We start from the raw sequence: 57,671 nt of genomic DNA on the forward strand, positions 1-57,671 counted from the left end.
CAGAATATGCCTGGCGGCACTAGCGCGGTGGTCCCACCTGACCCCATGCCGAACTCAGAAGTGAAACGCCGTAGCGCCGATGGTAGTGTGGGGTCTCCCCATGCGAGAGTAGGGAACTGCCAGGCTCTAAATTCAAAGCAGTAAAAGCCAGAATGTGACATCTGGTGGTAATAAGAAAGAAATTCGGTGGAGCGGTAGTTCAGTCGGTTAGAATACCTGCCTGTCACGCAGGGGGTCGCGGGTTCGAGTCCCGTCCGTTCCGCCACTTATAAAAAAATTATGCCTGCTTAATCAGCGGGCTTAATAATAAGCGTTATTTAGGGGCGTAGCTCAGTTGGTAGAGCACCGGTCTCCAAAACCGGGTGTCGCGAGTTCGAGTCTCTCCGCCCCTGCCATATAATGATCCTTTGCTTCGGCAAAGGATTTTTTTTGCCTAAAATTCCTCAAGTTATCCCTCAAATCTACAAAAGCGCATTACTGCGCCATAAGTGGTGTCTTTAATAACTCTTTGATTGTGCTTTGTTTATCACTATTTTGTAACCAGATCGCATACAAAGGGCGCGAAAGTGTATTTGTATCGGGTACCTGGTAAATTCCTTCGCATTCTTTGGCCCATTCGATGGGTAAAAATGAACAACCATTGAGCGGTGCCAACAATTTATAGGCTATTTGTGCTGAGCTAGTCGTTAGAACTGGAATGCTATCATTGTTGATAAGGCCCGCTTCATGTTGTTGAAAATCAGGACCCCACTCCAGACGTAAATACGTTAACCCTGTTTTTGAGCTTTGTTGTGAAGAAGAAAATAGTGCCAGGTTAAAATGCCCTAATAACTGGCATGAAAACTCGTCCATCTTTGGCGATTCCGTCGTGATCAGCAGATCAAGTTGACGTTCATGCAATTGTTTAACTAGCGACTGGCGTTGGGAAATACGGGCTTCAAATTGAAGTCCTTTGTGCTGTTGATACAGAGCAACAAGCCATTCAGAAAGCATGCATTCCCAAAGTGAAGAACTAGCACCAATCGTTAGCTCATTGTGCTGAGATGTGTTGGAAACTTCTTTTTTGGCAGCGAGCCAGGTATTCATGAGGTTTTCTGCATAAGGCAACAAACGCTCACCTGCTGTCGTCAGGCGAATATTATTACGATGACGAGTAAAAAGATTCACGCCGAGTTGATTCTCTAATTGACGAATTCTGAAGCTAACTGCTGATTGCGTTAGATAAAGAGCCTCTGCAGCCCGCCCAAAATGCCGCGTTCGGCTCACTTCTAGAAACGTTTTTAATAATTCAGTATCCACAACTCTCTCCCAAAAAAAATTTGTCGTTATGATTTAAATGTTTTGTTTGACGCTCTGTCAAGCGTAACTAATACTCCGCGCCATAAATAGCTCGACCAAGAGAATTAGGAGCGTGCAGGATGGCGGAAAGCTTTACGACGACTAATCGGTTTTTCGACAATAAACATTATCCACGCGGGTTCGCTCGCCATGGTGATTTCACCATCAAAGAAGCCCAGTTATTAGAGCGTCATGGTTATGCGTTCAATGAGCTGGATCTTGGCAAGCGTGAACCTGGTACTGAAGAGGAAGTTCTGTTTGTAGCTGTATGCCGTGGTGAACGTGAGCCGGTGACAGATGCAGAACGTGTGTGGAGCAAATACATGGCGCGAATTAAGCGCCCTAAACGTTTCCATACCCTCTCAGGTGGCAAGCCGCAGGCGGATGCGGTTGAAGACTATACCGACAGTGATGATTAATAAAAATGGGGCGAAAGCCCCATTTTTTATCCTGTTAACTGTTGTAGATGAATGAGTAAGCGATCAATCGCCCGATAGCTCAATGCTTCTAGAAGATGTTCCCTCTGTATCTGTTTATGTTCCTGAATATCTGCAATTGTTCGTGCAACTTTTAATAATCGATGCCATGCACGTACCGACAACCCCAACTTTGCCAATGTCTCTTCAAGCCACATGGCATCATTGTGCTCAATGACACAATGTTTTCTGATTTCATGGTTATCCAGTCTCGCATTTAACTTTTGCTGTCTCTCATACTGCCGCTGTTGTGTAGCGATGACTCTTGCTCTTACGTCTGCGCTACTTTCGCTGCTCACACCTGAATTACTTAGCATTCCAGGTGGCGGAAGTGGGATCTCTGCGGATAAATCAAATCTATCAAGAAAAGGCCCTGAAAGACGGCTAAGGTAGCGCAGCGTTTGTTCGGGTGTGCAGCGATTATGCTTACCTTGATAGTGACCTGTTGGACTTGGGTTCATCGCAGCCAGAAGTTGAAAATTGGCAGGGTAGCTAATTTTTGCACGGGTACGGGAAATATGAATTTCCCCTGATTCTATAGGCTCGCGTAATGCATCAAGCACACGGCGTTCAAATTCCGGGAGTTCATCGAGAAATAACACACCGTTATGTGCCAGAGATATTTCACCGGGTCTTGGTATTGAACCTCCACCAACCATTGCACTCAGTGAAGCGCTATGATGAGGCGCTCTGAATGGGCGCTGACGCCACTGTTGCTGTAACGAATGTGGATTGACCAGGCTTAGAATGGCAGCACTCTCCAGCGCTTCACTGTCGCTTAAAGGGGGGAGTAAAGTATTCAGTCGGCTGACCAGCATGGTTTTACCCGTTCCTGGAGGGCCAATGAGTAATAGGTTATGCCCACCAGCTGCGGTGATCTCTAGCGCTCGCTTCCCCTGAGACTGGCCAAAAATTTCATTAAGGTCTTGCCGATATTCAATGTGTTGCTGCGGCCGCTTTTCTGGAGCAGATAATTCGGCTCTGCCTTCAAGGAATGCGCAAACTTCAGTGAGGTGGTTTGCAATAAGGCAGCCAGCTTGTGTTATCAAACTAAGTTCAGCGGAGTTTTCATCGGCAACGATTATTTTCTTCCCTGATTTTAAAGCCTCCATAGCAGATGAAATTGCGCCTGGGACGCCTCGTAACGCCCCGGTAAGTGCGAGCTCACCAACGAACTCATATTGACTTAACTTATCAATAGAGAGCTGCTCAGACGCTGCCAGCAATGCCAGAGCAATAGGTAAGTCATACCTGCCGCCTTCCTTAGGAAGATCTGCCGGCGCGAGATTTATCGTGATTTTCCGGGCCGGGAAAGTATAGCCACTATTGATGATGGCACTTCGCACTCTGTCTCGCGCTTCACGGACTGTCGTTTCCGGTAAGCCCACAAGCGTCAAACCTGGCAACCCTTGACTGATATGAACCTCAACGGTTACCAATGGGGCGGCAATGCCTAATGCTGCTCTTGTATTAACAACTGCCAGTGACATAGCTCTTTCCTCTGGGTGAACTTTCATCCTGTCAGCTTGCTAATGATGCTGAAAGAGGCGAAATAATGTTCCTCGCAACGCCTTCCAGACTTTCGAGTAAGATTTCTTTTTTGAAAATTATTCTGCGATGCGCTTCGCAAAAGATTTATTTTTGGAAGAAATTTTGAGGAGAGGAATAAGAATTCGCTCTATATGAAATATTTTCACTATCTCCTTATGTGCTGAAAACAAAAAGTTTTTTTGTTGACTGATTTTTGTATCCCCTTTCTCGCCATAAAAAAATCTTGTGCTTGTCTCTGACTCTGTGATAACTCTGTAGGCATTACTTCGAACAAGTAGACAGAATAAACAAACATGAAAGCCCTCCTACAAGTGATTAGCCTGGTCGTGATTAGCGTGGTGGTGATTATTATCCCACCGTGCGGGGCTGCACTTGGAGAAAGAAAGGCTTAAAAATCAAGCCTGAATCGAAAAGAACCCCCGCACCGAAAGGTCCGGGGGTTTTTTGTTGGGCAAAGAAATACGGAGAGGAACAGATGATGCGTTGCAGAATAAAATGCTGTTTCTCCGATAATGAGACGGGGAACTAACTATGAATGGTGCGCAGTGGGTGGTACATGCGTTGCGAGCGCAGGGTGTAGAGACAGTTTTCGGCTATCCGGGTGGCGCAATCATGCCCGTCTATGATGCGTTGTATGACGGCGGGGTCGAACACTTGCTCTGTCGCCATGAACAAGGCGCTGCAATGGCAGCCATTGGGTATGCACGTTCTACTGGAAAAACAGGCGTTTGCATCGCCACTTCCGGGCCTGGCGCTACCAACCTAATCACTGGCCTTGCCGATGCGCTGTTAGACTCCGTTCCAGTCGTTGCCATCACAGGCCAGGTCGCCACCCCATTCATCGGTACCGATGCGTTCCAGGAAGTGGATGTTTTAGGATTATCCCTCGCGTGCACCAAACACAGTTTCCTCGTTGAATCATTCGATGATTTACCTCGCGTCCTTGCAGAAGCCTTTGAAATTGCAAACTCTGGTCGTCCGGGCCCCGTGTTAGTGGATATCCCTAAGGATATTCAATTAGCACAAGGCGATCTGGAGCCGTGGTTATCGACAGTTGAAGATGATTTTGCAATGCCGCATGCCGAGCTGCAACAGGCTCGCGAAATGATAGCCAGTGCCCGCAAACCTATGCTGTATGTCGGCGGTGGCGTCGGCATGGCTCAGGCGGTTCCTGCGCTGCGCGAATTCATTGCGGTTACCAATATGCCTTCTACGGTCACCTTGAAAGGTTTGGGTGCCGTTCCAGCAGAGCATCCGTTTTATACCGGCATGTTAGGTATGCACGGCACCAAAGCAGCTAACTTCGCGGTGCAAGAATGCGACTTGCTGATTGCCGTCGGCGCCCGTTTTGACGACCGTGTTACCGGAAAATTGAATACCTTTGCCCCTCACGCGAAAGTGATCCATATGGACATCGACCCGGCTGAATTAAGTAAATTGCGCCAGGCACATGTTGGGTTGCAGGGGGATTTGGTCCAGTTATTACAGGCGTTGCAGCAACCGCTGGATATCGCGGACTGGCAGCAAGAAGTAGCCACTTTGCGCGCTAATAACCCATGGCGCTACGATCATCCTGGCGAAGCCATTTTTGCCCCGTTATTACTGAAACAAATCTCTGACCGCAAGCCGCAGGAATGCGTGGTGACCACTGACGTGGGCCAGCACCAGATGTGGACGGCTCAGCATATGTCATTCACACGTCCGGAGAATTTCATCACTTCCAGTGGCCTGGGAACGATGGGTTTTGGTCTGCCCGCAGCCGTAGGCGCACAGGTAGCCCGGCCGAACGATACGGTTATCTGTATCTCGGGTGACGGCTCTTTCATGATGAACGTTCAGGAGCTGGGCACCGTAAAACGAAAACAGCTGCCGTTGAAAATCGTTTTACTGGATAACCAACGTTTAGGAATGGTACGCCAGTGGCAGCAGATGTTTTTCTCAGAACGATATAGTGAAACCAATCTCTCCGATAACCCCGATTTCCTCATGCTGGCCAGTGCCTTCGGTATCCCAGGCCAACACATCACTCGTAAAGACCAGGTCGAAGCCGCCATCGACGCGATGCTCAATAGCGATGGCCCATACATGCTTCACGTCTCGATAGATGAGTACGAAAACGTCTGGCCGTTGGTGCCACCAGGTGCCAGTAACTCTCAAATGCTGGAGAAATTATCATGATGCAACATCAGCTCGCAGTAACGGCCCGTTTTCGTCCAGAAACGCTGGAACGCGTGTTACGCGTGGTGCGTCATCGTGGTTTTCAGGTCTGTTCTATGAACATGGTCACGGTGGGGAACACTGACGATATTAATATTGAATTGACCGTTGCCAGCCTGCGCCCGGTCGAATTACTGTTTAGTCAATTAAGCAAACTGGTTGACGTTGGACGCGTCGAAATCCAGCAACAAACAACACAACAAATCCGCGCCTGAGCGCAGAAGGAAGAGAACAATGACAACGAAGAAAGCTGATTACATCTGGTTCAATGGTGAGATGACGCCGTGGGGCGAAGCAAAGGTCCATGTAATGTCCCATGCGCTGCATTACGGCACATCGGTCTTTGAAGGCATCCGTTGCTATGAATCTCACATTGGTCCAGTGGTGTTCCGCCATCGTGAACACATGCAGCGTTTGCGTGATTCCGCAAAAATCTATCGTTTCCCTGTATCACAAAGTGTTGATGAGCTGATGGAGGCTTGCCGTTCTGTTATCCGTAAAAACAACCTGACCAGCGCGTATATCCGCCCGTTAGTTTTTGTGGGTGACGTCGGTATGGGCGTGAACCCGCCAGACGGTTACACCACTGATGTGATCATCGCAGCCTTCCCATGGGGTGCATACCTCGGCGCAGAAGCGCTGGATCAAGGGATCGACGCAATGGTTTCCTCATGGAACCGTGTAGCGCCAAACACTATTCCTACTGCGGCGAAAGCCGGTGGTAACTACCTCTCTTCCTTGCTGGTTGGCAGCGAAGCTCGTCGTCATGGTTATCAGGAAGGCATCGCGCTGGACGTGAACGGCTACCTGTCTGAAGGTGCGGGTGAAAACCTGTTTGAAGTAAAAGACGGCATCCTGTTTACCCCGCCATTTACCTCTTCCGCGCTGCCGGGCATTACCCGTGACGCCATCATTACGCTGGCGAAAGACCTGGGTATCGAAGTACGTGAACAAGTGCTGTCCCGCGAGTCCCTCTACCTGGCCGACGAAGTGTTTATGTCAGGCACGGCGGCAGAAATCACGCCGGTTCGTAGCGTTGACCGTATTCAGGTAGGCGAAGGCCGCTGTGGCCCGATTACCAAGCGTATTCAGCAAGCATTCTTTGGCCTGTTCACCGGCGAAACCGAAGACAAATGGGGCTGGTTAGATCAGGTCAACCCTAAGTAAAAATATAACCAGGCGGATGGTGATTACCGTCCGCTCGACAGACAGACTGGAGTAAATAAGCATGCCTAAGTACCGTTCAGCCACTACCACCCATGGCCGCAATATGGCGGGTGCCCGCGCATTGTGGCGCGCAACCGGGATGACCGATGACGATTTCGGCAAGCCAATTATTGCGGTAGTTAACTCCTTTACTCAGTTCGTGCCAGGCCACGTTCACCTGCGCGATTTGGGTAAACTGGTTGCAGAGCAAATCGAAGCATCGGGCGGTGTGGCGAAAGAGTTCAACACCATCGCGGTGGATGATGGTATCGCCATGGGCCACGGTGGCATGCTTTATTCTCTGCCGTCACGCGAGCTTATCGCTGACTCCGTGGAATACATGGTCAACGCGCACTGCGCCGACGCGATGGTTTGTATCTCCAACTGCGACAAAATCACCCCAGGGATGTTGATGGCCTCTTTGCGCCTGAACATTCCGGTTATTTTCGTTTCCGGCGGCCCGATGGAAGCCGGGAAAACCAAGCTCTCTGACCAAATCATCAAGCTCGACCTGGTTGATGCAATGATTCAGGGCGCAGACCCGAAAGTGAGCGACGAGCAAAGCGAGCAGGTAGAACGCTCTGCATGCCCAACTTGTGGCTCTTGCTCCGGTATGTTCACGGCTAACTCCATGAACTGCCTGACCGAAGCGCTGGGTTTATCTCAGCCGGGTAACGGTTCTCTGCTGGCAACACACTCAGACCGTAAAGAGTTGTTCCTCAATGCCGGTAAACGTATCGTCGCTCTGACCAAACGTTATTACGAGCAGGATGATGAAAGTGCTCTGCCACGTAGCATCGCCAGCAAAGAAGCGTTTGAGAATGCCATGACGCTTGATGTCGCCATGGGTGGCTCAACGAATACCGTTCTGCACTTACTGGCAGCAGCTCAGGAAGCAGAACTCGATTTCACCATGACCGATATCGACCAGCTTTCTCGTAAAGTCCCACAGCTGTGTAAAGTCGCACCAAGTACCCAGAAATACCATATGGAAGATGTGCACCGTGCTGGTGGCGTAATCGGTATTTTGGGCGAGCTGGATCGCGGTGGCTTACTGCATCGCAATGTGAAAAACGTTCTGGGTCTGACGTTGACGCAAACGCTGGAACAGTACGATGTCATGCTGACTAAAGACGAAAGTGTGAAAAGCATGTTCTCCGCAGGCCCGGCCGGTATTCGTACCACGAAAGCATTCTCACAATCTTGCCGCTGGGATTCTCTGGATGTTGACCGTCAAAACGGTTGTATCCGTTCGAAAGAACATGCTTACAGCCAGGAAGGTGGTTTGGCTGTGCTGTACGGTAACTTCGCAGAAAACGGCTGTATCGTGAAAACGGCTGGTGTAGACGATGAAAGCCTGGTATTCCGCGGGCCTGCAAAAGTTTACGAAAGCCAGGATGATGCTGTTGAGGCAATCCTTGGTGGCAAAGTCGTCGCGGGCGATGTGGTTGTTATTCGTTACGAAGGGCCAAAAGGCGGGCCGGGCATGCAAGAAATGCTTTACCCAACAACCTTCCTGAAATCTATGGGGCTTGGTAAAGCGTGCGCACTGGTCACTGATGGTCGTTTCTCCGGCGGTACTTCCGGTCTTTCTATCGGCCACGTTTCTCCGGAAGCAGCAAGCGGTGGCAATATCGCGCTGATTGAAGATGGCGACATGATTGCCATTGATATCCCGAACCGTGGGATCCAACTGCAATTGAGCGATCAGGAAATGGCCGCTCGCCGTGAAGCACAAGAAGCTCGCGGCGACAAAGCCTGGACTCCACGCGCACGTGAACGCCAGGTTTCCTTCGCTCTGCGCGCTTACGCAATGCTCGCTACCAGTGCCGATAAGGGCGCGGTGCGCGATAAAAGTAAGCTTGGAGGCTAATGATGGCCGAGTCACAACCACTACCTGACGCCCCTTGTGGGGCGGAATATCTGCGAGCCATTCTGCGTGCCCCGGTTTATGAAGTCGCGCAGGTTACACCGTTGCAGAAGATGGAAAAGCTGTCATCACGGCTGGATAACGTCATTCTGGTGAAACGTGAAGACCGCCAGCCAGTGCACAGTTTCAAACTGCGTGGCGCATACGCGATGATTGCCGGGCTGAACAGCGAACAAAAAGCCAGTGGTGTGATTACCGCTTCTGCGGGAAACCACGCTCAAGGTGTTGCGCTTTCTTCAACACGTTTAGGTATCAAGTCTCTGATTGTCATGCCCGTGACTACGGCGGATATCAAAGTGGATGCGGTCAGGGCGTTTGGTGGAGAAGTATTGCTGTACGGCGCGAACTTTGATGAGGCTAAAGGGCGTGCCATCGAGCTTTCGCAGCAGCAGGGGTTCACCTATGTACCTCCGTTCGACCACCCGGCAGTCATCGCCGGGCAGGGCACGCTGGCGCTTGAACTGCTGCAACAAGACGCCCATATCGACCGCATATTTGTACCGGTTGGCGGCGGTGGTCTGGCAGCAGGTGTGGCGGTGCTTATCAAACAGCTGATGCCACAAATCAAAGTGATTGCTGTTGAAGCGGAGGATTCAGCCTGCCTGAAAGCGGCACTTGATGCGGGCAAGCCGGTTGATTTGGCGCGCGTCGGTTTGTTTGCTGAAGGTGTTGCGGTTAAGCGTATCGGCGATGAAACATTCCGTTTGTGTCAGGAATATCTCGACGACATCATCACGGTGGATAGCGATGCTATCTGCGCTGCGATGAAAGATTTGTTCGAAGATGTTCGTGCGGTCGCTGAACCGTCTGGCGCTCTGGCGCTGGCAGGGATGAAAAAGTACATCCAGCAGCACCAGATCCGTGGTGAACGACTCGCGCATGTTCTATCTGGTGCGAACGTTAACTTCCATGGCCTGCGTTACGTTTCCGAGCGTTGCGAGCTCGGTGAACAACGTGAGGCATTGCTGGCGGTCACCATTCCTGAGCAGCAAGGCAGCTTCCTGAAATTCTGCCAGGTGCTGGGCGGGCGTTCTGTCACTGAGTTTAACTATCGTTATTCCAGCTCGGCAGAAGCCTGCATCTTTGTGGGTGTGCGCCTGACTCGTGGTGTTGAGGAACGACAAGAAATTATCGCACTGCTTAACGAAGGTGGTTACGGCGTTGTCGATCTTTCTGATGACGAAATGGCGAAACTGCATGTGCGCTACATGGTGGGCGGGCGTCCGTCTAAACCACTGCTTGAGCGGTTGTACAGTTTTGAATTCCCAGAATCACCGGGTGCTTTGCTGAAATTCCTGCAAACGCTCGGCACGCACTGGAATATTTCGCTGTTCCATTACCGCAGCCACGGCACGGATTATGGCCGCGTACTGGCGGCATTCGAACTGGGCGACAATGAGCCCGATTTCGAAACCCGAATCAATGAACTGGGTTACGATTGTCATAACGAGACAAATAACCCCGCGTTCCGCTTTTTCCTCGCGGGCTAAGTGCCGCTTAAAGCGGGAGATAACCTGTCTGGGTTATCTCCCGCTTTCCTTTTTCTGCTTTATTTTTCATAATCCGCCGAATTATTTCTCTGTCAACGAATCTCAACGATAAAAATGTGACGTAATTAATAATAAAATGCTCACCGCATTGCGCCAGCCTGAGTACATCTTTTGGGGGCAATATTTGTCGCCCGCTTTCTGCTCCTGAATTAACATTATCTCTAGTTAATTTTTAGCGGTTAGAGAGGATATTCGGATGAGAACGGATATAATTGATGCCCCGAATGAAAGTGCGCAAGGATGTGAATATTTTACACCTCAGCTCACATTTCTGGATAAACATTATAATAATTCCACTGACTTTTTTTCTTCGATATTTTTGCTGCTTAAAGAGCAAGGCTACGTCCGGGACTCTTTTCTTGACGCCATCATCGCCCGTGAAAAGGCGTACCCTACCGCGCTGCCAACGCTGCCGGTGGCCATTGCGCTTCCTCATACCGATCCTCAGCACGTTATTCGCCCCTTTATCTCCGTGACGCGGCTGTCTACGCCCATTGCCTGGCAGGAAATGGGTAATGATGACAACACGCTTTACGTTCATTTTATTGTTTTACTTGGTTTTATTGACCACAGCAGCCACCTAACCGCGCTGCAAAAGCTCATGGACTGCCTTGCGGATGAAGAGGTTGTCCAGGCCCTACGCGAAATAGACGATGTAGAAACCTTTCTCTGTACCCTCACATCAAGACTGCAATTAGATAAGGATATATAAGATGAAAAAAGTCATTGTTGCATGTGGAAGCGGCGTTGCTACCTCACAAACTGTTGCCAGTAAAGTGACCCGTTTATTGAATGAACGTCAGCAGTCTCATATCAAAGTTGAAGTCATCGACCTGAAATCGCTTGATAGCCATATAAAAGACAGTGCGGCTTATATCGCCATTACCAAAGTTGATAAGCAATATCCTATCCCGGTAATTAATGGGATTGCTTTTCTTACCGGCATGGGAATGGAGCAGGAATTACAAAAAGTTATTGATGCCTGCAAATAAGGTGTAGCTCTTTAATCCGTATAATTATTTTAGTGGAGAAGTGCTATGGACTTTCTTGGTGTAGTCATAAATTATATTCTGAATTTAGGCGCGCCGGTTTTTGTGCCCTTTATTATGCTATTAGCCGGGCTGGTGGTGCGGATGAAATTCCGCGATGCGGCCTCGGCGGCCATCACGCTGGGCGTCGCCTTCGTTGGGATGAGCATGCTGATTGGCTTTATGGTTGATGCCATCGGTGTTGCCGCGCAGACCATGATGAACCGTACTGGCCTTGAGCTAAGTATCGTCGACGGCGGCTGGACGACGATGGCGAATATCTCCTGGGCCTGGCCTTATGCGTTCGCCATGTTCCCGCTTCAGGTTGGCGTAAACATTGTGATGTTGATGCTGAACAAGACCAATACCTTCAACGCCGACCTCTGGAACGTGTGGGGGAAAATCTTTACCGCGTTTATCGTGGTGAGCGTCACCACCCCATTGTTTGGCCCGGTCTGGAGTCTGGTACTGGCGTTCCTCGTTGCCGCTTTCCAGATCATTATGGAACTGAACGCGGGGGATATTCACCAGCATCGTATCGAGAAGCTCACGGGGATCCCGGGGGTGACCTGTACGCACCGTATGGTTTTCTTTGGTGCCATCTATTACCCGTTCGATCTGCTGCTGCGCAAAATTCCGGTCTGCAATAAGCCGATGGATGCCAGCGCGCTGCGCGCTAAAGTCGGGGTCTTTGCTGAAAACCACATCATTGGTTTTATTCTGGGGATCCTGTTTGGGGTGATTGCGGGCTACAGCGTTGCGAAAACGCTGATGCTGGGTGTGCAGGCCTCAACGGCGCTGGTGCTGTTCCCGATGATTTCAAAGCTCTTCATGCAGGCGCTGTCGCCGATCTCTGAGGCCATCAGCGACTATATGAATAAGAAATTCTCCGGTCGTAAGCTGTTCGTGGGTATCGACTGGCCGTTTATGGGCGGTGCAAGCGAGATCTGGTTTGCCATTATCGTTGCCATCCCGTTCACCCTGCTGTGGGCGCTGATTCTGCCGGGAAATAAGATCCTGCCGTTTGCTGGCATCATTAATATTGCGCTGATTGTTCCGGCCTATCTGGTGACGCGCGGTAACACGCTGCGCATGGTTATCCTGAGCATTATTGGCGTACCGTTTTTCCTGTTCGTTGGCACGCAGTTTGCGCCAATGATTACCGACCTCGGTCTGGCCACTAAAGCGATCACCATCCCGGCAGGGCAGCTGATTTCGAACAGCTCGATTGATGCGCCTGTCTTCACCTATGCCTTCTCTTTCCTGTTCAAATTCCTGGAAGGCAACTTTATCCCGCTGATCTTCGCGCTGTGGTGGGGCTGCGGCTACTTCTTCTACTCCCGCGAACTGCGTCGTGAAAGCAATCTGGCACAGCAAGAAGCCGAGCAGCAGGAAAAGGTTCAGCAGGCGTAATTCTGGGTTTCATGTTCGTGTCTGGCGGCAGGCGCCGCCGCCAGGCTTTTCATTGCAGGAGAGTCGGCATGGCTATGGATAAACGCGTGGTTGCAGTGCTGGATGCCATTGTGAACGATTCCGGCATCACGGGGACGAAGCTTGAAGAGCAGTTTTGCCTGACGCGCAAACAGCTGAGCTATACGCTGAAAAAGGTGAATGACTACCTGGAGTCGAACCACTTCGACCGGATCAACCGCCTGAAAACCGGGAAGCTGCATATCCCGCGCCATGTGATTGAGCATTTTCGCCAGAATCAGACCTCTGAAACCGAGCATCGCTATCTCTACTCGGAAGAAGAACGTGGGCAGATGATTATCTTTATGTTGCTGACCCGCAGTGAACGACTGTCATTGCTGCATCTCTACTCTTCGCTGAGCGTTAGCCAGAATACGATTGTCAATGACCTGAAAAAGGTACGAGCTGAGGTTATCGAGCACGGGCTGGAGATAAGCTACGACCGGAGCAACGGCTACCATATTCTTGGTGGGGAGCTGGAAAAACGCTACCTGCTGCTTAACTGTTTACGTCGGGTGCTGGAAATTCCGGTCGCAAAAAATATCCTCGCCCACTACAACAACGTGATGAGCGACTATCTGGAAAAGGTCGGCAACGTTTTTAGCGAAATTGAAAAGCGTTTTAAAATTCAGTTTACCGACCGTCAGCTTCAGGAGCTTATTTATTTTATCTGCTTTGTCCTGCACCGTATTGATTCAGGGAAAGGTCTGGTCAATATTCCGAGTAGCTACGCCGATATTATTGGCAGCAGAGAATTTACCCTGATGCAGAGCGTTATCAGTAAAATCAATATCAATAGTGAAAATGAACTGGTTTTCCTGACGGCACTGATCCAAAGTTCCAATATTCAAAGTATTGCCGATAAATATTTCCACCTGGATACGCTGCTGCTTGAAAGCGTATTGGCGGTAGTCGACAACTTTGAGAAAATAAGCTGCGTCACTATCAAAGAGAAAAATGAGCTGATTGAAAAAATCTATCAGCACTGGAAGCCGGCCTATTACCGTATTCGCTATCATCTGACCAATACCAGCAGCGTTTACGATCTGGTGGTGAAAGAGTTCAGCCATCTGCACGAGATGGTTCGCCGTGCGGCCGTGCCGTTCGAGACGGTGCTGCACTGCGAAATCCCCGATGAAGAGATGGCGTTTTTGACGGTGCTCTTTGGCGGTTGGCTGACCCGCGAAGGGGTTATCCATCAGATTAAACTACAGAAAACCGCGGTGGTGGTGTGCGAAAACAGCGCCACGATTTCTACCTATCTGTTCCTGACGTTGCAGGTGCTTTTCCCGGAGCTGCACTTTACTGAAGTGATGTCACGGCGCGAGTTTGAACGCTATACCGGGCACTACGACGTGGTCTTTTCGACCACGCACCTGAACACCAGCAAGATGGTGTTTGTGGTGAATCCGTCCATCAGCAGCATTCATAAAAGCGCGTTCCGTAATCATGTGATCAGCGCGCTACAGGGCGTAGATCCGAACATCATTCAGATTGAGCAGTTGCTGCTTATCTTCGAACGCTTCGGCAATATCATCGATCACAAAGGGCTACAGCGCGCGCTCGCCAGCTACATCTATGATGAGAACAGCGCCGCGAGAGCAGCGGGTAGCATTGACCCGCCGACGCCATCGCTAACGGACTTGCTGCAGCGCGAACACGTTCAGTTTGCTACTTCGCTGCCCAGTGACTGGCAGCAGGCGATTACCGAAGCTTCAGCATCGCTGCTGGAAAACGGGGTGATTGAACCGCGCTACCTGCAAATTATGCTGAATAAAATCGCCGATGAGCAGCCCTATATCATGCTGGCTGATGGCGTAATTATCGCCCACGCGGGTGTCGATGATGGCGCGCTGGAAACGGGGATGACGTTATTACGCCTGCCCTCTAAGATTGATTTCGCCGGTTATATGCAGGCCGATATTATTATCGTCCTGGCAACGAATAATCCGCAAAAGCATCTTAAGGCGCTCGCGCAATTAAATGAATTTCTCGAATTCTATGATGGCGGAAATGTTATTCGCCACGCACAGGATGAATATGCACTGATAAATGAATTTGCCCGTCATTCGTAATCATTAATTAAACGCTGTTGCAGCTTAAAAACTGCAACGTTATTTCCCGGCAATCATTGTCGCGACATCGCTCGCCCCTATAACCGTATACAGGATAAATATTATGTTAGAAATTCAGAAAAAACACGTCGTTGAAATGGCCAGAACCGCTCAGCAATGGGGACTCTGTAAACATAAAGCGGGTAATTCCAGCGTACGGGATAAAGAGACGGGGCTTATTCTGGTGACCCCAACCACTATCGACAAAATGCATTTAACGCCGCGCGACATCGTGGTGATGGACGTTGAAGCCAACGTGATTGAAAGCGAAGCGGGATTGCGCCCAACCAGCGAATGCCTGATGCATATCGAGATTTATAAAGCGCGTCCCGACGTGTTCGCGATTTCCCACACGCACTCTCTCTACGCGACCTCCTTTGCCGTGCTGAATAAACCCATCCCGGCGGTGGTGTACGAGTGCGCCATTCTCAACCTCAAGGATGGGGTGATCCCGGTCGCGCCGTATGGCCGCCCCGGCACCCGGGCGCTTTCCGATAGCGTGATCGAACCTATCAAGCGTGCCGATGCCATCCTGATGGAAAAACATGGCGCAATCGGCGTGGATAAAGACCCGTATGAAGCGGTGCTGAAATCCGCTTACCTGGAGGAGATGGCGCAGATTTACTACCACGCGCTGGTGATTAACGGCGGTAAGGAGCCTGAATCCTTTGCGCCGGAAGAGCTGCAGCGCTGGGCCTACCCGTCACAGATCAAATTTGCCCGCTAATTGACGCGCCCGCCCGTTCGGGCGGGATATTCATGGAGAGAATGCATGAAAAAATTTCTGAATCAGGCGGAGGATTTTATCCCAGAGATGCTGGAAGGTATCTATCTGGCGCACCCCGATGAGTTCCGCTTTGTGAATGAGGATCTGCACTGCCTTGCCACGGCGCGCCCGGTGCCCGGCAAGGTGGGGATTGTCACCGGTGGCGGATCCGGGCACCTGCCGCTGTTCCTCGGCTACGTTGGGCAGGGCATGCTGGACGGCTGCGCCATTGGCGATGTGTTCCAGTCACCGTCGCCGGAGCAAATTCTGGCCGTCACGCAGGCGGTAGACAGCGGTGCGGGTGTGCTGTACCTGTACGGCAACTACAACGGCGATATCTTCAATTTTGACATGGCGGCGGAAATGGCCGACATGGAGAGCGACATTCGGACCTGCACGGTCGTTGCCGCCGATGATTCTGCCGGTTCCGTGCCGGGTGGCGGTGCCACCACACGACGCGGCGTGGCGGGGATTTTCTTCGTCTACAAATGTGCTGGCGCATCGGCCGGCAGGATGGATGACCTCGACACCGTCCAGCGTATCGCGCAGAAGGCCGGGGAACGCGTGCGGACACTGGGCGTGGCGCTGTCGCCGTGCATCGTGCCGCGTATCGGTCAGCCGGGATTCCATATTGGCGACAACGAGATGGAAATCGGCATGGGTATCCATGGCGAAAGCGGTATCCGCCGCGGGCCGCAGCTGAGAGCTGAAAATATTGCTGAAGAGATGATGTCCTGGCTGATTGCCGACTCGCCCTGCCAGCAGGGCGATGAAGTGGCGGTGCTGATTAACGGCCTCGGTGCGACGCCGCTGGAAGAGCTGTACCTGATGTATCGCCACGTGCACCAGATTCTGGCGCAGAGCAACATCCGCGTCTTCCGCGTATGGGTGGGGGAATTCGCCACGGCGATGGAGATGACCGGCATGTCCATCAGCCTGATGCCGGTAGACGATGAGCTTAAGGCACTGCTGAACGCGCAGGCCGACACGCCGATGTTCCGGCAGTTTCCCGCCTAAGGAGGCGCTATGACGTTAAACAGCGAGAGCTTACGCCCGCTCTTTGCCGAGTGGGCGCGGGTGATGCAGGGCAACAAAACGGTACTGACTGAACTGGACAGCGTGGTGGGCGACGGCGATCTGGGCCTCACCATGAGTGATGGTTTTGCCGCGGCGTCGGACTATGCGCAGCATAGCGATGAACCAGATCTGGGACGGTTTTTCTATCTGGCGGGTAAAGCCATGGCCTCGGCAGTGCCCTCAACGATGGGTACGCTGATGGCTTCCGGCCTGATGCAGGCGGGAAAAGTCTTTAAGGGGCGAGAGACGATGACGCTGTCGGACGTGGGCGACTTTTTCCAGTCCTGGTTTGATGGCGTGCAGCAGCGCGGCAAAGCGCAACTGGGCGAAAAAACCTTTCTTGATGGGATGGCTCCGGCGCTGGTGGTGCTGCGTGGTCAGGGCGACCCGCTGAGCGTGGCGCGGGAAGCGTTGTTAGCGGCACAGCAGGGTGTGCAGCAGACCACCACGATGGTGGCGAAGCACGGGCGTGCGGCTATCCACGGCGAGCGATCCCGTGCGTTCGTCGACCCAGGCGCGATGGTCGCCCAGCTTCTGATTCAGGGCTATTTTAACGTCGTTCAGACTATGTACCTGGCAAACGGGCAGTAAGTAAGGAACCGAAATTATGTTGAAAGAAGTGGTGAAAATCAGCAACCTGCACGGTATTCATGCCCGCCCGGCGGGCGTACTGGCAAAGGCGTGCGCGCAGTACCAGTCGCGGATCGAGATGATCTACGATGGCAAAACCATCAAGGGAAAAAGCATCATGAGTATCCTGGGGGCCGGGATCAAAGGCCGAGGATCGCTTGAGATCATCTGCAGCGGCAGCGACGAGCAGGAGGCGATGGCGAAGTTGAAGGTGCTGTTCGCTGAAGGCTTTGGTTTCGATTAGCCAGGCATCTCAGACCGAATAAAAAAGGGTTCATGCGCAAGCATGAACCCTTTTACGGCAGCATCAAAAAATTACAGCGTGATCACGTCGAATTCAACTTCGGTGTTCACGTCAGCGTCGTAGTCCACACCGTCGAGGCCAAAACCGAACAGGTTCAGGAATTCCTGCTTGTAGCCTGCATAGTCGGTTTCTTGCGCCAGGTTTTCAGTGGTGATCAGCGGCCACAGGTCGCGGCATGCCTGCTGAATGTCTTCACGCAGTTCCCAGTCATCCATACGGATACGCTGGTTGTCATCAAGCGCCACTTTGTCGCCGTACAGGCTGGTGGTTATCAGACGGTTGATCTGCTCGATACAACCTTCGTGAATCCCCTGTGCTTTCATCAGCTTGAAGACCATGGAGATGTACAGCGGCATCACTGGAATGGCGGAAGACGCTTGGGTGATGACGGACTTCAGTACCGCAACGTTGGCAGAACCGTTCAGCGGAGCCAGTTGGTTGCGCAGTTCACCCGCCGCACGGTCGAGGTCTTCTTTCGCTTTACCCAGCGCACCGTGCCAGTAGATTGGCCAGGTCAGGTCGGTACCGATGTAGGAGTAGGCCACGGTTTTCACGCCTTCAGCCAGCACGCCAGCTTCGCTCAGCGCGCCCATCCACAGTTCCCAGTCTTCGCCGCCCATAACGGTAACGGTGTTCTGAACTTCTTCTTCGGTTGCCGGCTCAATGCTGGCGGTTATGATCTGATCTTTGTTGGTATCAATCGCTTTAGAGGTGTAAACCTCGCCGATTGGCTTCAACGCAGAACGGACGACTTCACCGGTTTTCGGCATTTTACGCACTGGGGAAGCCAGTGAGTAAACCACCAGATCAATCTGGCCCAGGTCTTCTTTGATGAGTTTGATCACTTCATCGCGGCATTCGTCAGAGAACGCGTCGCCGTTGATGCTTTTGGAATACAGACCTTCACGCTTGGCCGCTTCGTCGAAGGCGGCAGAGTTATACCAGCCTGCGGAACCTGGCTTGGTGTCCGTGCCTGGTTTTTCGAAAAATACGCCGATAGTGGCGGCACCGCTGCCAAAGGCGGCGGAAATTCTGGAAGCAAGGCCGTAACCGGTGGAAGCACCGATCACCAGCACGCGGGAAGGGCCGTTCTCGATTTTGCCGTTTTGCTTAACGTACTCGATCTGTTTTTCCACATTGACTTTACAGCCAGTCGGATGGGTCGTTGTACAGATGAATCCACGAATTTTTGGTTTGATTATCATAATGATGGCTAATTAAGTTTGTATTTTCGCTGTCAAGTACGCAATGACACCGTCTGTTCTGGCTTGTTTAACGACATGGTTAACAATCCCCCCACTACAATGGATCCCAACATTATACAGAAAAGGAGCGCTAATACTGAATCTACCACTGATTTTAGCCGTCAGACGCCGGACCGCAGGCCAGAAAAGGGGCCATGCGTAAACATGGCCCCTGTGGACGTTGAGCGCTATTGCAGGTTAGTTCTGATGGGCAAATTCCGCCATAAACTGCAGGATCAACGCCATCGACACCGCGCCTGGGTCGCAGTGGCCAATGGTCCGCTCACCCAGATTTTTGGCGCGCCCAAAGCGCGCAACCATCGCGCTGGTGCCCTCTGCGCCCGCCATTGCCGCCTGCGCGCAGTGGGTAAGCGCTTCCGGCAGCGCTAGCGCTACGTCCGCTTTGGCGCACTCGGCGGCGGCGGCCAACGCATCGACCATCGTTTTATCCCCCGGCTCGGCGCCGCCGCGCTGGTGGATGGCCTGCATGCCGATCGCCAACCACTCGGCGAGGGTGGCAGCATCCAGCTCAGTGCGCCCAGTCAGGCCTTTACCCCCAGCGCGGAAAAGGGTACCGAAAATGGCCCCGGACGCGCCGCCCATGCTGGTCATCAGGCGAGTACCGCTTTGCAGCAGAGCGTCACCAATATCAGTGGCGGTAAATTCTGGTGCGGCGAGCAGTGCGTTAAGCGCGATAAAGCCGCGTTTAATGCCGATACCGTGGTCGCCATCGCCAATGACCTGATCGAGCACGGTCAGTCGTGGTTCACTGGCGATCATTCCCTCAGAGACGTACCGCAGGCAGGCGATAAATTGTGTGGTGTTCATCTTAGTTTCTCCAGCCGAGGGTGCGGATTGGGTGGTCATACAGGCGCTGCATTTCGTCGTCCAGCCGCAGCATGCTCAGGGAAAAACCGGACATTTCCAGCGAGGTACAGAAATGGCCAACCTGCACGTCGTAGGTTTTGATTCCCCGCGCCGTCAGCGCCATGCCGACTTTACGGGTGACCACCATTAGTTCGGTGTTGCTTAGTGCACCGAGGTTGTTGACGCACACGCACACGCTGTCGCCCTTCGCGAAAGGCAGGTCGTTGCACAGGCGTTCAATCATCATCTCGACCAGCTCATCGCTCTGTGGCATCGGAATACGACACAGCCCAGGTTCACCGTGGATGCCAATGCCCAGCTCGATTTCGTTATCGGCCAGCGTGAAGTTAAAGGCATCGGCCTGCGGCAGCGCGCAACCGCTGAGCGCGACACCAATGGTGCGGGTGTTATGGTTGGCTTTTTTTGCCAGCGCTTCCAACTCTGGCAGGGCGTAGTGCTCAAACTGGGCTGCGGCGCCGGTCAGCTTGTACAAAAACGCTAGCCCACCCACGCCGCGGCGGTCGGACATTCTTTCCGGCGGTGCCGAGGCAATATCATCCGTGGCACGCACGGTGCGGCACTCGATCCCTTCTTCAGCAAGGATTTCAGCAGCGATATCAAAGTTCATGCCATCGCCGGAGTAGTTGCCGTAGAGGAACAGCACGCCGTTGCCCTGATGAACGGCACGGCTGGCTTCAATGATTTGGTCGGGAGAGGGGGATGTGAAGACTTCGCCCAGCGCGCAGGCATCGATGCCGCCTTCGCCGACGAACCCGGCAAACGTCGGCTCATGGCCGCTGCCACCGCCGCTGACGATAACGGTCTGGCCGTTTTGCGCCAGCGTACGATAAACCGCGCAATACTCCGGCAGGGCGTGGATCTTACCGCGCCCCGCGTACACCAGCCCTTCCATGATTTCGCTACGAATATTATCGGTGTTATTGAAGATCTTTTTGGGTTTTTGCATCGTCACTCCCTCTCGTAAGGTCCTGTTTCTTTAGTGACGATTTTACCTGCGGAGCCCGTTTACACCTGGCACCTTTGATACCAATTAATCTCCCGAACCAGGGGCATGACTGGGGGCTGAATGCGTTAACACTATTCGGCGATTTTGCGCTCCAGAACAATCTTCCAGAAGGCATCCACCAACGGTTCATGCAACCGCTTTTTCTGTACGCAAACACCCAGTTCAAACGGTGTTTTCTCATCGCTACGTTCAAGGATCATCACGCGGTTACGCACCGGCTCGGGACTATTTTCCAGCACGATTTCCGGCAGCAGCGCCACGCCGCAGCCCAGCGCTACCATAGAGACCATCGCCTCATGGCCGCCGACGGTGGCATAAATCGACGGATTGCTGATTTTCTGGCGGCGGAACCATAGCTCAATACGGCGGCGCACCGGGCCTTGATCCGGCAAAATAAACGGCACTTTTGCCCAGTCGGGATCTGGCTGGTTCACCTGCGCCCGCACCGGACACGGTAGCGCTGGGGCGATAAGTGCCACGGATAAGTTATCCAGAATCGAGAAAGCAACGCCTGGCGGTAGCGTTTCTGGCTTACCGGCAATCGCAAGGTCGGCTTCGTCGGAATCCACTTTTTCTACCGCATCCGCTGCATCGCCGGTGGTCAGCTTGATCTCTACATTGGGATGTTCCGCACGGAATCGGTCGAGAATCGGGGGTAAATGGCTGTAGGCGGCGGTAACTGAGCAAAACAGATGCAGTTCGCCGGTCAGCGATGGCCCTTCCTGACCGATGGTGTGGCGCATTTGCTGATACTGCAACAGCGTGTGCTGGGCGAACTGTTTTAGTTGTTCCCCGGCCTCAGTCAGCGTCACGGTGCGGTTATCACGTAAAAACAAAGGCTGGCCTAAATCGTCTTCAAGGCGCTGGATCTGGCGCGAAAGCGTAGAAGGGCTAACGTGCATGGCGCGCGCGCTCCTGCCAAAATGGCGGCTTTCCGCAAGATGAAGAAACGTTTTCAGATCGCGTAAATCCATGGTCATCAGCCCTCGTTTTCACGTTGCAAAAACTGCAACGTCACGTTGTTAATATATCAATTTCAGCAACGCATTTCCTGTCATATAGTGAGTTCATTATCGCAAGCAAGACACGGCTGGCGAACCTTACAAAGCACAACACAACAATTACGGAGTACCACCACGATGGCTAACTATTTCAATACTTTGAACCTGCGTCAGCAGTTGGCGCAACTGGGTAAATGTCGTTTCATGGGGCGTGATGAATTCGCCGATGAAGCAAGCTACCTCAAAGGCAAAAAAGTCGTCATCGTCGGTTGTGGCGCACAAGGCCTGAACCAGGGTCTGAACATGCGCGACTCCGGTCTGGATGTTGCTTATGCTCTGCGCGCAGAAGCTATCGCTGAGAAACGTGCTTCATGGCGTAAAGCGACCGAAAACGGTTTTAAAGTGGGTACTTACGAAGAACTGATCCCGCAAGCGGATCTGGTTGTTAACCTGACGCCAGACAAGCAGCACTCTGCGGTTGTTAAGGCTGTTCAGCCGATGATGAAAGACGGTGCAGCATTGGGTTACTCCCACGGTTTCAACGTGGTTGAAGTGGGCGAGCAAATCCGTAAGGACATCACCGTTGTAATGGTTGCGCCAAAATGCCCGGGTACTGAAGTTCGTGAAGAATACAAACGTGGTTTCGGTGTTCCGACTCTGATTGCGGTTCACCCGGAAAACGATCCGAAAGGCGAAGGTATGGCCATCGCTAAAGCCTGGGCTGCGGCTACTGGCGGCCACCGTGCAGGTGTTCTGGAATCTTCCTTCGTGGCAGAAGTTAAATCTGACCTGATGGGTGAGCAAACCATTCTGTGTGGAATGCTGCAAGCGGGTTCTCTGCTGTGCTTCGATAAGCTGGTGGAAGAGGGCACCGACCCGGCATACGCTGAAAAACTGATTCAGTTCGGCTGGGAAACCATCACCGAAGCGCTGAAACAAGGCGGTATTACGCTGATGATGGACCGTTTGTCCAACCCGGCGAAAGTCCGTGCTTATGCGTTGTCTGAACAATTGAAAACCATCATGGCTCCATTATTCCAGAAACACATGGACGACATCATCTCCGGCGAATTCTCTTCCGGCATGATGGCTGACTGGGCAAATGATGATAAGAACTTGCTGACCTGGCGTGAAGAGACCGGCAAAACTGCCTTCGAAACCGCTGCACAGTTTGACGGTAAGATTTCTGAGCAGGAATACTTCGATAAAGGCGTTCTGATGATCGCAATGGTGAAAGCGGGCGTTGAGCTGGCATTCGAAACCATGGTTGATGCGGGCATCATCGAAGAATCAGCTTACTACGAATCTCTGCACGAGCTGCCGCTGATTGCCAACACCATCGCACGTAAGCGCCTGTACGAAATGAACGTGGTTATCTCTGATACCGCTGAGTATGGCAACTACCTGTTCTCTTACGCAGCAGTTCCATTGCTGAAAGAGTTCATGACAACTTTGCAAGCGGGTGACTTGGGTAAAGAAATCCCGGCTGGTGCGGTTGATAACGCGCAACTTCGTGATGTTAACGAAGCGATTCGTAACCACGAAATCGAAACCGTTGGCAAGAAACTGCGCGGCTATATGAAAGATATGAAGCGTATTGCAGTAGCAGGATAATACCCCGTCGTCTTTCGATTCGCCGCTGTGTTGGCGGCGCTCGTACACCCCAGTCACATAGTTGTCTATGCTTCCGGGGCTGTACTCACTTGCCGCCTGGCTGCAAATCGAAATCCATAGGGGTATAGCATTGATACAGGCCCGGTAAGCTTAAAGCTACCGGGCTTTTTTTAGTTGCGGTATAACACTTTGATAATGTGGTAACCAAACTGAGTATGCAGCGGGCCATATGGCTCCAGCAGCGGGCAGGAGAAAACCACTTTATCGAACGCCGGAACCATCTGGCCCTGACGGAATTCACCTAAGTGACCACCTTTTTTGCCTGATGGGCAGGTGGAATGCTTTTTAGCCAGTTTCTCAAAGTCGCCGCCAGCTTGAAGCTGCGCCAAAATTTCCTGAGCCAGTTTTTCTTCCTTAACAAGGATATGCAATGCTGCCGCGGTTTTTGCCATGATAGTGCCTTGATTGGGTGAATATAAATCTGGCCGCAATAATAGCATGCGTCATGTGATAGCCAAATTTGGTTTATTTTCCTTTTACTTTGCAATAATCCCTTCTTTACCAGTACCAGTCTTTCAGCCGTCGGGCATATGCACTTTGGCGTAGCAGGACAGATGTCCCATCCGATTGAAGGAATCGGGAGGTGGGCAACCTTTTTAAAGGCCTTCTCCCCATTACGCAGGACACCCGTCCTGTCTTTCCCGTTATGGAGAGCGCTATCATAAATATAATGAAAGAGACTGAATTTTCAGATGGTTGGTTATCAGGGCTGACACAGGTTGTGCGTGATCCAGTGCTGTATGAACTATTAAAAAATTGCCCACTGGAGATTATGCAGCGCTGGATTTTTGAAGAAGTGCCTCGTGGAGCAATGCTTTGCCGACAGGGGGATAAATGCCAGCGTTTTTCATTAATTGTTGCAGGTGAAGTTGATGTCTTCTTTGAAGCTGAGGATGGCCGCCGTTATCGGCAGGCTCGTTACTACAAAGGTGACATGTTAGGTGAGCTGGAAATATTTGAATCACGGCATTACATCTGTTCCGTTTCTGCTGTCACTAATACGCAAATATTGAGCTTATCTCAGACACATTTTTGCCGTTGGTTGGAGCTCGATAATTATTTTAACCAGCGGATGCTACGATTTTTCAGCCAGCAATATTACCAGCTGTCCAGGAAGGCCAGCAGCGACAATCTTTATTCACTTCATCAGCGGGTATGTCAGGCGCTCTGGCTGCAGTTTCAACAGCAGAAAACGACTGAAATATTTATTGATAAACAAAATATCAGTCAGGAGTTTGCGGCCACAACGCGCAGTGTTAATCGCATTTTACATGACCTGAAATCGCTTCGGATTATTGATACTGAAGGAGAAAGAGTTGTATTGCTGGCCCCTGAGCAACTCAGGCAGGAGGCTGATATCTAAATAAAGGAAAAGATAAGGAGAGGGATGATGTCGCTTCAGCCACATATTCGGCTTGATCATAATATGACGAGTGCGAAGTACGCTTTGTTACCCGGTGATCCAGATCGCGTAGATCGTATTGCCAGTTTTCTGGATAACCCTAAAAAACTGGGGCAAAACCGTGAGTTTCGGGCCATGAGCGGCTGGTATCAGGGTATTGAAATTCTGGTGCTATCCACGGGGATCGGTGGCCCATCGACGGCGATAGCTATTGAGGAACTGTGCCAGATTGGTGTGAAAACGATGATTCGTATTGGCAGTTGCGGTGCGTTGCAAGATAGCCTGGCACTGGGGGATATCGTTATCGCTCACGGAGCCGTCGCGGATGACGGCACCAGCAGAACCTATGCACCAGCTTGTTACCCGGCCTGTGCCGATCCGCTGTTAACCGCAACACTAGTTCAGCAGGCAAAGCAAATGGGCATCCCCGCCGTTCATGGGTTGGTGCGTAGCCATGACAGTTTTTACACTGATCGAGAAGTGCTGCTGGATGCGGAATGGTCAGCTCGGGGAATCCTGGGCGCGGATATGGAGAGTGCCGCGCTGATGGTTGTTGGAGCATTACGCGGGCTGCGCACAGCGTCACTGTTGAATGTCGTTGTCGAACATAACGGTTGCCTTGATAGCAGTATCAACGACTACGTGCAGCAGGAAACTTTGTGTCTGGAGGGTGAAGAACGCCAAATCCTGCTGGCACTACGCGCAATCTATGCTGATAGTCAGCAAGGAGAAGAATAATGGATTTTTTCAGTATTAACAATGTGATGGTCTCGATCCCTTTGGGTGAAGGTGGCTATGCACTATCGTGGATTGAAGCGATTGGTACACTGTTTGGTTTGCTATGTATCTGGTTCGCCAGCAAGGAAAAAATCATCAACTATTTGTTTGGGTTGATTAACGTCACGCTGTTTGCGGCTATCTTCTTTCAGATTCAGCTTTATGCCAGCTTGCTGCTGCAAGTGTTCTTCTTTGCCGCCAATATTTATGGATGGTACGCGTGGAGTCGGCAGACCGAAAATAATGAGGCCACGCTCAAGGTTCGTTGGTTATCTCGTCAGCAAACCGCCGTACTGGGTGCGATTTGTATTGTGGCAATTTTGTTGATGACGTTATTTATCGACCCGGTGTTTGCGGCGCTAACCCACATGATGATTTCCGTCTTGCAGGCTGTGGGTATTTCCGTAGTGATGCCAGAGCTGCAACCTGATGCGATGCCGTTCTGGGACTCAACCATGCTGGTGCTTTCGATAGTGGCAATGGCGCTAATGACCCGTAAATATGTGGAAAACTGGCTGCTGTGGGTCGTGATTGACGTGATAAGCGTGGTTATTTATGCCATTCAAGGTGTTTACGCGATGTCGCTTGAATATGTTTTGCTGACGGCAATTGCGGTGATGGGTTCCTGTAGCTGGGTCGCCCGTGCAAAACGTAATGGCTATGCGCCTCTGGCTTCTGCCTCCTCCTGATTTTTCGGGCAGCTCGATTGGGCTGCCCGCTGCACCATCTGCACCACTTCTGCTACAATCCTTCCCCCGTTCGAAGATTGAGCAATACATCATGCGTTTAAACCCTGGCCAACAACAAGCCGTCGAATTTGTCACAGGACCCTGCCTGGTCCTGGCGGGCGCTGGTTCCGGCAAAACGCGTGTTATCACCAATAAAATGGCGTATCTGATCCGCGAATGCGGTTATCAGGCTCGCCATATCGCCGCCGTGACTTTTACCAACAAAGCAGCGCGTGAGATGAAAGAGCGTGTGGCGCAAACGCTGGGGCGCAAAGAAGCGCGCGGTCTGCTGATCTCCACGTTCCACACGTTAGGGCTTGAGATAATCAAACGTGAATTCGCCGCTCTCGGCATGAAGTCTAACTTCTCGCTGTTTGACGACACCGACCAGATGGCGTTGCTAAAAGAGCTGACGGAGGGTTTGCTCGAAGACGATAAAACGTTATTGCAACAATTGATCTCGACGATCTCAAACTGGAAAAACGATCTGCTGACCCCGTCGCAGGCCGCAGCGCAGGCGAAAGGAGAACGCGACCGAATCTTTGCCCACTGTTATGAGCTTTACGATACGCATTTGAAATCGTGCAACGTACTGGATTTTGACGATCTGATTTTGCTGCCAACGCTGCTTTTACAGCGCAATGAAGAAGTGCGCGAGCGTTGGCAAAACCGCATCCGCTATTTGCTGGTGGATGAATACCAGGATACCAACACCAGCCAGTACGAACTGGTGAAGCTGCTGGTGGGCGCGCGAGCAAGGTTTACCGTAGTGGGCGATGACGACCAGTCGATTTACTCCTGGCGTGGCGCACGACCACAAAACCTTGTTTTGCTAAGCCAGGATTTCCCGGCGCTTCAGGTCATTAAGCTTGAGCAGAATTACCGTTCTTCCGGGCGCATTCTGAAAGCGGCAAACATTTTGATCGCCAATAACCCTCACGTGTTCGAAAAGCGGCTGTTTTCGGAGCTGGGTTACGGCACCGAATTAAAAGTGCTGACCGCGAACAGTGAAGATCATGAGGCCGAACGCGTAACTGGCGAGCTTATTGCCCATCACTTCGTCAATAAGACCAACTACAAAGATTACGCCATTCTCTATCGCGGGAATCACCAGTCGCGCGTGTTTGAAAAAATGTTGATGCAAAACCGCATTCCTTATCGTATTTCTGGTGGAACTTCATTCTTCTCACGTCCTGAAATCAAAGATCTGCTGGCCTATCTGCGTGTGCTGACCAACCCGGATGACGACAGCGCATTCATGCGGATTGTGAATACGCCGAAACGTGAAATTGGCCCGGTTACGATGCAAAAACTCGGTACTTGGGCAACTCAGCGTAATAAAGGTTTATTTGGCGCAAGCTTTGATATGGGTTTGAGCCAGACGTTAAATGGCCGTGGTCTGGAGTCGTTACAGCGTTTCACGCACTGGTTGCGTGATGTGGCGACCCTTGCCGAGCGCGAACCGATCGCAGCGGTACGCGATTTGATTCACGGCATCGACTACGAAAGCTGGCTGTATGAAACCTCGCCTAGCCAGAAAGCCGCAGAAATGCGCATGAAGAACGTTAACCTGCTTTTCAGCTGGATGACGGAAATGCTTGAGGGTTCAGAAATTGATGAGCCGATGACGCTGACTCAGGTCGTCACACGCTTTACCCTGCGCGATATGATGGAACGTGGCGAGAGTGATGAAGACACAGACCAGGTGCAATTAATGACCCTTCATGCCTCGAAAGGGTTGGAGTTCCCGTACGTATTTTTAGTCGGGATGGAAGAGGGCATTCTGCCGCATCAGAGTAGCATCGACGAAGATAATATTGATGAAGAGCGCCGCCTGGCTTACGTGGGGATTACTCGTGCGCAGAAAGAGCTAACCTTCACGCTTTGCAAAGAGCGACGTCAGTATGGTGAACTGATCCGCCCGGAACCGAGTCGTTTCTTGCTGGAATTGCCACAGGATGATTTGCAGTGGGAGACTGAACGTAAAGTGGTATCGGCGGAAGAACGTATGACGAAAGGGCAGAGTAATGTCGCCAACATCCGTGAAATGCTGGCAAAAGCGCGTAAAAGCTGAATTATTTAATTATCAAAGGCCAGTGGACATAGCTTTGCCACAGGCTTTCTTGTTCCAGCAGTTCAGCACCTAGAGGGTGGCATTCCAGCCACTTTTCTGGAAGCTCGAGATTTAAGGTTTCACCCTCAACTTTCAGGGCAATTTGCGGCAAGATATCGTCCCGTCTGCGGCTGGCGAAGATAATAGCCAGACGTAACAAGCGACAGAGATGTTCCGCAATACGAGGTGGTACGGCGTTTTGCTGGTGGAGAGAAGAGAGATCGACTGGGTTTGTCTGGTTCAACATTAGCGTTGCCAGCAGCTTTTTCTGCGCTGGTGTATATCCTGGAAGATCAAGATTCTTCACCAGATAGGCGGCATGTTGTGGCGCCTGTTTGAAATCAACACTCAGGCCAATTTCATGCAGCAATGCTGCACTGCTGAGCATTTCTATGCTGAGTGGCGTTAGGTTCCATGCATCTTTTAACTGTGTGGTGAAGGCTAATGCTAATTGCTGAACGCGTTCTGCCTGACCGGTATCCACCATAAAACGACGTTGGATATTGCGTACGGTACGGCTTCTGATCTCTTGATTAACAGACAGATGCAACATTCCGTAAACCAGGCCTTCGCGCAATGCGCCACCTGCAAGTGTCATACATTCTATTGATAACTCTTCAAAGATAGCGATCAAAATTGCCAGCCCGCTTGGAAAAACCAGCGCTCTTTCCAGCGTTAAGCCTTCGATTTCCAGCTCTTCAAGACGCCCGCATTGAATCGCTCTTTGCTTCAGTTGCTGAAGTTTTGCGAGCGTAATGCGCTCATCCATTCCTTGCGCCATCATGATTTCTTGCAGCGCTTGCACGGTGCCTGACGCACCGACACACACTTTCCAACCGTGATGTTTTAACTGGTCGCAAATCGGCCTGAGAACTTCTTTTGCAGCGCTTTCGGCGGCATCAAAGTTTTCTTTTGCCAGATTCCGGTCGCTAAAAAAGCGTTCAAGCCAGGTCACACAACCCATTGATAAGCTAAAGAGTGCAGTTGTTTGCGCCCCCGAGCCTGTCACAAGTTCCGTGCTGGCACCGCCGATATCAACCACTAGGCGTTGATCGGCACCGCCTGTCGTATGGGCAACACCTTGATAAATCAGACGTGCTTCTTCTTCTCCATGAATAATTTGCACCGGGCAGCCGAGGATTTTTTCAGCCTGCTGGATGAATTCACTGGCATTGGTGGCAAGGCGGAGTGTCGCGGTTGCGACAACGCGAATTTGGGTTTGAGGAATATCTTGAAGACGTTCAGCGAACAAGCGCAGGCATTGCCACCCGCGCTCCATTGCTTCACGTGAAAGCGTATTGTCGCGGCTTAAACCAGCAGCAAGGCGTACTTTTCGCTTAATCCGGGCAAGGGTTTGTATGCTCCCTGCCACCTCACGTACAACCAACATATGAAAGCTATTAGAGCCTAAATCTATTGCAGCATACAGCGAGGTGGAGCTGAGCATAAATTTTTAACCTGTGCGACGGCGATTACCGCGAGGAGCGCCACCATTACGGCGAGGACCGTTACCCGGACGGGCGCGAGTCAGACGCTTCGGTGGAGGAAGTTCGCTTAACAGTGCTTCAGTTTTGTATTTGCTGACTGGAATTGAGTGACCAATGTAAGTCTCAATCGCAGACAGGTTCAACGCATAATCTTCACACGCAAGGCTAATGGAATGACCACTTTCGCCAGCACGACCGGTACGGCCAATACGGTGAACGTAATCTTCGCAGTCATCAGGAAGATCGTAGTTGAAAACGTGTGTCACTAACGGGATATGCAAGCCACGCGCTGCAACGTCGGTTGCAACCAGAATATCGAGGTCGCCACGGGTAAATTCTTCAAGGATGCGCAGACGTTTCTTCTGAGCAACATCGCCGGTCAGCAAACCAACACGGTGCCCATCGGCTGCAAGGTGACCCCATATATCTTCACAACGGTGTTTTGTGTTGGCAAAGATGATGGCGCGATCTGGCCACTCTTCTTCGATGAGGGTCTGCAGCAAACGCATTTTCTCTTCGTTAGAAGGGTAGAACAGCTCTTCCTGAATGCGGTGACCGGTTTTTTGCTCCGGTTCAACTTCCACGTATTCCGCGTTGTTCATCTGCTCGAACGCCAGTTCACGCACACGGTAAGATAATGTAGCGGAGAACAGCATGTTCAGGCGTTGAGTCACCGGCGGCATGCGACGGAACAACCAGCGAATATCTTTAATAAAGCCCAGATCGTACATGCGATCGGCTTCATCCAGCACCACAACCTGAATTGCGCCTAAGTTAATGTGGTTTTGCTTGGCATAATCAATCAAACGACCAGTTGTGCCGATAAGAATATCAACACCGCTTTCCAGCACTTTAAGCTGTTTATCGTAGCCGTCGCCACCGTACGCCAGGCCGAGTTTAAGGCCGGTCGATTGTGCTAGTGGCTCTGCATCAGAGTGAATTTGGACTGCCAGTTCACGAGTCGGCGCCATAATTAAGGCACGCGGCTGGTTCACCTGGCGATTCTCTGGAACCGGGTGAGAGAGTAAATAATGGAACGTTGACGTTAAAAACGCCATCGTTTTGCCAGTACCGGTTTGCGCCTGCCCTGCAACGTCACGATTCGCTAGTGTCAGCGGTAGTGCCAGTGCCTGAATAGGGGTGCAGTTATGGAACCCTTTATTTTCAAGGGCTTCAATCACCTTAGGGTGCAGGGCGAAGTCGGAAAACTTCTGTTCGGTCAAATGTGTTTTGCTCATAGTGTGGTAGAATATCAGCTAACTATTGCTTTACGAAAGCGTATCCGGTGAAATAAAGTCAACCTTAAGTTGGTTAATGCTACACCAACAAGGTAGACATAATCCTGCGGAGTAGAACATGAGCGATAAAATTATTCACCTGACTGACGACAGTTTCGACACGGACGTGCTAAAAGCTGATGGGTTGATCCTGGTTGATTTCTGGGCAGAGTGGTGTGGTCCATGCAAGATGATCGCCCCGATTCTTGATGAAATCGCTGATGAATATCAGGGCAATCTGACCGTTGCTAAACTGAACATCGATCAGAACCCGGGCACGGCACCAAAATATGGTATCCGTGGTATCCCAACTCTGTTGCTGTTCAAGAACGGTGAAGTGGCTGCGACCAAAGTTGGCGCGCTGTCCAAAGGCCAGTTAAAAGAGTTCCTCGACGCTAATCTGGCATAATGGAATCTCAGCCGGTGCGTGCGTGGTTCGCAATTTTTTGTGAGCCGCTGGACGCCCGGCGTCAGTCATGCTAAGTTACTTTTACTGCATTTAGAACTTGTCTTGTAGTTTGAATCTTTGTAATACCCAATGCTTCCAGTTTCTCTTCACTAAGACGCTGTTTTACAGTGAACATACGGTCGCATAATCGATTTCGGGCGTATCACCCATTCCGTCGTGTCGTTTCAGTTCTGCGTTTTTCCTATGACCAGGCAGCGATAAGACATGTGGTGGTGGCCATTAAACAGGCATGGATGATCCTGCCATACCATTCACGATACATGTTCGAGATTTACCCCGAGTTTAAGAACCCACCATTATGAATCTTACCGAATTAAAGAATACGCCGGTTTCTGAGCTGATTACTCTCGGCGAAAATATGGGGCTGGAAAACCAAGCCCGTATGCGCAAGCAGGACATTATTTTCTCCATCCTGAAGCAACATGCGAAGAGTGGTGAAGATATCTTTGGTGACGGTGTACTGGAGATATTGCAGGACGGATTTGGTTTCCTCCGCTCTGCAGACAGCTCCTATCTCGCCGGTCCTGATGATATCTACGTTTCTCCCAGCCAAATCCGCCGTTTCAACCTCCGCACAGGGGATACCATCTCCGGTAAGATTCGCCCGCCGAAAGAAGGTGAGCGTTACTTTGCACTGCTGAAAGTTAACGAAGTCAACTACGACAAGCCGGAAAACGCGCGTAGCAAAATCCTGTTTGAAAACTTAACCCCGCTGCATGCTAACTCTCGTTTACGCATGGAACGTGGTAACGGTTCTACCGAAGATTTAACTGCACGTGTACTGGATCTGGCATCGCCAATCGGTCGCGGTCAGCGTGGCCTGATTGTGGCACCGCCAAAAGCCGGTAAAACCATGCTGCTGCAAAACATTGCAACCAGCATTGCATATAACCACCCAGACTGCGTGCTGATGGTTTTGCTGATCGACGAACGTCCTGAAGAAGTAACCGAGATGCAGCGTCTGGTTAAAGGCGAAGTGATTGCTTCTACCTTTGATGAGCCAGCATCACGCCACGTTCAGGTTGCCGAAATGGTTATCGAGAAAGCGAAACGTCTGGTTGAGCATAAGAAGGACGTTATCATTCTTCTCGACTCCATCACTCGTCTGGCCCGTGCGTACAACACCGTTGTACCGGCATCCGGCAAAGTGTTGACCGGTGGTGTGGATGCTAACGCCCTGCATCGTCCAAAACGCTTCTTCGGTGCTGCACGTAACGTAGAAGAGGGTGGTAGTCTGACTATCATCGCTACAGCGTTGGTTGATACCGGTTCTAAAATGGATGAAGTTATCTACGAAGAATTTAAAGGTACCGGCAACATGGAACTACATCTGGCGCGTAAAATCGCTGAGAAGCGTGTGTTCCCTGCTATTGACTACAATCGTTCAGGTACACGTAAAGAAGAGTTGCTTACTACCCAGGAAGAACTGCAGAAAATGTGGATCCTGCGTAAAATCATCCACCCAATGGGTGAGATTGATGCAATGGAATTCCTCATCAACAAGTTAGCGATGACGAAAACCAACGAAGACTTCTTTGATATGATGAAGCGCTCGTAAGTAACAAAAACTCGGGGAACGCCACGCTTAGACGTGGCGTTTTTCATTTCTGGTATATACGATATAGCTGTAATGATCGCAGCTAAGCACATAATTGTGGCAAGGAATGCCATTATGTTATTTACAGCAATGCTGGATGATGTTGTTTGAATAATAACCAGGTTGTTCAAGGATTAGATGTATATAACCATTGGACGGGGTAGACTTCAAAGAAGTTGTCCTTGACCTTTTATTTTGCAGAGAGCTTGCACTGTGAATTTAATCACCGCTGGAACTGACCTGGTTTGTATTTTTTTATTCACCACTATCTTTCTTTTTTTTGCGCGCAAAGCGGCAAAAAAAATCGGTCTGGTAGATAAACCCAACTTCCGTAAACGCCACCAAGGACTCATTCCTTTGGTCGGCGGTATCTCGGTTTATGCTGGGATCTGTTTTACTTTTCTGATTGCTAACTACTATATCCCGCATGCATGGCTTTATTTGATATGTGCTGGAGTGCTGGTATTTGTCGGCGCCCTGGATGACCGTTTTGATATCAGTGTAAAAATTAGGGCTTCGGTTCAGGCTTTAATCGGCATTGTGATGATGGTGGTCGGAAAATTGTACCTGCTCAGCCTCGGCTATATTTTTGGCTCGTGGGAAATGGTTCTCGGCCCGTTCGGTTATTTTTTAACCTTATTTGCGGTTTGGGCCGCAATAAATGCTTTCAACATGGTTGACGGTATCGACGGTCTGCTGGGTGGGCTTTCTTGCGTATCCTTTGCGGCAATGGGGATTATTCTTTATTTCGATGGGCAATTGAGTTTGGCTATGTGGTGCTTCGCAATGATTGCTGCCATCCTGCCTTATATTCTTTTAAACCTTGGGATACTTGGTCGTCGCTATAAAGTCTTTATGGGCGATGCGGGGAGTACTCTTATTGGTTTTACCGTCATCTGGATCTTGCTTGAAACTACGCAGGGCAAAACTCATCCTATTAGCCCTGTCACCGCATTATGGATTATTGCCATTCCATTGATGGACATGATTGCCATCATGTATCGCCGACTACGCAAAGGTATGAGTCCATTCTCACCAGATCGCCAGCATATTCACCATCTGATTATGCGAGCCGGTTTTACTTCTCGGCAGGCATTCGTACTCATCACAGCAGCAGCAGCTCTGCTTGCTTCAATTGGCGTAGCGGCTGAATACATGCATTTCATTCCAGAATGGGTCATGTTGGCATTATTCTTGCTTGCATTTGTTCTCTATGATTACTGTATCAAACGAGCCTGGAAAGTTGCTCGTTTTATAAGACGTCATAAGCGTCGGCAACGTAGAAATACCAGCAGTATTTCTTAATTCTGAAAGTAGTCGGGGAAGTGATGAAACAAAACGTGCCAGGAAGTAATCCGGGAATGGTGGACAACGAGTTGGACATTCGTGGTTTATTCCGGACACTGTGGCAAGGAAAGCTGTGGATTGTTGGTCTGGCTGTGTTATTTGCGGCCATTGCATTTATTTACACCTTCTTTGCCAAGCAGGAGTGGAGTGCTAACGCGATAACCGATCGCCCAACAGTTAACATGATGGGTGGGTATTATTCGCAACAGCAATTCCTGCGCAATCTTGATGCTAAAGCTAATATGGTTTCCGTCGATCAGCCTTCGGTGATGGATGAAGCCTATAAAGAGTTCATCATGCAGTTATCTGCATATGATACTCGTCGTGATTTTTGGCTTCAGACCGACTATTACAAACAGCGTCAGGTTGGCAACAGTAAAATTGATGCCGCGCTGCTAGATGAACTAATTGATAATATTCAATTTTCAGCTGGCGATGCCACACGCAATATCAGCGATAGCGTGAAACTCATTGCAGAAACAGCTGCTGATGCGAATAACTTGCTGCGCCAGTACGTCGCTTTTGCCAGCCAGCGTGCTGCGAGTCATCTTAACGAAGAACTGACGGGCGCCTGGGCTGCTCGTACAATCCAGATGAAAGCACAAGTTAAGCGCCAGGAAGCGGTGGCTCAGTCAATTTTCGACCGCAAAGTGCACAGTGTGGAACAAGCGCTGAAGATTGCGCAGCAGCAAAATATTGCAAAGAGTGAAACAGAAGTTCCCGCCGACGAGTTGCCTGATTCTGAAATGTTTATGTTAGGACGCCCTATGCTGCAAACTCGTCTTGAAAGCCTGCAAGCTGTCGGTCCGAGTTACAGCATCGACTACGACCAGAATCGAGCCATGCTGGCGACTTTGAACGTTGGGCCAACGCTTGACGCACGCTTCCAGACATATCGCTATTTACGTACCCCTGAGGAACCTGTGAAGCGTGATAGCCCACGCCGGGCATTCTTGATGATTATGTGGGGTATGGTTGGGGCCCTGATTGGCGCGGGTGTGGCATTAGCTCGCCGTCCAAAATATTTGTAACGCCCTTACCCGGTGAAGGCTCGATGGACGGCCTTCACCTTTTTTAACAAAAGAGAATTGCTGTGAAAGTGTTAACTGTTTTTGGCACGCGCCCGGAAGCTATCAAAATGGCTCCTCTGGTTGATGCGTTGGCAAAAGACGCGTTTTTTGACGCAAGAGTATGCGTGACCGCGCAGCATCGCGAGATGTTGGATCAGGTGCTGAATTTATTTTCTATCGAGACGGATTATGATTTAAACATCATGAAACCGGGGCAGGGGCTTACGGAAATTACCTGTCGCATTCTCGAAGGATTGAAACCGATACTTGAGTCATTCAAGCCCGATGTTGTTCTGGTTCATGGTGATACTACGACTACAGTTGCCACTAGTCTTGCCGCATTTTATCAGCGGATTCCTGTAGGACATGTTGAAGCAGGTTTGCGCACTGGTGATCTGTATTCTCCGTGGCCGGAAGAGGCGAACAGAACTCTGACCGGGCACCTGGCTATGTATCACTTCGCCCCGACCGAGAATTCTCGACAAAACTTATTACGCGAAAATATCAGCGACAATAAGATTTTCGTCACCGGTAACACTGTGATTGATGCGCTGATTTCTGTTCGCGATCGTGTACTTGCGGATGATGCTTTGCATAGCTCTCTGGCGCAGTGTTATCCGTTCCTGGATAGCAGCAAAAAGCTGATTTTGGTCACTGGCCACCGTCGTGAAAGCTTTGGTGATGGTTTTGAGCGCATTTGCCACGCACTGGCGCAGATTGCCAAAGAAAACAGTGACGTCCAGATTGTTTACCCTGTGCACCTGAACCCGAATGTCAGCGAGCCTGTGACGCGCATTCTTGGCGATGTCAAAAATGTGGTGCTGATTGACCCACAAGAATATTTGCCATTTGTCTATTTGATGAACCATGCGTACCTGATTCTTACTGACTCAGGTGGCATTCAGGAAGAAGCACCGTCACTGGGTAAACCGGTGCTGGTTATGCGTGATACCACTGAGCGTCCTGAAGCTGTTGATGCAGGCACCGTTCGTCTGGTCGGTACGGATACACAAGAAATTGTTCGCCAGGTTACGCGGTTGTTGAAAGACGAAGATGAATATCAAGTTATGAGTCGGGCGCATAATCCTTATGGTGATGGCAAGGCTTGTGAGCAAATTTTGGCTGCATTGAAAAAGAATCAGGTGACACAACAATGAGTTTTGCAACCATCTCTGTGATTGGTCTTGGTTATATCGGTTTACCAACTGCGGCTGCATTTGCTTCAAAACAGCGAAACGTTGTCGGTATCGATATTAACCAACATGCTGTAGATACCATTAATCGTGGTTCTATTCATATTGTTGAACCAGACCTGGATAAGGTGGTTAAAACGGCTGTAGAGGGTGGTTTCTTACGCGCCAGTACACAGCCGGTTGAGGCAGATGCTTATTTGATTGCAGTGCCAACGCCTTTTAAAGGCGATCATGAACCTGACATGGTTTTTGTTAAAGCAGCTGCAGAGTCCATCGCTCCTGTGCTAAAAAAAGGCGCTCTTGTGATTCTGGAATCAACTTCCCCTGTCGGCTCCACCGAGCAAATGGCGGGTTGGTTAGCGGATCTGCGTCCTGACCTGACTTTCCCTCACCAGGCTGGTGAAGCGGCAGATATCAATGTTGCCTATTGCCCTGAGCGTGTACTGCCAGGCCAGGTGATGGTTGAGCTTATCAAAAACGATCGCGTAATTGGCGGTATGACCCCAGTTTGCTCTGCTCGTGCCAGCGAACTCTACAAAATCTTCCTTGAAGGCGAGTGCGTGGTGACGAATTCCCGCACTGCTGAAATGTGCAAACTAACCGAGAATAGCTTCCGTGATGTGAATATCGCATTCGCCAACGAGCTATCGCTGATTTGTGCGGCTCAAGAGATCAACGTATGGGAATTGATTCGTCTGGCTAATCGCCATCCGCGAGTCAATATTCTGCAGCCGGGCCCGGGAGTGGGTGGTCACTGTATTGCAGTTGATCCATGGTTTATCGTTGCTCAAAACCCTGAGCAAGCACAGCTGATTCGCACTGCGCGTGAAGTCAACGATGGCAAACCACACTGGGTAGTAAACCAGGTGAAAGCTGCTGTCGCTGATTGTCTTGCTGAAACCGGCAAGCGTGCCAGTGAAATTACCATTGCCTGCTTTGGTCTTGCATTTAAACCGAATATTGATGACCTGCGTGAAAGCCCAGCCATGGAAATCGCTGAGCTTCTCAGCACCTGGCATAATGGTAAAACGCTGGCTGTTGAGCCAAACATTCACCAGTTGCCGAAAAAACTGATCGGTAGTTGTGAATTAGCCTCTATTGATGACGCTCTTCAACAGGCTGATGTGTTGGTGATGCTGGTTGATCACCATGCCTTCAAAGCCATTCCTGGTTCGCAGGTTCAGCAAAGCTGGATTGTTGATACCAAAGGGGTCTGGCGCTAGGTTCTGCCCGAGGTTGGTGAAGCCAATGACGACTTGCTCTGTTCCTGTTCACGCAAGAATTGAATCTCTTAACTGGGAGAATCAGTTCTTTGCGGTGAACAGCGCTATCGTTCGTTTTGACGATGCAGCCTCCTTGCTCACCCCGCAAAGCCTTGATGCGTATTCCCGCGTGCAGGCGAAAATCCCTGCTCAGCGGACCGATTGGCTTGACGGTTTACAGCAGCTTGGTTTTCAGCTGGTTGAAGGGGAAATCGATCTTGCTCTGCAGCCTGGCATACAAAATGCAGCACCTTCTGTCGAGTTAGCCACAAGCGCTGACATTCCTGTATTGCGGGATTTAGCGGCAAGAATTTTCACACAAAGTCGGTTTCGTGCACCCTGGTATCAATCTGCTGACAGCGGCCGTTTTTACGCACAATGGGTTGAAAACGCTGTGCTAGGCACCTTTGACCATGAATGTCTGTTGTTGAAGAACAGTGGCGCGATTCAGGGCTTTGTGAGCATGCGCCAACTTAATGAGAGCGAGGCGCGTATTGGTTTGCTGGCAGGACGAGGCGTGGGTGGTCCGTTAATGGATGCCGCGCGTTTTTGGTGCCAGCAACGCGGAGTAGAAACGCTGCGCGTGGCAACGCAAACCAGTAATACCGCAGCCCTGCGACGTTATATTCAAAGCGGTGCCAATATTGATAGCACCGCCTTCTGGTTATACAGGTGAAAAAATGATCCCATTTAATGCTCCTCCAGTAGTAGGTACGGAAATCGAATACATGCAGGCTGCGATGGGTAGCGGCAAGCTCTGTGGTGATGGCGGTTTCACCCGTCGTTGCCAGCAATGGATGGAGCATCGTTTCGGCAGCAAAAAAGTACTGCTCACCCCTTCCTGTACTGCATCGCTGGAAATGGCCGCGTTACTGTTGAATATTGAGCCCGGCGATGAAGTGATTATGCCGAGTTATACCTTTGTTTCTACTGCCAACGCCTTTGTGTTGCGTGGTGCAAAAATCGTCTTTGTCGATGTGCGCCCGGACACCATGAATATTGATGAAAAGCTGATTGAAGCGGCAATTACTGAGAAAACTCGCGTGATTGTGCCCGTTCACTACGCCGGTGTAGCCTGCGAAATGGACACCATCATGGCCATTGCGGACAAACATAATCTGTTTGTGGTTGAAGATGCTGCACAAGGCGTGATGTCGACCTACAAAGGCCGCGCATTGGGCTCAATTGGTCATATCGGTTGCTTCAGCTTCCATGAAACCAAAAATTACACGGCAGGTGGTGAAGGTGGCGCTACCCTGATTAACGATCCGTCGTTGATTGAGCGTGCAGAAATCATTCGTGAAAAAGGCACTAACCGTAGCCAGTTCTTCCGTGGTCAGGTGGATAAATATACCTGGCGTGATATCGGTTCAAGTTACTTGATGGCCGATCTCCAGGCTGCTTATCTCTGGGCGCAGTTGGAAGCGGCCGAAAAGATTAACCAGCAGCGTCTGAAGCTGTGGCATACCTATCATGATGCCCTGGCTCCGTTGGCAAAAGCCGGGCGTATCGAACTGCCATCGGTTCCAAAAGACTGTGTGCAGAATGCGCATATGTTTTATATCAAATTGCGTGATATTGAAGACCGCAGCGCTCTGATTGCGTATTTGAAAGAGGCAGAAATTCTGGCAGTGTTCCACTACATCCCACTGCATGGCTGCCCAGCTGGTGAGAAGTTTGGTTACTTCCATGGCGAAGATCGTTTCACTACTCAAGAAAGTGAGCGCCTGCTGCGCTTGCCGCTGTTCTATAACTTATCTCCTGCGAACCAACGTACTGTCATTAATACGTTGTTAAGCTTCTTCTCCTGATATGTCGCTCGCTAAAGCCTCAGTGTGGACCGCCGGGTCCACACTGGTAAAAATTGCTGCCGGTTTACTGGTGGTGAAGTTGCTTGCGGTGGCATACGGGCCGAGCGGAGTCGGGCAGGCGGGAAACTTCCGCCAGATGGTTACCGTATTAGGCGTGCTTGCCGGAGCGGGAATCTTCAACGGCGTGACCAAATACGTCGCGCAGTATCACGATCAGCCCGAGCAGTTACGCAAAGTCATCGGTACTTCATCGGCCATGGTATTGGGCTTCTCAACGTTATTGGCGATCATCTTTGTTGTTGCCGCGAAGCCAATCAGTCTGGGCCTGTTCGGGCATGAAAATTACCAGGGATTAGTACGCCTGGTGGCGTTAGTGCAGATGGGCATCGCCTGGGCAAACTTGTCTTTAGCCATCATGAAAGGGTTTCGTGATGCTGCCGGTAATGCGCTGGCACTGATTGGTGGCAGTATCATTGGCGTGATTGCCTATTACCTCTGCTATCGCCTCGGCGGCTATCAAGGCGCGTTGTTGGGCCTGGCATTAGTGCCTGCATTGGTGCTCATTCCTGCGGGTGTTATGCTGGTTCGCCGCGAACATGTGCCGCTTAGTTACCTGAAACCGCAGTGGGATAAAGTGTATGCCAGCAGCCTTGGCAAATTCACCATCATGGCGCTAATCACGTCGGTGACACTGCCAGTGGCTTACGTGATGATGCGAAATTTGCTGGCGGCCCACTACAGCTGGGATGATGTCGGTATTTGGCAAGGGGTGAGCAGCATTTCCGATGCTTATCTGCAATTCATCACTGCCTCGTTTAGCGTTTATCTTTTGCCAACGCTTTCGCGCTTAACCAGCAAACATGACATCAGCCGTGAGATTGTTCGCTCCCTGAAGTTCGTTCTGCCCGCGGTTGCTCTGGCAAGTTTCACCGTCTGGCTGTTGCGCGACTTCGCAATCTGGCTGCTTTTCTCGCATAAATTTATTGCGATGCGCGATCTCTTCGCCTGGCAGTTGGTAGGCGATGTACTGAAAGTCGGCTCATATGTGTTTGGTTATCTGGTGATAGCGAAAGCATCACTACGCTTCTATGTTTTGACTGAAATCAGCCAGTTTGCGTTGTTGACTGGTTTTTCACATTGGCTTATACCTGCGCACGGTGCTTTAGGGGCTGCTCAAGCTTATATGGCAACGTATATTATTTATTTCACGCTCTGTTGCAGCGTTTTCCTCATTTATCGTAGACGAGCATGACAACACTGATTCACGTTTTGGGATCGGATATCCCGCATCATAACCAAACGGTGCTGCGCTTCTTCAATGATGCTCTGGCTGCCTCAAATCCGCATGCGCGCCAGTTTATGGTAGTTTCGAAGGACGACTCAATTTTGTCCTCTTTTCCGGCGCTTGCCGTGACACTCTATCCAACGAAAAAAGCGTTGGCGCAGGCCGTTGTAGCAGCAGCTCGTGCTAATCGCCAGCAACGCTTTTTCTTCCATGGCCAGTTTAATAGCTCACTGTGGATTGCGTTGCTAACTGGCGGCTTGAAACCGGCTCAGATGAACTGGCACATTTGGGGCGCTGACCTTTATGAGGCCTCAAAAAGCTTCAAGTTTCGGGCGTTTTATTTGTTGCGCCGCATTGCGCAGGGGCGAGTGGGGAGAGTGTTTGCTACACGAGGTGACCTGAATTATTTCCATGAGCGCCACCCACAGGTTCCAGGTGAGTTAATTTACTTTCCGACGCGTATGGACCCATCTCTAAATACTCTGGCCAACAGTGAAGAGAAAGTTGGCAAAATGACGTTTCTGGTAGGTAACTCCGGCGATCATAGCAACCAACATATTGCAGCATTAAAAGCGATTCATGCACAGTTTGGTGACTCGGTACGCGTGGTAGTACCGATGGGCTATCCAACAAACAATGACGCTTATATCAATGAAGTTCAGCAGGCTGGACGCGCGCTATTTAGTAAAGAAAATCTCCATATCCTGAAGGAAAGCTTGGCCTTTGATGATTATCTGGCTCTTTTGCGTCAGTGCTCACTGGGCTATTTCATTTTCGACCGCCAGCAAGGTATTGGCACGCTTTGCTTGCTGATTCAGGCGGGTATTCCTTGCGTGCTGAGCCGTAAAAATCCGTTCTGGCAGGATATGACTGAACAGCATATTCCCGTGCTGTTTGCCGGCGATACGCTAAACGAGCAGATCGTTCGGGAAGCGCAGCGTCAACTACGCTTACTGGATAAGCAACAGATTGCTTTCTTTAACCCTAATTATATCGACGGTTGGAAGCGGGCGCTGGACGTAGCATCAGGAGAAGCCGCATGAGTTTGCTGGAGTTTGGCGGTTTATTTGCGGTCTGGTTTTTATCAGTGATGTTCATTGGTATTTTAACGTACCAGGAATTCCGCCGGGTGCGTTTCAATTTTAATGTGTTCTTCTCATTACTATTTCTGCTGACGTTTTTCTTTGGCTTCCCCTTCACCTGTACGCTGGTATTTCGTTTTGGGGTCTCGGTTGTACCGGCAGATGTGCTTCTGCAAGCGCAACTCGCTGCCGTCTGTTTCTATGGTATTTACTATGTCGCCTACAAAACCCGGCTGCGGGAGAAACGAACTACAAAGGTTCGGCGTCAGTTGTTTACTATGAACCGTGTTGAAACTCATCTGACGTGGGTCATGCTGATGGTGGTGGCGTTGGTGAGTGTCGGCATCTTCTTTATGCACAACGGTTTCTTACTGTTTAAGTTGCATTCATATAGTCAGATCTTCTCCAGCGAAGTATCTGGTGTCGCGTTAAAACGTTTCTTCTACTTTTTCATCCCTGCGATGCTGGTTGTCTATTTTCTTAAGCAAGATGGTCGAGCCTGGATGTTTTTCCTGGTGAGCACCGTGGCGTTTGGTCTACTGACTTACATGATTGTTGGTGGGACTCGAGCCAATATTATCATCGCGTTCGCCATCTTTTTGTTCATCGGTATTATTCGCGGCTGGATCTCGCTGTGGATGCTGGCGGCGGCGGGTGTATTTGGCATCGTCGGTATGTTCTGGCTGGCATTAAAGCGTTATGGGCTTAACGTCAATGGGGAGGAAGCGTTTTACACCTTCTTGTACCTGACTCGCGATACCTTTTCGCCGTGGGAAAATTTGGGATTACTGCTGCAGAATTACGACAAAATTGAGTTCCAGGGTCTGGCACCAATCATACGTGATTTCTATGTCTTTATTCCTACCTGGTTATGGCCTGGCCGTCCGGGGATTGTCCTGAATAGTGCGAACTACTTTACTTGGGAAGTTCTTAACAACCACTCTGGCCTGGCAATTTCACCGACCTTAATCGGTTCACTGGTGGTTATGGGGGGCGTGTGGTTTATCCCATTAGGCGCAGTTGTAGTCGGGCTGATTATTAAATGGTTCGACTGGTTGTATGACCTGGGTAATCGTGAAACCAACAAGTACAAAGCCGCCATTTTGCATAGTTTCTGCTTTGGAGCGATTTTTAACATGATTGTATTGGCACGTGAGGGATTGGACTCTTTTGTCTCCCGTGTGGTGTTTTTCATGGTTATCTTTGGTGTCTGTCTGCTGTTTGCGAAGCTGCTTTACTGGCTATTTGATAGCGCGGGGCTGATACATCAACGCCTACGCCGTTCACCGCAAGTTGTTTCTGGCTCTCAAAATGTATCGCAGGGAATATCATGACAGAACTCACGACTGCACCTTCATATACGATTCGTGGCTTGAGCCTACTGGGTTGGCGCGATATGCAGCATGCATTGGATTATCTCTACGCAGGAGGCTCGCTGCGTAGCGGTACGCTGGTAGCGATTAATGCTGAGAAAATCCTTTCCGCAGAACGTGACCAGCAAGTGAGAGTGTTAATCGATAACGCAGAATATAAATACGCTGACGGTATTAGTGTGGTGCGCTCGATTCGCAAAAAGTTTCCAGGTGCTGTTGTGTCTCGCGTTCCGGGAGCCGACCTCTGGGAAGCATTAATGCAACGGGCAGGCGGAGAAGGTACTCCTGTTTTCCTGATCGGTGGAAAACCTGAAATATTGGCGCAAACCGAAGCCAAACTGCGTAAACAGTGGAACGTTAATATTGTTGGTAGCCAGGATGGATACTTCAAAGTCGAGCAGCAGCAGGCTTTGTTTGAGCGTATTCGGGAAAGCGGTGCCGCTATTGTCACTGTAGCGATGGGATCGCCGCGGCAGGAAATCTTTATGCGCGACTGCCGCAAGGTTTACCCTGATGCTCTGTATATGGGTGTGGGTGGAACATACGATGTCTTTACCGGGCATGTGAAACGCGCACCAAAAGTTTGGCAGAATCTAGGTCTTGAGTGGTTGTATCGCTTATTGTCGCAACCGAGCCGCATCACACGGCAAATAAAGTTGCTGCGTTATCTGGCCTGGCATTACACCGGCCGCCTATAAAACGCAGCCAGGTATCGCGTTAAAGTGAGTATTACGGCTGAATTTGGCTGGATAATCATCAGAATGTGCAAAGCATAACCAAATGCGCATTTTATTTAAATAAGCACTAGACAGGTGAGCATGAAGGCCGTAATATCCGACCCCGCAACGGCGCTATGCGCCCGTAGCTCAGCTGGATAGAGCGCTGCCCTCCGGAGGCAGAGGTCTCAGGTTCGAATCCTGTCGGGCGCACCATTGATTGAATGGGGCCAGAGCTGCGGCGGTACTTCTTGTTAAGAAGGTGGACCGCGCGAAAAGATTTACAGTGGTGGCTATAGCTCAGTTGGTAGAGCCCTGGATTGTGATTCCAGTTGTCGTGGGTTCGAGTCCCATTAGCCACCCCATTTAATTTAGTGATATTGCGAAGGTGGCGGAATTGGTAGACGCGCTAGCTTCAGGTGTTAGTGTTCTTACGGACGTGAGGGTTCAAGTCCCTCTCTTCGCACCATCTCTAAGTTGAAAGCAGTAAGAAGTAAATGCAGTATTTCGGCGAGTAGCGCAGCTTGGTAGCGCAACTGGTTTGGGACCAGTGGGTCGGAGGTTCGAATCCTCTCTCGCCGACCAATTTCAAGAAAGCCCAACCGCAAGGTTGGGCTTTTTTACGTCTGTAGTTTATCGTTTCGTCGATCGGATTAGTTCAGCGAGGCCGACAAAACCGCCAATCGCAAACCTTCGTCTCAAAATCACGACATCGCGATTTTTATTGTCGCTATTTGGTGACTCTTAACTCATTGATAAAAAATAATAATTACAAACTTCAATTTAAGTGTCTCTAAAAAGAGACACTATAGCAGCACTACCCTGGTACAAAAATAGCCCATCTATTGCTTAAGGCATCTGAGGTAACATCATGAATATAAAATGATTCCAGGCTAAGGGTAATTATGAATTCAAACCTGGCATGCATCGTGCAATAATATATCTGTAGATGCTCATTCCACTTCTTATGTTTGCTTCGGCTTCATAAACCAAGGAATGACGCAGAGCCGATTACGGTGCTTATCGTCCACCGACAGATGTCGTCTTTCAGACCTCATCCAACACCATGGACATAACGTTGAGTGAAGCACCACTTAGTTGTCTTAAAGACCTGTTTTGACACCTGCCAATTGGCAGGTGTTTTTTTTTGCATAAAGGAAATGGGGAAGGGCGACAGTTATCGCCCTTGGGGTGTTATGAATTGGGGTTGTTTTGCAGGGTTAACAGCAGGCCATCACGGCGCATCAAGGCCGCCTCTTCTGGGTTATGCAGACGATCCAGGCAATCAGCCAACCATGCATAATCAAAGGCATCAGGACGCTGTTTGAGTGCTTCACGGAAAGCATCGCTCGCTTGTTGCCATTCGCCGTGTTTCATCAGTAACTGACCGAGTGTGCTATTAAGCAATGGACGATCGCCTTGTGTCTTGATCTGCTGGCGAAGGGCTTTTTCAAGTTGCTCCGGGTTGCCTGATTTCAGACGTGGCATCAGTAATATCAAACGCTCGTCGTACTGGCGTTTCAGGCCATCAAGAATGATTTCCTGTGCCGCATCATGATCGTCACACTCAATAAGATGCTCCGCCATCGCGACCTGTAGCACGGTTTCATGGCGCGTCTTACGGCTTTGATTTTTCCACCAGGCCTTCAGCCCATCGTTACCCTGATCCGCCATTGCTTGATCCATCAAGCCAATCCAGGCCTGTTGTTGCAATGCGGTGCGGTGGACTTCATCGCCAACCTGTACTTTGTCCATTGCGGGTAAAATGTCGAGCAGCGATCCCCATGCACCAGTGCGGACATATGCCATTTCGGCAAGACGTAGCACTTCAGGGTGACGTGGTGCCGTCTCCAGTAACTTATCTACGCCATGGCGGGCAGCATGGTTTTCGTTACGCGCCAGTTGCAGGCGCACGCGGGTAATTTCTACCGGGAGTTGGTCGCTGTCTGCCAGTTCGGCTGCGCGTTCCAGATGCTGATTGGCACGAATTTCATCGCCACGCTGTTGTGCGGCTTCTGCTGCCAGTAAATAGTTTACGACTGGCTGTTCGGCATGATCGGCATTTTTCAGCATCAGCTTCTCAACTTGCTGATAATCACCTTCAGCCAGTTTCAGTAATGCCGCTTTGGTTTGCTTGCGCGCGCGACTGCTTTTACGCCCAACAAACCAGCCACGGGTACGAGCCCCGGTGCGGAAAACACGGCGCAGTATCCATTCAATAGCAAACAGCACTACCATTGTCAGGATCAGGATGATCACCAGGCCAGTGACGCTGGTTTCCACGTTGTAATTATCGGTCTGAATCAACACATAACCCTGATGTCCGGCCAGCATTGGTCCAAGGACGATCCCGGCGATCAACAGTAGGAAGAGTAATAAGACTTTAATCATGCTTATTCTCCCTGAGTTGGTGCAGGCGCTTGTTCAGGCGCGGCAGGTTGTTCAGCAGGAGCGGTTGCGCTCGCTGCAGGTTGGGCAAGCAAATTACGCACCCGGGTCTGCATCAGCTTTTCCAGTAGAGGCTGGCTTTCCAGCGTTTGCGGCACATCCATGTTGATGCTTTGCTGGCTGAGAGAATCCAGCTCATCAAGGAAGGATTTTGTCACGCTGTCGTTGGTGTCGTAATAAGCACGAACCCATGTGGAAACATTCTCCAGCGACTGCTTATACGTTTCGTCCTGGTGGCGAGGAACCGCTTGTGCTGCAACTAACAAACGCGAGCGGATATTTTCACGCAGGTAAACATCCTGGTTTGGTGCCAGAAGCGGAACGGCAGTTTCATCGCGGCGGCGAATAGTAATGAAACTATCCATAAAGTTGTGCCAGCTTTTAGTTAGATTTTGACGCCATTCCGTCACTGTAGAAGAAAGCTCGCTACCGTCGGAATCCATAGGCGTGTCGTCGGTATTGTTGTCTGCCAGACGCAGATTATCGACCTGGTTAGAAAGCTGATTGAGCTTGAGGATAATCCCGTCGTAATCAACCTGACTAATCGCGGAGAGTGCGGAAATATCGTCTGTCAGCGCACGACGCACGGCAATCAGGCTCGGATCGTTCATATCGGCCAGGCTGGCATCAGCACTCTTCAGCAATGCGGCGGCGGTCGTGACATCCTGATCGCTCCACAATTTCCGTCCGGCCAGTTTCACCAGGAAATCGGATTGTGCTAACAACCAGGTTTTTGCATCGCTGCCGGAAATAGTGGCCACTTTTTGCTGAACTTCGTCAAGCTCGCGCGCCAGATTTGCCTGCTGGCGATCCGACTCCTGGAGTGCAGTTGCCTGCTGCTTGATGGTAGTTTCCAGAGAAGCTTGCTGCTGTTCTTGTTGCTTTTGTAAAGCGGTGAGCTGCGTTGCCAATGCATCGGTGTTGGCATTTTGCGCCGCTGCCTGATGCTTACCATAACTGTAAAGACCGCCACCTAACGCAAGGGCAATAGCAATGGCGATCGCACCCAACGCAATTCCGGCAATACCACTACGATTTTTTTGTGGTGGCTGTTCTGAAAGCGGAGCGCTTTCTACCGCAGGTGTGGTCTCTTCAACCATGGCGGAGTTATTCTGTTGTTCCGTCATTGTGGCGTCCCATATTGTATACCCTTCATTCTTCAAGCTGCCTTGGTGCAACTCGAATTATTTTGGGGGTTGATTTATTGTAACGCGCGAAGCAGCGCGTCATTGTCTGCGTTATCGGCGACCCGAATATCTTGCCAGCCCAAATCCCGGGCAAGGTCTGCCAAACGCTCACTGACAACTAACAGTCGGCAGTGTAGTAACCAGTTTTTTCGATACCATTCCGGAATGAGCGCATAAAGTTGTTGTAGCATTTCACCGCTTGTCACGACCAGCGTTGAAACCCCACGTTCGCGCCAGCGAAAGGCTTCTTCCGTTCCGTCATAAATTCTGGCACTTCTTTGGTAGCATTCGCAGAAAGTCACTTCTGCGCCGCGTTCGGCCAGCGTTTCGCCTAACAGTTCACGACCCCCATTCCCGCGTAAAATGAGTGCCCGTTTCCCGGCAACATTCTGTAATTCAGGTAATTGTAGCAAGACTTCCGTTGTTTCCCTGTCTTGCGGATAACGAATCGGCAAATGGCTAACCGTGTGAAACGCTAAGGCAGTCGTACGCCCAATGGCAAACCAGGCAAGATGTGAAGGCCAGGAGATGCCGTTTTGGCGTAATTGTGGGTGGGCATAATTTATGACGTGCTGCGATAATACGAACACCAGGTCGCCTTCGTTCAGGCTCGCCAGCATGCCAGGCAGTTTGTCCAACTGCCGGCCGGGGGAAAACTCGATAAGTGGGAAGCTATACGCCACCTGCCCCAGTGCGCGCAGTCTGCTCACTAACTCGTCCCCAGCGGGGGAAGGGCGGGTGACAAGTATTGTCATGCCGGAGCATCTCCGTCATAAACGGCGGCAAGAATCTCACGCGCGCCTTTATCGAGAAGCTCCTCCGCAAGCGAAACGCCCATAACTTCGGCATCTTCTGGCTTACCACGGCGTTCGCCACGCACCAGAATCGAGCCATCAGGTGCGCCCACTAATGCCCGCAACCATAACTCACCATTATTAAGCTCGGCATAACTGCCAATCGGCACCTGGCATCCGCCCTCAAGGCGCATGTTCATGGCGCGCTCCGCACGAACGCGAATTGCAGTCTCTTCATGGTTAAGTGAAGCAAGCAGCGCTTGTGTGTGTTCATCATCAAGACGGCATTCGATTCCCACCGCGCCCTGGCCTACCGCAGGCAAAGAGACTTCTGCGGGCAATGCGTAGCGGATACGTGATTGCAAACCAAGACGGTTCAGCCCGGCGACCGCCAGAATAATTGCGTCGTAGTCACCGTTATCGAGTTTACCCAGGCGGGTACCGACATTGCCGCGCAAAGAACGAATGACAAGGTCCGGGCGGCGCTCGGCGATCTGGCATTGGCGGCGGAGGCTGGAAGTGCCTACTACGCTGCCTGCCGGGAGTGTGTCCAGGCTGTCGAAATGATTGGAGACAAAAGCGTCACGCGGATCGTCACGTTCGCAAATCGTCACTAACCCTAAGCCTTCAGGAAACTCGACTGGCACATCTTTCATGGAATGTACGGCGATATCCGCACGGCCTTCAAGGAGTGCAAGTTCTAACTCTTTGACAAACAATCCCTTGCCACCGACTTTCGCCAGCGGTGTATCAAGAATGATGTCGCCACGCGTAACCATAGGCACCAGTTCAACCGTGAGCTGGGGATGGCACGCTTCCAGGCGTTGTTTGACATAATGTGCTTGCCAGAGTGCTAATGGACTTTGGCGAGTGGCAATTCTTAATACATTGTCTAACATTGCTAGTTACCGTAATTATCGTCCCTGACCATCCTACCACTCTTCAAGGAAGGCTGTCAGTTTCAACGGGTTTGCGGAAAAGAGGGACATATTTCGTATTATGGAAGATAAAGCCGGTAGGCGGAGCGGAAGTTGGCGCGTAGCGCATCTTTCTTTACGGTCAACCAGCAAGGTGTTAAATTGATCACGTTTCCAGCAATTCTTTGCCTTGTCGTTTATAATAGAGGCAACAACCGGGAAACGGGTTTTTTCGTAATACTGAAACCATCAGGCGATATGTCTTGTACCTCTATATTGAGACTCTTAAACAGAGACTGGATGCCATTAACCAACTGCGTGTAGATCGCGCACTTGCGGCAATGGGCCCTGCTTTTCAACAGGTCTACAGTCTTCTGCCAACATTGTTACATTATCATCACCCGCTGATGCCAGGTTACCTTGAGGGTAACGTTCCACATGGCATTTGCATCTACACGCCTGATGAAACCCAACGCCACTACCTCAACGAACTCGAATTGATGCGCGGCATGCCGCCGCAGAAAACAGAATCTGGTGAATTGCCTATCACGGGCCTCTATACCATGGGCAGCACATCGTCCGTTGGGCAGAGTTGTTCATCCGACCTGGATATTTGGGTTTGTCACCAGTCATGGCTCGATAATGACGAGCGCCAGTTGCTGCAACGTAAATGCAGCGTGCTGGAAAGCTGGGCCGCCTCTTTAGGTGTTGAAGTCAGCTTCTTCCTGATTGACGAAAACCGCTTCCGCCACAACGAAAGTGGCAGCCTGGGCGGTGAAGACTGTGGTTCAACACAGCACATCTTGTTGCTCGACGAGTTCTACCGCACTGCTGTGCGCCTGGCCGGGAAACGTATTCTGTGGAGTATGGTTCCTGGCGACGAAGAAGATCATTACGACGATTACGTAATGAGCCTCTACTCGCAGGGTGTGCTCACGCCAAACGAATGGCTGGATCTCGGTGGTTTAAGCTCTCTTTCCGCGGAAGAATATTTTGGAGCCAGCCTGTGGCAGCTCTATAAGAGTATCGATTCTCCTTATAAAGCCGTGCTCAAGACGCTGCTGCTGGAAGCCTATTCCTGGGAATATCCAAACACGCGTCTGCTTGCAAAAGACATTAAGCAGCGACTGCATGATGGCGAGATAGTCTCTTTTGGGCTTGATCCGTACTGCATGATGCTGGAGCGTGTGACTCACTACCTCACACAAATCGAAGACACTGCGCGTCTGGACTTAGTACGTCGCTGCTTCTATCTCAAAGTGTGCGAAAAACTGTCCCGTGAGCGTGCCTGTGTAGGTTGGCGTCGTGAAGTTTTAAGCCAACTGGTCAAAGACTGGGGCTGGGATGAGCCACGTCTGGCGATGCTCGATAACCGCGCTAACTGGAAAATCGACCAGGTTCGTGATGCGCACAACGAACTCCTTGACGCGATGATGCAAAGCTATCGCAACCTGATTCGTTTCGCTCGCCGTAACAACCTCAGCGTCAGTGCAAGCCCGCAAGATATCGGTGTATTGACCCGTAAATTGTATGCCGCGTTTGAAGCGCTACCGGGTAAAGTCACGCTGGTTAATCCGCAAATTTCCCCTGATTTGTCAGAGCCTAATCTGACCTTTATTCATGTTCCGCCGGGTCGAGCAAACCGTTCAGGTTGGTATCTCTACAACCGTGCACCAAACATGGATTCCATCATCAGCCATCAACCGCTGGAATATAACCGTTATCTTAATAAGCTGGTGGCTTGGGCCTACTTCAACGGCCTGCTGACTTCGCGCACCCGCCTGTTTATTAAGGGCAACGGAATCTGTGATTTGCCAAAATTGCAGGAAATGGTGGCCGATGTTTCGCACCACTTCCCGCTGCGTTTGCCTGCGCCAACTGCGAAAGCGTTGTATAGCCCATGCGAAATTCGCCATCTGTCTATCATAGTTAACCTCGAATATGACCCGACAGCGGCATTCCGTAATCAGGTTGTTCATTTCGATTTCCGTAAGCTGGATGTGTTCAGCTTCGGGCAGCAGCAACAGTGCCTGGTGGGAAGCGTTGACCTGCTTTACCGCAACTCCTGGAATGAAGTGCGTACTCTGCATTTCAACGGCGAACAGTCGATGATTGAGGCGCTGAAAACCATTCTGGGCAAAATGCACCAGGATGCCGCACCGCCAGATAGCGTGGAAGTGTTCTGTTACAGCCAGCATTTGCGTGGGCTTATCCGCACGCGTGTTCAGCAACTGGTTTCCGAATGTATCGACTTCCGCTTGTCCAGCACGCGCCAGGAACCTGGTCGCTTTAAAGCGCTGCGTATTTCTGGCCAGACGTGGGGGCTATTCTTCGAACGCCTGAGCGTTTCAGTGCAAAAACTGGAGAATGCGGTCGAGTTCTACGGTGCAATTTCGCATAACAAATTGCATGGTTTATCGGTGCAGGTTGAGACTAATCAGGTTCAGTTGCCGTCAGTCGTAGATGGGTTTGCCAGTGAAGGGATCATTCAATTCTTCTTTGAAGAAGCGAGTGAGGACCACGGGTTCAATATCTATATCCTCGATGAGACCAACCGCGCAGAGGTGTATCACCACTGTGAGGGCAGTAAAGAAGATTTAGTGCGTGATGTCAGCCGTTTCTATTCGTCTTCGCACGACCGTTTCACTTACGGCTCAAGCTTCATTAACTTCAACTTGCCACAGTTCTATCAGATTGTGAAAGTCGATGGGCGCTCGCAGGTAATTCCGTTCCGCACCCAGACTATTACAGCAGCGACGCCGACTAATCATGACGATAGCAATGCGCCGCTACTTCAGCAGTACAGCAACAGCTAGCTAAAGCTAACGGGTTCACCCGCCTGCTGTGTGCAAGCTTCTTCAAGTAATGTCCAAAACTCTGCGCCGCTACGGTCACAAATCCATTTGTCGTCTTTCAAGTTAAAATGGTAACCGCCGCTTTTGGTGGCAAGCCATACCTGATGGAGAGGCTCCTGGCGATTGATAATAATCTTGCTGCGATTCTCAAAACTCAGGGTCAGCACGCCGCCATTGATTTCGCAGTCGATATCGCTATCACCATCCCAGTCATCCAGACGTTCTTCAATTGTTGACCACAGGCCGTCAGCCAGGCGATGAAATTCACTGTCGTTCATTTTCGTTTCTCAGTTGTTCTTCTTCACGGCAGTATAGCAACACTCGCGAATAGAAAAGAGTATTGCTTTTCAGGGATCACCTGCGATGATAGAAGGCAGAATAGTGGATTACAGGCATCTCAATAATGAAGAAAATTTTCTGCCCATTAGCACTCGTGCTGGCACTTTTTAGCCTTTCTGGCTGTGGCCTTAAGGGGCCGCTGTACTTCCCTCCTGCGGACGGTAAAACCAAGCCTACATCTCAGGTCACTCCTAAGCCACAGCCGCAATCAACCACGCCAGATCGTAATAATCGTGGTACTGATAACGCGCCGACTCAGGTTGTCTACTAGCACATTATTAATAAGTAGCCGCGTATATGGAGCAGAAGATGCAGTTTTCGAAGATGCATGGCCTTGGCAATGACTTTATGGTCGTCGACGCGGTGACTCAAAACGTCTATTTCTCCCCTGAGCTTATCCGCCGTCTGGCCGACAGGCATTTGGGAGTGGGTTTTGATCAGTTATTGGTGGTTGAACCGCCATACGATCCAGACCTTGATTTCCATTATCGTATTTTTAACGCTGATGGTAGCGAAGTCTCACAATGTGGCAACGGCGCGCGTTGCTTTGCACGCTTTGTGCGCCTGAAGGGGCTTACCAACAAACGCGATATTCGCGTCAGCACCGCCAATGGCCGCATGGTTCTCAGCGTGACGGAAGATGAGTTGGTACGCGTGAATATGGGCGAGCCTAATTTCGAGCCTTCCGCTGTGCCGTTCCGCGCAAACAAAGCGGAAAAGACCTATATTATGCGTGCCGCCGAACAAACCATTATGTGTGGCGTCGTGTCGATGGGTAACCCGCATTGCGTGATTCAGGTTGATGACTTGACTACGGCCGCTGTGGAAACGCTGGGGCCAGTGATGGAAAACCATGAGCGTTTTCCTGAGCGTGCAAACATCGGCTTTATGCAGGTTGTAACCAAAGAACATATCCGTCTGCGCGTTTATGAACGTGGCGCCGGGGAAACACAAGCTTGTGGCAGCGGTGCTTGCGGCGCAGTTGCTGTGGGCATCTTGCAAGGGATACTTGCGGAACAGGTTCGCGTTGAGCTACCTGGTGGCCGCCTTGATATCGCCTGGAAAGGGCCGGGAACGCCGTTGTTTATGACCGGTCCAGCGGCCCACGTCTATGATGGATTTATACATCTATGAAGAATGCCGAGGAACAGCAAGAAGCCGTACTGGAACTGGATGACCGAATGGTGGCGGAATATCTGCTACGTCATCCCGATTTCTTTATTCGTAACGCCCAGCATGTAGAACAGATGCAGGTGCCGCATCCGGTACGCGGCACTGTTTCGTTGGTTGAGTGGCATATGGCACGTAGCCGTAACCATATCAATTTCCTTGAAGAAAACATGACCTTGCTGATGGAGCAGGCGAGTGCCAACGAAGGTTTGTTCTATCGCTTACTGAAGTTGCAGGGCCGTCTGGCTTCTGCCACTAGTTTGCAGGAAATGCTTAACCGCTTGCACCGTTGGGCGCGCGAAATGGGTCTGGCTGGCGCAAATGTGCGTCTTTTTGCGGACCGTTGGCGGATTGGTGCTCCTTCCGATTTTACCCATTTGGCACTGAATCGGCAGGCTTTCGAGTCGTTGCGTATTCAACGTCTTGGGGATCGTCAGCATTATTTGGGGCCGTTAAATGGCCCTGAATTACTGGTGGTTTTACCTCAGGCGAAAGCCATTGGTTCAGTGGCCGTGTCTCTGATGGGTAGTGACGCAGATTTAGGCGTGCTGGTTTTTAGTAGCCGCGATCCTCAGCATTACCAGGAAGGGCAAGGCACACAATTACTTCATGAACTGGCGCTGATGTTGCCAGACTTGCTGGAGCGCTGGGTCGAGCGAGTATGACGGCCTCCCCACTGCAACCTTTAGTCGATGGCTTTCTGCGCTACCTGAAAGTAGAGCGCCAGTTAAGCCCGCTGACACTGCTCAACTATGGCCGCCAACTGACCGCAATAATCACCCTGGCGGGCGAGATGAACATGAGCACCTGGCAGCAGTGTGATGCCGCCGCGGTTCGTTCAATCACGGTTCGCAGCCGCAAAGCGGGCCTCGGGTCATCAAGCCTGGCATTACGTCTTTCCGCGCTCCGTAGTTTCTTCGACTGGTGTGTCAGCCAGGGTGAGCTCAAAGCCAATCCCGCAAAAGGTATTACTACGCCGAAAACGGGCCGCCATCTACCAAAAAATATCGACGTCGATGACGTTAGTCGCCTGCTGGATATCGACATCAACGACCCACTTGCCGTGCGTGATCGCGCGATGCTGGAGGTGATGTACGGTGCTGGGCTGCGTCTTTCCGAACTGGTTAATATGGATTGCCGCCACATTGATCTGACGACAGGTGAAGTGTGGGTGATAGGTAAAGGTAGCAAAGAGCGCCGGGTGCCGGTGGGGAAATCTGCTGTTACCTGGGTTGAGCACTGGCTTGATCTGCGCGAGCTTTTTGGTCCGGACGACGATGCGTTATTTCTCTCCAAACAGGGGAAGCGTATCTCGACGCGCAACGTTCAAAAACGCTTTAGCGAGTGGGGCATAAAACAGGGGCTAAACAGCCATGTACATCCTCACAAATTGCGCCATTCATTTGCCACGCATATGCTGGAATCGAGCGGGGATCTGCGCGGTGTACAGGAGTTATTAGGCCACGCCAACCTTTCCACGACGCAAATCTATACCCATCTCGACTTCCAACACTTAGCCTCAGTGTATGATGCTGCGCATCCACGCGCTAAACGAGGGAAATCGTAATGCATTTTTATCGCCCACTTGGGCCTATTGCCGCGCTCACTTTTGATCTCGACGACACGCTCTACGACAACCGTGAAGTCATTACGCGTACCGAAAGCGAATCAATGAGCTTTGTGCAAAACTACCACCCGAAGCTAAACCATCTGCTACGCCCTGATTTTTTGCGCATTCGCCATGCGTTGCGCCTCGCAGAACCGGATATTTACCACGATGTCACCGAATGGCGTCGTCGTGCTGTAGAGCAAGCCATGTTAGATGTCGGATTATCAGCGGAAGACGCCGCCGCAGGCGCACAAGCTTCGATGGAGAACTTTGCCCATTGGCGCAGCCAAATCGACGTGCCGCAAGAAACGCACGACACGTTAGCGAAACTCGCCGAAAAATGGCCGCTGGTGGCGATTACCAACGGTAACGCTGAGCCACATCTTTTCGGCCTCGATCAATACTTTAAGTTTGTGCTGCGCGCCGGCCCTCATGGGCGATCCAAACCATTTAATGATATGTATCATCTCGCAGCAGAAAAGCTCAATGTTCCGCTCGGCCATATTCTGCACGTAGGTGATGACCTGACTACTGATGTTGCAGGGGCTGTTCGCTGTGGTATGCAGGCTTGTTGGATAAATCTGCGCGATGGCGACCTAATGCAGATTGATGACAGCCGCTTATTGCCACATCTGGAAATTTCGCAGTTGGCATCCCTCACCGCGCTGATATAATCTGATTAATTCTGTATAAAATCACAGTATATTTTTATCTCCTCAACGGCGGTGCCAATGGACGTTTCTTACCTGCTCGACAGCCTCAATGACAAACAGCGCGAAGCCGTTGCGGCCACGCGTAGCAACATGCTGGTACTGGCTGGTGCAGGAAGCGGTAAGACGCGTGTATTGGTGCACCGTATTGCGTGGTTAATTAGCGTGGAAAACTGCTCGCCATATTCGATTATGGCGGTGACGTTTACCAACAAAGCGGCGGCTGAAATGCGCCACCGTATCAGTCAGTTGATGGGAACCAGCCAGGGCGGCATGTGGGTAGGTACTTTCCATGGTCTCGCGCACCGCTTGCTGCGTGCACATCACATGGACGCCAACCTGCCGCAGGATTTCCAAATACTGGACAGCGAAGATCAGCTGCGTTTGTTAAAGCGCCTGATTAAAGCCATGAATCTCGACGATAAACAGTGGCCTGCACGCCAGGCAATGTGGTTTATCAACGGCAAAAAAGATGAAGGCCTACGCCCACATCACATTGAAAGTTATGGCAACCCGGTCGAGCAAACCTGGCAAAAAGTGTATCAGGCGTATCAGGAAGCCTGCGATCGCGCAGGGCTTCTGGACTTTGCCGAACTATTGCTGCGTGCTCATGAACTCTGGCTGAACAAGCCACACATTCTTAATCACTACCGCGAACGCTTCACCAATATTCTGGTGGACGAATTCCAGGATACCAACAGCATCCAGTACGCATGGATTCGCATGTTGGCAGGTGATACAGGCAAAGTGATGATTGTTGGTGATGATGACCAGTCAATCTACGGCTGGCGCGGCGCGCAAGTTGAGAATATCCAACGCTTCCTGACCGATTTCCCTGGCGCACAAACCATTCGCCTTGAGCAAAACTACCGCTCAACCAACAACATTCTGAATGCCGCCAACGCCCTGATTGCGAACAACTCAGGTCGTTTAGGCAAAGAGCTGTGGACGGATGGCAGCGACGGCGAGCCGATCTCACTGTATTGCGCATTTAACGAATTAGATGAAGCGCGTTTCGTGGTTAACCGTATCAAAACGTGGCAGGAAGCGGGTGGAGCACTCGAGCAATGCGCCATTCTTTATCGCAGCAACGCCCAATCGCGAGTGCTGGAAGAGGCGTTATTGCAGGTCGGCATGCCGTACCGCATCTATGGCGGCATGCGCTTCTTCGAACGTCAGGAAA

53 protein-coding genes, 6 tRNA genes and 1 rRNA gene (1 of these 60 running past the window's edge) are annotated in these 57,671 nt (G+C 50.9%); 46 read left to right on the top strand and 14 right to left on the bottom strand.

Annotated elements, in window-relative coordinates:
* The first annotated feature begins 9 nt into the window (after positions 1-9).
* The 3 genes from rrf (at position 10) to LVQ76_RS20135 (ending at position 395) form a co-directional block, all read left to right on the top strand.
* Positions 10-125, top strand: a 5S ribosomal RNA gene (gene rrf / locus LVQ76_RS20125).
* Between the two features lie 63 nt (positions 126-188).
* Positions 189-265, top strand: a tRNA-Asp gene (locus LVQ76_RS20130).
* A 54-nt stretch (positions 266-319) separates the two neighbouring features.
* Positions 320-395 (top strand) — tRNA-Trp (locus tag LVQ76_RS20135).
* Between the two features lie 79 nt (positions 396-474).
* On the opposite strand, the gene hdfR is transcribed toward LVQ76_RS20135, so the two are convergent.
* Positions 475-1,329 (bottom strand): HTH-type transcriptional regulator HdfR, encoded by an 855-nt coding sequence (hdfR, locus tag LVQ76_RS20140; RefSeq protein ID WP_370639870.1) that lies wholly within the window; start codon positions 1,327-1,329, stop codon positions 475-477.
* A gap of 89 nt (positions 1,330-1,418) precedes the next feature.
* Between hdfR and LVQ76_RS20145 the strand changes: the two genes are divergently transcribed.
* Positions 1,419-1,757 carry a MaoP family protein gene (locus LVQ76_RS20145; protein WP_151996167.1) on the top strand — a complete coding sequence of 113 codons (339 nt, stop codon included), beginning with the start codon at positions 1,419-1,421 and terminating at the stop codon, positions 1,755-1,757.
* 26 nt (positions 1,758-1,783) lie between these two features.
* Here the strand turns inward: LVQ76_RS20145 and LVQ76_RS20150 are convergent, their stop codons facing one another.
* Positions 1,784-3,304, bottom strand: a complete 1,521-nt coding sequence (locus tag LVQ76_RS20150) for a YifB family Mg chelatase-like AAA ATPase (protein WP_232922330.1) — start codon at positions 3,302-3,304, stop codon at positions 1,784-1,786.
* A 354-nt stretch (positions 3,305-3,658) separates the two neighbouring features.
* Here LVQ76_RS20150 and ilvL point away from each other — a divergent pair, with 354 nt between their 5' ends.
* From ilvL to LVQ76_RS20220, 14 genes are all read left to right on the top strand, one after another.
* On the top strand, positions 3,659-3,757 hold the full coding sequence (gene ilvL / locus LVQ76_RS20155) for an ilv operon leader peptide (protein WP_072009493.1): 99 nt from the start codon (positions 3,659-3,661) through the stop codon (positions 3,755-3,757).
* A 139-nt stretch (positions 3,758-3,896) separates the two neighbouring features.
* Entirely contained in the window at positions 3,897-5,543 is a 1,647-nt protein-coding gene (ilvG, locus tag LVQ76_RS20160; protein WP_232922331.1) for an acetolactate synthase 2 catalytic subunit, read from the top strand.
* On the top strand, positions 5,540-5,797 hold the full coding sequence (gene ilvM / locus LVQ76_RS20165) for an acetolactate synthase 2 small subunit (protein ID WP_064515142.1): 258 nt from the start codon (positions 5,540-5,542) through the stop codon (positions 5,795-5,797). Before ilvG ends, ilvM begins: the two co-directional genes overlap by 4 nt.
* A gap of 19 nt (positions 5,798-5,816) precedes the next feature.
* Positions 5,817-6,749, top strand: a complete 933-nt coding sequence (locus LVQ76_RS20170; RefSeq protein ID WP_064515144.1) for a branched-chain amino acid transaminase — start codon at positions 5,817-5,819, stop codon at positions 6,747-6,749.
* A 61-nt stretch (positions 6,750-6,810) separates the two neighbouring features.
* Entirely contained in the window at positions 6,811-8,661 is a 1,851-nt protein-coding gene (ilvD, locus tag LVQ76_RS20175) for a dihydroxy-acid dehydratase (protein WP_064515146.1), read from the top strand.
* A gap of 2 nt (positions 8,662-8,663) precedes the next feature.
* Complete coding sequence (gene ilvA, locus LVQ76_RS20180) at positions 8,664-10,208, top strand: threonine ammonia-lyase, biosynthetic (protein ID WP_151996171.1); 1,545 nt, start codon at positions 8,664-8,666, stop codon at positions 10,206-10,208.
* Between the two features lie 256 nt (positions 10,209-10,464).
* Complete coding sequence (locus LVQ76_RS20185) at positions 10,465-10,980, top strand: PTS sugar transporter subunit IIA (protein WP_232866429.1); 516 nt, start codon at positions 10,465-10,467, stop codon at positions 10,978-10,980.
* A 1-nt stretch (position 10,981) separates the two neighbouring features.
* The gene (locus tag LVQ76_RS20190) at positions 10,982-11,260 is read left to right on the top strand and encodes a PTS sugar transporter subunit IIB (RefSeq protein ID WP_035896401.1); all 279 of its coding nucleotides are present in this window, start codon (positions 10,982-10,984) and stop codon (positions 11,258-11,260) included.
* 45 nt (positions 11,261-11,305) lie between these two features.
* Entirely contained in the window at positions 11,306-12,709 is a 1,404-nt protein-coding gene (locus LVQ76_RS20195; RefSeq protein WP_232866435.1) for a PTS galactitol transporter subunit IIC, read from the top strand.
* A gap of 68 nt (positions 12,710-12,777) precedes the next feature.
* Positions 12,778-14,841 (top strand): BglG family transcription antiterminator, encoded by a 2,064-nt coding sequence (locus tag LVQ76_RS20200; protein ID WP_232922332.1) that lies wholly within the window; start codon positions 12,778-12,780, stop codon positions 14,839-14,841.
* 103 nt (positions 14,842-14,944) lie between these two features.
* On the top strand, positions 14,945-15,607 hold the full coding sequence (locus LVQ76_RS20205) for a class II aldolase/adducin family protein (protein ID WP_232905373.1): 663 nt from the start codon (positions 14,945-14,947) through the stop codon (positions 15,605-15,607).
* Between the two features lie 45 nt (positions 15,608-15,652).
* Positions 15,653-16,663 (top strand): dihydroxyacetone kinase subunit DhaK, encoded by a 1,011-nt coding sequence (locus tag LVQ76_RS20210; RefSeq protein WP_232922333.1) that lies wholly within the window; start codon positions 15,653-15,655, stop codon positions 16,661-16,663.
* A 9-nt stretch (positions 16,664-16,672) separates the two neighbouring features.
* Positions 16,673-17,314 carry a dihydroxyacetone kinase family protein gene (locus LVQ76_RS20215; RefSeq protein ID WP_232866443.1) on the top strand — a complete coding sequence of 214 codons (642 nt, stop codon included), beginning with the start codon at positions 16,673-16,675 and terminating at the stop codon, positions 17,312-17,314.
* Between the two features lie 16 nt (positions 17,315-17,330).
* Positions 17,331-17,597, top strand: coding sequence for an HPr family phosphocarrier protein (locus LVQ76_RS20220; RefSeq protein WP_035896560.1), 267 nt, complete (start codon positions 17,331-17,333; stop codon positions 17,595-17,597).
* A 71-nt stretch (positions 17,598-17,668) separates the two neighbouring features.
* Here LVQ76_RS20220 and fabV read toward each other — a convergent pair whose 3' ends face one another.
* The 4 genes from fabV to ilvY all read right to left on the bottom strand — a co-directional run bounded on the left by fabV (position 17,669) and on the right by ilvY (position 21,769).
* A complete protein-coding gene (fabV, locus tag LVQ76_RS20225) occupies positions 17,669-18,862 on the bottom strand; it encodes an enoyl-ACP reductase FabV (RefSeq protein ID WP_232922334.1) in 1,194 nt (397 codons plus the stop codon).
* 237 nt (positions 18,863-19,099) lie between these two features.
* The gene (dhaL, locus tag LVQ76_RS20230) at positions 19,100-19,729 is read right to left on the bottom strand and encodes a dihydroxyacetone kinase subunit DhaL (protein ID WP_232905375.1); all 630 of its coding nucleotides are present in this window, start codon (positions 19,727-19,729) and stop codon (positions 19,100-19,102) included.
* A 1-nt stretch (position 19,730) separates the two neighbouring features.
* Positions 19,731-20,735, bottom strand: coding sequence for a dihydroxyacetone kinase subunit DhaK (locus LVQ76_RS20235; protein WP_232905376.1), 1,005 nt, complete (start codon positions 20,733-20,735; stop codon positions 19,731-19,733).
* A 131-nt stretch (positions 20,736-20,866) separates the two neighbouring features.
* Positions 20,867-21,769, bottom strand: a complete 903-nt coding sequence (gene ilvY, locus LVQ76_RS20240; protein WP_151995971.1) for an HTH-type transcriptional activator IlvY — start codon at positions 21,767-21,769, stop codon at positions 20,867-20,869.
* Positions 21,770-21,934: 165 nt separating this feature from the next.
* On the opposite strand from ilvY, the gene ilvC reads away from it, so the two are divergent.
* Positions 21,935-23,410: a ketol-acid reductoisomerase gene (gene ilvC / locus LVQ76_RS20245; RefSeq protein ID WP_151995967.1), complete on the top strand. Its 1,476-nt coding sequence runs from the start codon at positions 21,935-21,937 to the stop codon at positions 23,408-23,410.
* A 170-nt stretch (positions 23,411-23,580) separates the two neighbouring features.
* Here the strand turns inward: ilvC and ppiC are convergent, their stop codons facing one another.
* Positions 23,581-23,862 (bottom strand): peptidylprolyl isomerase PpiC, encoded by a 282-nt coding sequence (ppiC, locus tag LVQ76_RS20250; RefSeq protein WP_064515151.1) that lies wholly within the window; start codon positions 23,860-23,862, stop codon positions 23,581-23,583.
* Between the two features lie 278 nt (positions 23,863-24,140).
* On the opposite strand from ppiC, the gene LVQ76_RS20255 reads away from it, so the two are divergent.
* The 4 genes from LVQ76_RS20255 (at position 24,141) to rep (ending at position 28,451) form a co-directional block, all read left to right on the top strand.
* The gene (locus tag LVQ76_RS20255; RefSeq protein WP_233338077.1) at positions 24,141-24,833 is read left to right on the top strand and encodes a Crp/Fnr family transcriptional regulator; all 693 of its coding nucleotides are present in this window, start codon (positions 24,141-24,143) and stop codon (positions 24,831-24,833) included.
* Positions 24,834-24,860: 27 nt separating this feature from the next.
* Entirely contained in the window at positions 24,861-25,610 is a 750-nt protein-coding gene (locus LVQ76_RS20260; protein WP_232922335.1) for a nucleoside phosphorylase, read from the top strand.
* Complete coding sequence (pnuC, locus tag LVQ76_RS20265; RefSeq protein ID WP_232905378.1) at positions 25,610-26,338, top strand: nicotinamide riboside transporter PnuC; 729 nt, start codon at positions 25,610-25,612, stop codon at positions 26,336-26,338. Before LVQ76_RS20260 ends, pnuC begins: the two co-directional genes overlap by 1 nt.
* Before the next feature lie 91 nt (positions 26,339-26,429).
* On the top strand, positions 26,430-28,451 hold the full coding sequence (gene rep, locus LVQ76_RS20270; RefSeq protein ID WP_232922356.1) for a DNA helicase Rep: 2,022 nt from the start codon (positions 26,430-26,432) through the stop codon (positions 28,449-28,451).
* Position 28,452: 1 nt separating this feature from the next.
* Here the strand turns inward: rep and gppA are convergent, their stop codons facing one another.
* Both gppA and rhlB read right to left on the bottom strand, forming a co-directional pair.
* Positions 28,453-29,937 carry a guanosine-5'-triphosphate,3'-diphosphate diphosphatase gene (gene gppA / locus LVQ76_RS20275; protein WP_232922336.1) on the bottom strand — a complete coding sequence of 495 codons (1,485 nt, stop codon included), beginning with the start codon at positions 29,935-29,937 and terminating at the stop codon, positions 28,453-28,455.
* A 6-nt stretch (positions 29,938-29,943) separates the two neighbouring features.
* On the bottom strand, positions 29,944-31,215 hold the full coding sequence (gene rhlB, locus LVQ76_RS20280; RefSeq protein WP_034461719.1) for an ATP-dependent RNA helicase RhlB: 1,272 nt from the start codon (positions 31,213-31,215) through the stop codon (positions 29,944-29,946).
* Positions 31,216-31,333: 118 nt separating this feature from the next.
* Between rhlB and trxA the strand changes: the two genes are divergently transcribed.
* The 16 genes from trxA (at position 31,334) to LVQ76_RS20360 (ending at position 45,044) form a co-directional block, all read left to right on the top strand.
* A complete protein-coding gene (gene trxA / locus LVQ76_RS20285) occupies positions 31,334-31,663 on the top strand; it encodes a thioredoxin TrxA (RefSeq protein WP_034461718.1) in 330 nt (109 codons plus the stop codon).
* A 358-nt stretch (positions 31,664-32,021) separates the two neighbouring features.
* Positions 32,022-33,281: a transcription termination factor Rho gene (rho, locus tag LVQ76_RS20290; protein ID WP_034492237.1), complete on the top strand. Its 1,260-nt coding sequence runs from the start codon at positions 32,022-32,024 to the stop codon at positions 33,279-33,281.
* 252 nt (positions 33,282-33,533) lie between these two features.
* The gene (gene wecA, locus LVQ76_RS20295) at positions 33,534-34,625 is read left to right on the top strand and encodes a UDP-N-acetylglucosamine--undecaprenyl-phosphate N-acetylglucosaminephosphotransferase (RefSeq protein WP_134187791.1); all 1,092 of its coding nucleotides are present in this window, start codon (positions 33,534-33,536) and stop codon (positions 34,623-34,625) included.
* Between the two features lie 23 nt (positions 34,626-34,648).
* Complete coding sequence (gene wzzE / locus LVQ76_RS20300) at positions 34,649-35,698, top strand: ECA polysaccharide chain length modulation protein (RefSeq protein WP_151995962.1); 1,050 nt, start codon at positions 34,649-34,651, stop codon at positions 35,696-35,698.
* A gap of 62 nt (positions 35,699-35,760) precedes the next feature.
* Positions 35,761-36,894: a non-hydrolyzing UDP-N-acetylglucosamine 2-epimerase gene (wecB, locus tag LVQ76_RS20305; RefSeq protein ID WP_232866466.1), complete on the top strand. Its 1,134-nt coding sequence runs from the start codon at positions 35,761-35,763 to the stop codon at positions 36,892-36,894.
* On the top strand, positions 36,891-38,153 hold the full coding sequence (wecC, locus tag LVQ76_RS20310) for a UDP-N-acetyl-D-mannosamine dehydrogenase (RefSeq protein ID WP_232922337.1): 1,263 nt from the start codon (positions 36,891-36,893) through the stop codon (positions 38,151-38,153). Before wecB ends, wecC begins: the two co-directional genes overlap by 4 nt.
* A 25-nt stretch (positions 38,154-38,178) precedes the next feature.
* A complete protein-coding gene (gene rffC, locus LVQ76_RS20315) occupies positions 38,179-38,868 on the top strand; it encodes a dTDP-4-amino-4,6-dideoxy-D-galactose acyltransferase (protein WP_232905381.1) in 690 nt (229 codons plus the stop codon).
* A 4-nt stretch (positions 38,869-38,872) separates the two neighbouring features.
* Positions 38,873-40,003, top strand: coding sequence for a dTDP-4-amino-4,6-dideoxygalactose transaminase (gene rffA, locus LVQ76_RS20320; RefSeq protein WP_064515169.1), 1,131 nt, complete (start codon positions 38,873-38,875; stop codon positions 40,001-40,003).
* Between the two features lies 1 nt (position 40,004).
* Positions 40,005-41,255: a lipid III flippase WzxE gene (gene wzxE, locus LVQ76_RS20325; protein ID WP_232922338.1), complete on the top strand. Its 1,251-nt coding sequence runs from the start codon at positions 40,005-40,007 to the stop codon at positions 41,253-41,255.
* The gene (locus tag LVQ76_RS20330; RefSeq protein ID WP_232866475.1) at positions 41,252-42,331 is read left to right on the top strand and encodes a TDP-N-acetylfucosamine:lipid II N-acetylfucosaminyltransferase; all 1,080 of its coding nucleotides are present in this window, start codon (positions 41,252-41,254) and stop codon (positions 42,329-42,331) included. The genes wzxE and LVQ76_RS20330 overlap by 4 nt, the downstream gene beginning before the upstream one ends.
* On the top strand, positions 42,328-43,704 hold the full coding sequence (gene wzyE, locus LVQ76_RS20335) for an ECA oligosaccharide polymerase (protein WP_232922339.1): 1,377 nt from the start codon (positions 42,328-42,330) through the stop codon (positions 43,702-43,704). Before LVQ76_RS20330 ends, wzyE begins: the two co-directional genes overlap by 4 nt.
* Entirely contained in the window at positions 43,701-44,441 is a 741-nt protein-coding gene (wecG, locus tag LVQ76_RS20340) for a lipopolysaccharide N-acetylmannosaminouronosyltransferase (RefSeq protein ID WP_232922340.1), read from the top strand. Before wzyE ends, wecG begins: the two co-directional genes overlap by 4 nt.
* A 157-nt stretch (positions 44,442-44,598) precedes the next feature.
* A tRNA-Arg gene (locus tag LVQ76_RS20345) sits at positions 44,599-44,675 on the top strand.
* Between the two features lie 73 nt (positions 44,676-44,748).
* Positions 44,749-44,824 (top strand) — tRNA-His (locus tag LVQ76_RS20350).
* A gap of 17 nt (positions 44,825-44,841) precedes the next feature.
* A tRNA-Leu gene (locus LVQ76_RS20355) sits at positions 44,842-44,928 on the top strand.
* Positions 44,929-44,967: 39 nt separating this feature from the next.
* Positions 44,968-45,044: transfer RNA gene (locus LVQ76_RS20360), tRNA-Pro, on the top strand.
* Between the two features lie 609 nt (positions 45,045-45,653).
* Here the strand turns inward: LVQ76_RS20360 and hemY are convergent.
* The 4 genes from hemY to hemC all read right to left on the bottom strand — a co-directional run bounded on the left by hemY (position 45,654) and on the right by hemC (position 49,787).
* Complete coding sequence (hemY, locus tag LVQ76_RS20365) at positions 45,654-46,850, bottom strand: protoheme IX biogenesis protein HemY (RefSeq protein WP_232866482.1); 1,197 nt, start codon at positions 46,848-46,850, stop codon at positions 45,654-45,656.
* Between the two features lie 2 nt (positions 46,851-46,852).
* Positions 46,853-48,034: a uroporphyrinogen-III C-methyltransferase gene (gene hemX / locus LVQ76_RS20370; protein ID WP_232922341.1), complete on the bottom strand. Its 1,182-nt coding sequence runs from the start codon at positions 48,032-48,034 to the stop codon at positions 46,853-46,855.
* Positions 48,035-48,108: 74 nt separating this feature from the next.
* Entirely contained in the window at positions 48,109-48,849 is a 741-nt protein-coding gene (hemD, locus tag LVQ76_RS20375) for a uroporphyrinogen-III synthase (RefSeq protein ID WP_232922342.1), read from the bottom strand.
* Positions 48,846-49,787, bottom strand: a complete 942-nt coding sequence (gene hemC, locus LVQ76_RS20380) for a hydroxymethylbilane synthase (protein WP_232866486.1) — start codon at positions 49,785-49,787, stop codon at positions 48,846-48,848. Before hemC ends, hemD begins: the two co-directional genes overlap by 4 nt.
* A 281-nt stretch (positions 49,788-50,068) precedes the next feature.
* Here hemC and cyaA point away from each other — a divergent pair, with 281 nt between their 5' ends.
* Positions 50,069-52,621 (top strand): class I adenylate cyclase, encoded by a 2,553-nt coding sequence (cyaA, locus tag LVQ76_RS20385; protein ID WP_232866487.1) that lies wholly within the window; start codon positions 50,069-50,071, stop codon positions 52,619-52,621.
* On the opposite strand, the gene cyaY is transcribed toward cyaA, so the two are convergent.
* Complete coding sequence (gene cyaY / locus LVQ76_RS20390) at positions 52,618-52,938, bottom strand: iron donor protein CyaY (protein WP_151995948.1); 321 nt, start codon at positions 52,936-52,938, stop codon at positions 52,618-52,620. The genes cyaA and cyaY overlap by 4 nt on opposite strands.
* A 125-nt stretch (positions 52,939-53,063) precedes the next feature.
* Between cyaY and lptM the strand changes: the two genes are divergently transcribed.
* The 6 genes in view from lptM to uvrD are tightly spaced (at most 57 nt apart) and all read left to right on the top strand, a layout consistent with a single transcriptional unit that may run on beyond the window.
* Positions 53,064-53,270 (top strand): LPS translocon maturation chaperone LptM, encoded by a 207-nt coding sequence (gene lptM / locus LVQ76_RS20395; RefSeq protein WP_151995947.1) that lies wholly within the window; start codon positions 53,064-53,066, stop codon positions 53,268-53,270.
* Between the two features lie 38 nt (positions 53,271-53,308).
* Entirely contained in the window at positions 53,309-54,133 is an 825-nt protein-coding gene (gene dapF / locus LVQ76_RS20400) for a diaminopimelate epimerase (protein ID WP_232866488.1), read from the top strand.
* Complete coding sequence (locus tag LVQ76_RS20405) at positions 54,130-54,834, top strand: DUF484 domain-containing protein (RefSeq protein WP_232866490.1); 705 nt, start codon at positions 54,130-54,132, stop codon at positions 54,832-54,834. Before dapF ends, LVQ76_RS20405 begins: the two co-directional genes overlap by 4 nt.
* Positions 54,831-55,736 carry a tyrosine recombinase XerC gene (xerC, locus tag LVQ76_RS20410; protein WP_232866492.1) on the top strand — a complete coding sequence of 302 codons (906 nt, stop codon included), beginning with the start codon at positions 54,831-54,833 and terminating at the stop codon, positions 55,734-55,736. The genes LVQ76_RS20405 and xerC overlap by 4 nt, the downstream gene beginning before the upstream one ends.
* The gene (gene yigB / locus LVQ76_RS20415; RefSeq protein ID WP_232922343.1) at positions 55,736-56,452 is read left to right on the top strand and encodes a 5-amino-6-(5-phospho-D-ribitylamino)uracil phosphatase YigB; all 717 of its coding nucleotides are present in this window, start codon (positions 55,736-55,738) and stop codon (positions 56,450-56,452) included. The genes xerC and yigB overlap by 1 nt, the downstream gene beginning before the upstream one ends.
* 57 nt (positions 56,453-56,509) lie before the next feature.
* A protein-coding gene (uvrD, locus tag LVQ76_RS20420) for a DNA helicase II (RefSeq protein ID WP_154155098.1) crosses the window boundary here: on the top strand, positions 56,510-57,671 show its 5' portion. Its footprint extends 1,001 nt past the window's final position; only the first 1,162 of its 2,163 coding nucleotides appear in the window; it begins with the start codon at positions 56,510-56,512; the stop codon falls past the right edge of the window.

Source organism: Buttiauxella cochleicola (assembly GCF_021283185.1).
GTDB lineage: Bacteria > Pseudomonadota > Gammaproteobacteria > Enterobacterales > Enterobacteriaceae > Buttiauxella > Buttiauxella massiliensis.

Bases quoted from the DNA above. Each gene is read 5' to 3' on its own strand.
- LVQ76_RS20145 (WP_151996167.1), top strand. From the start codon at position 1,419: ATGGCGGAAAGCTTTACGACGACTAATCGGTTTTTCGACAATAAACAT.
- LVQ76_RS20150 (WP_232922330.1), bottom strand. From the start codon at position 3,304: ATGTCACTGGCAGTTGTTAATACAAGAGCAGCATTAGGCATTGCCGCC.
- ilvL (WP_072009493.1), top strand. From the start codon at position 3,659: ATGAAAGCCCTCCTACAAGTGATTAGCCTGGTCGTGATTAGCGTGGTG.
- ilvG (WP_232922331.1), top strand. From the start codon at position 3,897: ATGAATGGTGCGCAGTGGGTGGTACATGCGTTGCGAGCGCAGGGTGTA.
- ilvM (WP_064515142.1), top strand. From the start codon at position 5,540: ATGATGCAACATCAGCTCGCAGTAACGGCCCGTTTTCGTCCAGAAACG.
- LVQ76_RS20170 (WP_064515144.1), top strand. From the start codon at position 5,817: ATGACAACGAAGAAAGCTGATTACATCTGGTTCAATGGTGAGATGACG.
- ilvD (WP_064515146.1), top strand. From the start codon at position 6,811: ATGCCTAAGTACCGTTCAGCCACTACCACCCATGGCCGCAATATGGCG.
- ilvA (WP_151996171.1), top strand. From the start codon at position 8,664: ATGGCCGAGTCACAACCACTACCTGACGCCCCTTGTGGGGCGGAATAT.
- LVQ76_RS20185 (WP_232866429.1), top strand. From the start codon at position 10,465: ATGAGAACGGATATAATTGATGCCCCGAATGAAAGTGCGCAAGGATGT.
- LVQ76_RS20190 (WP_035896401.1), top strand. From the start codon at position 10,982: ATGAAAAAAGTCATTGTTGCATGTGGAAGCGGCGTTGCTACCTCACAA.
- LVQ76_RS20195 (WP_232866435.1), top strand. From the start codon at position 11,306: ATGGACTTTCTTGGTGTAGTCATAAATTATATTCTGAATTTAGGCGCG.
- LVQ76_RS20200 (WP_232922332.1), top strand. From the start codon at position 12,778: ATGGCTATGGATAAACGCGTGGTTGCAGTGCTGGATGCCATTGTGAAC.
- LVQ76_RS20205 (WP_232905373.1), top strand. From the start codon at position 14,945: ATGTTAGAAATTCAGAAAAAACACGTCGTTGAAATGGCCAGAACCGCT.
- LVQ76_RS20210 (WP_232922333.1), top strand. From the start codon at position 15,653: ATGAAAAAATTTCTGAATCAGGCGGAGGATTTTATCCCAGAGATGCTG.
- LVQ76_RS20215 (WP_232866443.1), top strand. From the start codon at position 16,673: ATGACGTTAAACAGCGAGAGCTTACGCCCGCTCTTTGCCGAGTGGGCG.
- LVQ76_RS20220 (WP_035896560.1), top strand. From the start codon at position 17,331: ATGTTGAAAGAAGTGGTGAAAATCAGCAACCTGCACGGTATTCATGCC.
- fabV (WP_232922334.1), bottom strand. From the start codon at position 18,862: ATGATAATCAAACCAAAAATTCGTGGATTCATCTGTACAACGACCCAT.
- dhaL (WP_232905375.1), bottom strand. From the start codon at position 19,729: ATGAACACCACACAATTTATCGCCTGCCTGCGGTACGTCTCTGAGGGA.
- LVQ76_RS20235 (WP_232905376.1), bottom strand. From the start codon at position 20,735: ATGCAAAAACCCAAAAAGATCTTCAATAACACCGATAATATTCGTAGC.
- ilvY (WP_151995971.1), bottom strand. From the start codon at position 21,769: ATGGATTTACGCGATCTGAAAACGTTTCTTCATCTTGCGGAAAGCCGC.
- ilvC (WP_151995967.1), top strand. From the start codon at position 21,935: ATGGCTAACTATTTCAATACTTTGAACCTGCGTCAGCAGTTGGCGCAA.
- ppiC (WP_064515151.1), bottom strand. From the start codon at position 23,862: ATGGCAAAAACCGCGGCAGCATTGCATATCCTTGTTAAGGAAGAAAAA.
- LVQ76_RS20255 (WP_233338077.1), top strand. From the start codon at position 24,141: ATGAAAGAGACTGAATTTTCAGATGGTTGGTTATCAGGGCTGACACAG.
- LVQ76_RS20260 (WP_232922335.1), top strand. From the start codon at position 24,861: ATGTCGCTTCAGCCACATATTCGGCTTGATCATAATATGACGAGTGCG.
- pnuC (WP_232905378.1), top strand. From the start codon at position 25,610: ATGGATTTTTTCAGTATTAACAATGTGATGGTCTCGATCCCTTTGGGT.
- rep (WP_232922356.1), top strand. From the start codon at position 26,430: ATGCGTTTAAACCCTGGCCAACAACAAGCCGTCGAATTTGTCACAGGA.
- gppA (WP_232922336.1), bottom strand. From the start codon at position 29,937: ATGCTCAGCTCCACCTCGCTGTATGCTGCAATAGATTTAGGCTCTAAT.
- rhlB (WP_034461719.1), bottom strand. From the start codon at position 31,215: ATGAGCAAAACACATTTGACCGAACAGAAGTTTTCCGACTTCGCCCTG.
- trxA (WP_034461718.1), top strand. From the start codon at position 31,334: ATGAGCGATAAAATTATTCACCTGACTGACGACAGTTTCGACACGGAC.
- rho (WP_034492237.1), top strand. From the start codon at position 32,022: ATGAATCTTACCGAATTAAAGAATACGCCGGTTTCTGAGCTGATTACT.
- wzzE (WP_151995962.1), top strand. From the start codon at position 34,649: ATGAAACAAAACGTGCCAGGAAGTAATCCGGGAATGGTGGACAACGAG.
- wecC (WP_232922337.1), top strand. From the start codon at position 36,891: ATGAGTTTTGCAACCATCTCTGTGATTGGTCTTGGTTATATCGGTTTA.
- rffC (WP_232905381.1), top strand. From the start codon at position 38,179: ATGACGACTTGCTCTGTTCCTGTTCACGCAAGAATTGAATCTCTTAAC.
- rffA (WP_064515169.1), top strand. From the start codon at position 38,873: ATGATCCCATTTAATGCTCCTCCAGTAGTAGGTACGGAAATCGAATAC.
- wzxE (WP_232922338.1), top strand. From the start codon at position 40,005: ATGTCGCTCGCTAAAGCCTCAGTGTGGACCGCCGGGTCCACACTGGTA.
- LVQ76_RS20330 (WP_232866475.1), top strand. From the start codon at position 41,252: ATGACAACACTGATTCACGTTTTGGGATCGGATATCCCGCATCATAAC.
- wzyE (WP_232922339.1), top strand. From the start codon at position 42,328: ATGAGTTTGCTGGAGTTTGGCGGTTTATTTGCGGTCTGGTTTTTATCA.
- wecG (WP_232922340.1), top strand. From the start codon at position 43,701: ATGACAGAACTCACGACTGCACCTTCATATACGATTCGTGGCTTGAGC.
- hemY (WP_232866482.1), bottom strand. From the start codon at position 46,850: ATGATTAAAGTCTTATTACTCTTCCTACTGTTGATCGCCGGGATCGTC.
- hemX (WP_232922341.1), bottom strand. From the start codon at position 48,034: ATGACGGAACAACAGAATAACTCCGCCATGGTTGAAGAGACCACACCT.
- hemD (WP_232922342.1), bottom strand. From the start codon at position 48,849: ATGACAATACTTGTCACCCGCCCTTCCCCCGCTGGGGACGAGTTAGTG.
- hemC (WP_232866486.1), bottom strand. From the start codon at position 49,787: ATGTTAGACAATGTATTAAGAATTGCCACTCGCCAAAGTCCATTAGCA.
- cyaY (WP_151995948.1), bottom strand. From the start codon at position 52,938: ATGAACGACAGTGAATTTCATCGCCTGGCTGACGGCCTGTGGTCAACA.
- lptM (WP_151995947.1), top strand. From the start codon at position 53,064: ATGAAGAAAATTTTCTGCCCATTAGCACTCGTGCTGGCACTTTTTAGC.
- dapF (WP_232866488.1), top strand. From the start codon at position 53,309: ATGCAGTTTTCGAAGATGCATGGCCTTGGCAATGACTTTATGGTCGTC.
- LVQ76_RS20405 (WP_232866490.1), top strand. From the start codon at position 54,130: ATGAAGAATGCCGAGGAACAGCAAGAAGCCGTACTGGAACTGGATGAC.
- xerC (WP_232866492.1), top strand. From the start codon at position 54,831: ATGACGGCCTCCCCACTGCAACCTTTAGTCGATGGCTTTCTGCGCTAC.
- yigB (WP_232922343.1), top strand. From the start codon at position 55,736: ATGCATTTTTATCGCCCACTTGGGCCTATTGCCGCGCTCACTTTTGAT.